Here is a 55,933-nt window from a genome sequence, read left to right on the forward strand (position 1 = left end):
ACCCCCGACGAGGCCCGCCGGCACGACCTGGCCGCCTTCCTGCGCAGCCGCCGCGAGCGCCTCGCGCCCGAGCAGGTGGGCCTGCCGATGACCGGCCGCCGCCGCACCCCGGGCCTGCGCCGCGAGGAGGTCGCGCAGCTCGCCGCGGTCGGGGTGACCTGGTACACGTGGTTGGAGCAGGGCCGGGACATCCAGGTGTCCGTCCAGGTGCTGGACGCGGTGGCCCGCGCGCTGTTGCTCGACCCGAGCGAGCGCGCCCACCTGTTCACCCTGGCCGGCGCGGACGACCCGGCCCCGGTGAAGGAGTGCCCCTCGGTGACGCCGGGCGTGCGGCTGCTGCTGGAACAGCTGTCGCCGTTCCCGGCCGTGGTGCTCAACTCCCGCTACGAGATCCTGGTGTCCAACCCGCAGTACCAGGCCTTCATCGGCGACCTGGACGAACTGCCGCCCGAGGACCGGAACCTGATGTGGATGGCGTTCACCCCGTCGCGGTTCCGCGAGGTGCTGATCGACCACCGCACCGAACGCCTCAGCATGGTGGCCCGGTTCCGCGCGGCGATGGCCGAACACGGCGCGGAGCCCGCCTGGAAGGCGCTGCTGGCCCGGCTGCGCAAGGCGTCCCCGGACTTCGAGGAGGCCTGGCAGCGGCACGACGTCCTGCTGCCGACCAACGGCGTCAAGCGCTTCCAGGTGCCCGGCGTCGGCCTGCTGCGCTGCGAGTACACCAACTTCTGGCTCAGTCCTGGCCTCGGTACCCGGATGGTCGCCTACACCCCGCTGGACGACGAGACCCGCGCCCTGATGCACAAGCTCCCCGGCTAGGAATCGAAGCCCTGCCGGACGCGCACGCCCCGCCCGAGCAGCAGGCACACCACCGCGAGCGGCAGCTCCACGCAGCAGGCCATCGCCAGCGCGGTGAGCACCGCGTGCCCCGGCCCGGCGAGCGAGACGTCGGCCAGCGCGTCCGCCGCGAGCAGCGCCGCCGTGGCCGCGGCCGCCCACGGCGCGGCGGCGCTGCGCCGGCGCAGCAGCCCGTCCAGCGAGAGCAGCGCGGCGAACTCCACCAAGTCCAGCACGACCCACGGCGTCTCGTGCTGGGCGGCCAGCACCAGCAGCCAGGGCAGCAGCGCGACGGCGGCGGCCACCGGCACCTTGGCGAGGCGCCCGCGCAGCGAGGGCAGGGACGGCGGCGCGGCGAACGCGACGGCGGTGCTCACGCGGCACCCCCGACCCACGCGGCCGGCGCCTCGACACCGTGCGACGCGACCCCGCGCGGCTCGCGCACCCGCCGCAGCGGCATCCGCTCGACGGCCCCGCCCGCCGGGTGCTCGACCAGCACCGCGCCGAACGGGCCCTCGGCCCCGGCGATCCAGAACTCCCCGGCGACGACGGCCACGTCGGCCGTGACCGAGCGCCGCGCCGCCCACAGCGGCCCCCGCCCGGTGAACACCACCGAGGGCGCCGTGCCGTCCGCCGCCAGCCGCCCCCAGGCGAACACCTGCCGCGCCCGGGCCCGCCCGCGGGCCGGGCCGCGCCAGGCGCCGCGCAGCAGCTCCGAGGTCAGCCGGGCGGCGACCAGGACGTCGGCCAACTCGCCGTCGCGGTACAGCTCCAGCGCGGCCCGGCCGCGGCCGGCGGCACCGGTGCCGACCGACCGGACCGACCAGGGCCCGGTGCCGACCGGCAGCGTCCCCTCCGGCCCCGCGGCCGGACGGAGCGCGCCCCCGGGGACACCCCCGTGGTCCCCGGGGACGGGCCGCCCGTGCGGCGGGGTGGCGGAGTGCGATGCGGTGAACGTCATGCCGTCAAGACTCCCGTCCGACCGGGGGTGTTGTCGGTGGTGCCGCACACCGAATCGGGGGTGGTGCTAGGTACACCCCCACCCGGCACCCCCCTTCATGGCGGCCGATGATCACCGCGCCCTAGGCTTTCGGCCATGTCCTCCAGCACGTCCTCCACCACGTGGCGCGAAGCGCTCGTCAGGAGCCTCCGGCGCCCCCCGTGGTCGCGGGAGGCCTGGCGCGACACGCGCCTCATAGCCGCCGGCATCCCGCTGGCCCTCCCGGTCTGGCTGGGCGTCGTCGCGCCGTCACTGCTGATGCCGGTCCTGGCGATCGTGCTGACCTGCACCCGCTGGATCACCCGCGCCCAGCGCGGCCGGCTGCACGCCCTGCTCGGCGTGGAGGTGCCGCCGGCCGGCCCGGGCCCGGTCCTGAGCGTGGGCCGGCTGCGGATCGGCGTGAGCTGGCGCCAGCTCGCCTACCACCTGCTGGTCGGCCCGTCCCTGGCGCTCGGCGCGCTGGGCGTCGTCTACCTCTGGGGCGCCGGCCTGGTGCTGTCCACCCTGTACGCCTGGGTCTGGCTGCTCCCGATGGAGGCCGGACTGCGCACCGAACTGGCCGGCCTGGACGTGCTGTTCACGGTGGTCGGCGTGGTCCTGCTGGTGGTGACGCCCTGGCTGGCGACGCTGACCGCCTGGCTGGAGGTCCGCTCGGCGCGGGCCCTGCTCGGGCCCAACCGGGCGGAGGCGCTGGAGCGCCGGGTCGAGGAGATCACCGAGAGCCGGGCCGGCCTGGTGGACGCGGTGGACGCGGAGCGCCGCCGGATCGAGCGCGACCTGCACGACGGCGCCCAGCAGCGCCTCACCTCCCTCGCGATGAACCTCGGCCTGGCCCGGCGCACCCTCAAGGACTGCCCGCCGGACGCCATGCAGGTGATCGTCGCCGCGCACGAGGAGGCGCAGGCGGCCATCGACGAGCTGCGCGACCTGGTCCGCGGCCTGCACCCGGCCGTCCTGGAGGACCGCGGCCTGGACGCCGCGCTGTCCGGCGTCGCCGCCCGCGCCCCGCTGCCGGTGCGCCTGGACGTCGACCTGAGCGAGCGGATCGCCCCCACCGTCGAGGCGGTCGCCTACTTCACCGTCTCCGAGGCGCTCACCAACGTCGCCAAGCACGCCCGCGCCTCCGCCGTCGACGTGTCGGCGCGGACCTCCGGCGGCAAGCTGCGCCTGGTCGTCACCGACGACGGCGTCGGCGGCGCGGACGCCACGCGCGGCACCGGGCTCACCGGCCTGCGCCAGCGCGCCGCCTCCGTCGACGGAACCCTGTCCGTTCTCAGCCCCCTCGGGGGGCCCACCACCATCACCGTGGAGTTGCCGTGCGTGCTGTGATCGCCGAGGACTCGGTCCTGCTCAGGGTCGGCCTGGTCAAGGTCCTGGAGGCGGTGGGCTTCGAGGTCGTCGCCGCGGTCGGGGACGCCACCGAGCTGCTGACGGCCGTCGAGGAGCACCAGCCGAACGTCGTCGTCTCGGACGTCCGGATGCCCCCGGGGTTCCACGACGAGGGCGTCAAGGCCGCGATGATCATCCGCCGGCAGTGGCCGGAGGTCGCCGTGCTGCTGCTCTCCCAGTTCGTGGAGGAGCGCTACGCGGCGGACCTGCTGGCCACCAACACCAGCGGCGTCGGCTACCTGCTCAAGCAGCGGGTGGCCAACGTGGACGACTTCGTCGACGCGCTGCAGCGGGTCGCCGAGGGCGGCACCGCGCTGGACCCGGAGGTCGTCGCCCAGCTGCTGGTGCGCCGCAAGCAGGACCCGCTGGAGAAGCTGACCCCGCGCGAGCGGGACGTCCTCGCCCTGATGGCGGAGGGCCGGTCCAACGCGGCCATCGCCGCCGCCCTGGTGGTCAGCGACAGCGCGGTGGCCAAGCACATCAACTCGATCTTCACCAAGCTCGACCTGCCGCCGGCCGACGACAGCCACCGCCGGGTGATGGCGGTGCTGCGCTTCCTGGAGATCGCGTGAGCGGCGCGGCCGGCGGGACGGGGACCGAGCAGCCCGAGCAGCCCGAGCAGGCCGAGCAGCCCGCGCAGGCCGAACAGCCCGCGCGGTCCGCCCGGGTGTGGCGCCTCACCGGCGTGCTCACCGTCGTGTTCGTGCTGGTCATGGGCGGGGCGCAGACCCTGGCCCTGGTGGCCAAGCAGCAGCGGACCGAGGTGGAGACGTACACCGAATCGATCCACAAGCTGAAGCTCTCGACGGGCAGCGCGTCCCTGCGGATCAAGGCCGGTGTGCAGGGCCGGGTCGTGATGCGCAAGAACCTCGACTGGACGGTCTCCGAGCCGGGGGTGCAGGTCGACTTCGTCGACGGGGTGATGAACGTCGCCGTGCAGTGCCACCGGTCCGCGCCGTTCTACAACTGCGGCGCCGAGATCGAGCTGGAGGTGCCGGCCGGCACCGAGGTCTCCGGTTCGGTGACCTCGGGCGCGGTCGAGGTGTCGGACCTCACCGGCGGGATCAGCCTGGACGGCTCCTCCGGGGCGATCAACCTGCGCCGGCTGTCCGGCCCGGTGCGGGCCCACACCACCTCCGGGATGGTGGAGGGGCGTGACCTGGCCTCCGCCCGGGTGGACGTGGGCAGCGTCTCCGGGTCGGTGGACCTGACCTTCGCGTCGGTGCCGCAGGAGGTCAAGGTGGGCACCACCTCCGGCGCGTTGGAGGTGTTCGTGCCGAAGGGCAGCCGCTACCGGATCAACAGCCGGACGGGTTCGGGCAGCAGCGACATCGACAGGGACCTGGGCGACGCGACCAGCCCGAACAGTCTCACGGCCGACGTCGGCTCCGGAGCGCTGACCATCGGCTACCGCTCCGACACCCCGAAGCCGCCGGCCGCACCGACCGCCGGTTAGGCCTTGCGCCGACCGCCGGTCAGGCCTTTAGTCCGGGCGGGTGACCGGGGTGGGGGACAATGGAGAGTCCCGTCCCCCTCCCCGAGGTCACCCGAGGTCAGCCGCGCCATGACAGCCACGCCCGCTCCCACCGCGCTCGACACCGAGTTCGCGCCGCTGGACATCGGCCCGATCCAGGTGTGGCCGCCCGTCGTGCTGGCCCCGATGGCGGGCATCACCAACGCGCCGTTCCGCACGCTGTGCCGCGAGCAGAGCGGCGGCAAGGGCCTGTACGTCTCGGAGATGATCACCACCCGGGCGCTGGTCGAGCGCAACGCCAAGACCATGCAGCTGATCAAGTTCGACCCGAGCGAGAAGCCCCGCTCGATCCAGCTGTACGGCGTGGACCCGGCGACCGTCGGCAAGGCCGCCCGGATGATCTCCGACGAGGGCCTGGCCGACCACATCGACCTCAACTTCGGCTGCCCCGTCCCCAAGGTGACCCGCAAGGGCGGCGGCTCGGCGCTGCCGTACAAGCGCAACCTGCTGCGCGAGATCCTGCGCGAGGCCGTCGCCAACGCGGGCGACCTGCCGGTGACCATGAAGATGCGCAAGGGCATCGACGACGACCACCTCACCTACCTGGACGCCGGCCGGATCGGCGCCGAGGAGGGCGTGGCCGCGATCGCCCTGCACGGGCGCACCGCCGCCCAGCACTACGGCGGCACGGCGGACTGGTCGGCGATCGCCCGGCTGCGCGAGGCCGTCCCGGCGCACGTCCCGGTGCTCGGCAACGGCGACATCTGGTCGGCCGACGACGCGCTGCGGATGATGCGCGAGACCGGCTGCGACGGCGTCGTGGTGGGCCGCGGCTGCCTGGGCCGGCCGTGGTTGTTCAAGGACCTGGTCGCGATCTTCGAGGGCGACGTCGACTACGCCCGCCCCGACTTCGGCTACGTCGCCCGGGCGATGGTGCGCCACGCCCAGCTGCTCGGCGAGTGGATCGGGGACGAGACCCGCGGGGTGATCGACTTCCGCAAGCACGTCGCCTGGTACACCAAGGGCTTCTCGGTCGGCTCCGAGCTGCGGGTGAAGCTCGCGAACTCCTCCTCGCTGGACGAACTGGCCGAAACCCTCGCCCAGGTCGAGCAGTCCCAGTCCTGGCCGGTCGGCGCGGACGGCCCGCGCGGCCGCACCAGCGGCAACGGCCGGGTGGTCCTGCCCGAGGGCTGGTTGGACGATCCGTACGACTGCGCCCGGCCGGGCGAGGATGCCGAATCGGACACCTCCGGCGGATGATCTGTACGGGCTGGCGAAGTCGGCCCTCAAGGCCTCCTCGCCACTAGGTCCCAGCCCTCTTGTCCACCCTGGACAGGAGGGCTCCTTTTTGGCGCGGGTATCTGACGCAAGGTGCGCGATCGAGTGCACAGTGTGAGGATGGCCGGAGCCCGACCCGTGGGACGGGCTGGTGACGCTTGCCACACGCGGTGGCGACTGACGTCGGGTCAGTGGACGAAGTGGACAGGTCGGCCGTGAATCGCTTCCCGAAGCCGGGCGGCGGGGGATCGGCCGATCCGGGTGCAGGAAATCAAGCCGGGCCGCCGTGCGGGGCGGCCCGCCGCTACCCTGCGTCGATTCGTGTGATCGGCGTGTTTCGCCGCGTTCAAGACTTGAACGCTTGCTCGCGTCAGCCGGACGATTTCACCAACAGAGGTGAACGCCTTTATGCGCATTCGATCTTGCGGGTTACCGCTGGGTACCGGCCTCGTGTGGCCTATTCAGGGCAGAGAAGTGCCTTCGAAATGGGTATGTTCTCCGGCGTCAGGGCAACCGCTTACGAGGAGACCTTCCCGTGACGTCCCAGCAGAAGTTTGTTTACTCCTTCACTGAAGGAAACAAGGACCTCAAGGACCTTCTCGGCGGCAAGGGCGCGAACCTGGCCGAGATGACGAACCTGGGGCTCCCCGTCCCTCCGGGGTTCACCATCACCACCGAGGCCTGCAAGGTCTTCCTGGAGACCGGCAGCGAGCCGGCCTCCCTCCACGAGGAGATCAGCGCCCACCTGGACGCCCTCGAGCAGGAGATGGGCAAGAAGCTCGGCCAGGCCGACAACCCGCTCCTGGTCTCGGTGCGCTCCGGTGCCAAGTTCTCCATGCCCGGCATGATGGACACCGTCCTCAACATCGGCCTCTCCGACGCCTCGGTGGTCGGCCTGGCCGCGCAGTCCGGCAACGAGCGGTTCGCCTGGGACTCCTACCGTCGCCTGGTCCAGATGTTCGGCAAGACCGTGCTGGGCGTCGAGGGCGAGCTGTTCGAGGAGGCCCTGGACGAGGCCAAGCGGGCCAAGGGCACCGCGAACGACCTGGACCTGGACGCCGCCGACCTCAAGACGCTGGTCGAGGTGTTCAAGGGCATCGTCGAGCGCGAGACCGGCCGGGCCTTCCCGCAGGACCCGCGCGAGCAGATGGACCTCGCCGTCCACGCCGTCTTCCACTCCTGGAACGGCGACCGCGCCCGGCTGTACCGCCGCCAGGAGCGCATCCCGAACGACCTCGGCACCGCGGTCAACGTCTGCACCATGGTCTTCGGCAACCTCGGCGAGGACTCCGGCACCGGCGTCGCCTTCACTCGCGACCCCTCCACCGGCGCGGTCGGCGTCTACGGCGACTACCTGTCCAACGCCCAGGGCGAGGACGTGGTGGCCGGCATCCGCAACACCCTGCAGCTGTCCGAGCTGGAGAAGCTCGACAAGAAGTCGTACGACGAGCTCATGGCGATCATGCAGAAGCTCGAGAACCACTACCGCGACCTCTGCGACATCGAGTTCACCATCGAGCGCGGCAAGCTCTGGATGCTGCAGACCCGCGTCGGCAAGCGCACCGCCGCGGCCGCCTTCCGGATCGCCGTCCAGCTCGTCGACCAGGGCCTGATCGACCTGGACGAGGCGCTGATGCGCGTCACCGGCGGCCAGCTGGCCCAGCTGATGTTCCCGCGCTTCGCCCCGACCGGCGAGTCCCAGCAGATCGCCTGGGGCCTGGCCGCCTCGCCGGGCGCCGCGATCGGCAAGGTCGTCTTCGACTCCTACACCGCCGTCAAGTGGTCCCGCTCGGGCGAGAAGGTCATCCTGGTCCGCCGCGAGACCAACCCGGACGACCTGGACGGCATGATCGCCGCCGAGGGCATCCTCACCTCGCGCGGCGGCAAGACCTCGCACGCCGCCGTCGTCGCCCGCGGCATGGGCAAGACCTGTGTCTGCGGCGCCGAGGAGCTGGAGGTCGACACCAAGTCCCGCAAGTTCACCACCGCGGACGGCCTGGTCGTCCACGAGGGCGACGTGGTCTCCATCGACGGCGCCACCGGCAAGGTGTACCTCGGCGAGGTGCCCGTGCTGCCGTCCCCCGTGGTCGAGTACTTCGAGGGCACCCTGCACGCCGGCGCCGACGTCCAGGGCGGGCTGGTCCAGGCCGTCCACCGCCTGATGTCCCACGCGGACGGCCGCCGCCGCCTCGCCGTGCGGGCCAACGCCGACAACGCCGAGGACGGCGGGCGCGCCCGCCGCTACGGCGCCCAGGGCATCGGCCTGTGCCGCACCGAGCACATGTTCCTCGGTGAGGAGCGCCGCAAGGAGGTCGAGCACCTGATCCTCGCGGACAACGACAAGGACCGCGAGCAGGCCCTCTCCACCCTGCTGCCGCTGCAGAAGAGCGACTTCCTGGAGCTGTTCCAGGCGATGGACGGGCTGCCGGTCACCGTGCGCCTGCTCGACCCGCCGCTGCACGAGTTCCTGCCGGACATCACCGAGCTGTCGGTGCGCGTCGCCCTCGCCGAGGCCCGCAAGGACCCGAACGAGAACGACCTGCGCCTGCTCCAGGCGGTGCACAAGCTGCACGAGCAGAACCCGATGCTGGGCCTGCGCGGCGTGCGCCTCGGCCTGGTCATCCCCGGCCTGTTCGGCATGCAGGTCCGGGCCATCGCCGAGGCCGCCGCCGAGCGCAAGCTGGCCGGCGGGGACCCGCGCCCCGAGGTGATGATCCCGCTGGTCGGCACCGTCCAGGAGCTGGAGCTGGTCCGCGACGAGTGCGAGCGCGTGCTCGCCGAGGTCGCCACGTCCACCGGCGTCCAGCTGGACATCAAGCTCGGCACCATGATCGAGCTGCCGCGCGCCGCCGTGACGGCCGGCCAGATCGCCGAGGCCGCCGAGTTCTTCTCCTTCGGCACCAACGACCTCACCCAGACCGTGTGGGGCTTCTCCCGGGACGACGTGGAGGCCTCGTTCTTCACCGCCTACCTGGAGAAGGGCATCTTCGGGGTCTCCCCGTTCGAGACCATCGACCGCGACGGCGTCGGCTCGCTCGTCAAGCACGCCGTCGAGGCCGGCCGGGCCACCCGCCCCGACCTCAAGCTCGGCGTCTGCGGCGAGCACGGCGGCGACCCGGACTCGGTCCACTTCTTCCACGAGGTGGGGCTGGACTACGTCTCCTGCTCCCCCTTCCGGATCCCGGTGGCGCGCCTGGAGGCCGGCCGCGCCGCCATCGAGTCGGCGGGCAGCGACTCGCGCTGAGAGGGTAGGCATCCCCTACTCAAGCGCGGGTACGACTGACCGCTCCCCCTCCCGTCGGGAGGGCGTACACCGGAGCTCGGCGCAGGAGAACCGGCGTACGTAACACGGCCGGGCGGGAACGGACAACGGCGTCCGTTCCCGCCCGGCCGTACGTTCGTGTGGCGCTGACCACGTGTGTGGCCCGCCCGGCCCCGGCCCCGGGCCTGCCAAGCTGGGGCGCATGACCAGACGCAAAAGCCCGCTCATCGTGGTGGCCGTCCTCGTCCTGGCGGTCCTCGCCGGAGTCGGGTACCTCCTCAACAAGGGCGGTGGCAGCAGCCACCCCAAGGCCGCCGCGACGTCCACCGCCGCCGCGGCCGCGGGCTCCTCGGCCCCCAAGCCCTCCCCGCCCGCGGGCAGGTCCCCCGCCCCGAGCGGCACCTGGGTACCCGCCGACCCGGCGCTCGCCGACGTCTGCCGCACCAAGCTCCCCAGCCAGGCCCAGGACACCCTCGCCCTGATCGCCAAGAACGGCCCGTACCCGTACAACCGGGACGGCATCGTCTTCGAGAACCGCGAGAGCCGGCTGCCGAAGAAGGGGGACGGCTACTACCACGAGTTCACCGTGGTCACCCCCGGCTCCAACGACCGCGGCACCCGGCGCGTCGTCACCGGCGGCGCCGGCGAGCAGTACTGGTCCCCGGACCACTACGGCACCTTCCAGGAGATCGACCCGCGCTGCTGAGCCGGACCGCGTCGCCCGGCCCCGTCCCCTTCTTGGGGCGGGGCCGCGGTCGTTCAGCGCGCCCGGCGCCAGCTGATCCGGCCGTGCGGCCCGTGCGGCCCGCTGGTGACCAGGGCGGTCAGCTCGTGCAGCACCGGCGCCGCGTCGCGCCGCAGCTGCACCGGCGTCGTCCGCACCACCGGCAGGCCGCAGGCGGTCAGCCGGTTGGCCCGGGCCAGGCCGCGCTCGTGGTCGGCGGGGCGCAGGTGGTAGGCCCGGGAGTCGATCTCCAACGCCACGCAGGCGTGCGGCCAGTAGGCGTCCGGCACGGCGAGGAACCGGCCGTCAAGGAACAGCACCGGATTCCACAGCGGCTCCGGCAGGCCCGCGTGCGCGATCAGCTCGCGGGCCTCCGCCTCCACCACCGAGCGCACCCCGGCGGTCAGGTCCTCCACCACCCGGGCCACCTGCGGCAGGCCCAGCGCGCCCGGCCGGGCCAGCAACTGGTCCAGCAGCTCGCCGAGTTCGCAGTGCCGCCGCTGCACCGCCTCGGCGCACAGCGCGCGGAACCGGCGCTGCCCGGTCTCCCGCGTCGCGAGGTCCGCCAACGCCCGTGCCACCGTGGTGCTCCACAGTCCGTCGCCCCGCTCGAAGCCGCCCGGCATCGCCCCGGCCGCTCGGTGGATCCGTACGAACTCCCTGTCCCCGACGCGCCGTTGGCCCGGGATCAGGACGTCCACCGCGGCCAGGTCCGCCGGGTGCCCGGCGCTCGGCAGCCCCGCCTCCGCCAGCACCGCGAACCCGGTCAGCAGCACCTCCCCGGCCCGCGCCTCCCGGCCCTTCGGCGCCGCGTACGCCAGGGCCGCCCGGAGTTTCTGATGGAACGTCAACCTGCCGCTCTGCAGGCAGATCACCCGGGGCAGCACCTGCTGCCAGGGCCCGCCCGGCCGCAGCCGGTGGGCGATGGTGCCGGACGGCACCCCGAGCCGGCGCAGCTGCGAGCGGGTGGCGATGTGCTGCTGGTCGGCACCGAGCAGCACGACGGGGTCGAGGGCGTTCGCGCGGGTCATACCCGGGTGCTGCCCGCCGGGATCGGAGGTATGCGAAACATCACCCTCCGAGGGAGTCCGCGCAACGGTGTTGACGCAACGGTGTTGACGAAACGGTGTTGACGAGGCGGGGGAAGAGCGGCTGAGCTTGGGCCCCTATGACAACCGCACACAACGGTCCCGCGCTCGACGCGCTCCACGGCCTCTCGGTCGGCGACGCCCTCGGCGCCCAGATGTTCGTCCCGGCCACCGCCCGCACCCACCTCGCGCACCGCACCGACCCGCCCGGTCCCTGGCCGTGGACCGACGACACCGAGATGGCCTGCTCGGTGTACGCCGCCCACACCGAGCGCGGCACGATCGACACCTTCGACCTCACCCACGCCTTCGCCTGCCGCCACGACTTCGACCGCGGCTACGGCCCGGCCGCCAACCGGCTGCTCCGGCTGGTCCGCGAGGGCGGTGACGCGAAGGCCCTCGCCGCCGAACTCTTCGACGGGCAGGGCTCCTACGGCAACGGCGCCGCGATGCGGGTCGCCCCGCTGGGGGCGGCGTACTCCGCCGATCCGACGAAGGTGATCCGGCCGGCCGCCGAGAGCGCGCTGATCACCCACACGCATCCGCAAGCCGTGGACGGCGCGATCGCCGTCGCGGTGGCGGCGGCCTTCGCCGTCCAGGTGGGGCGGGGAACGCGGATGACCCCGACCACCTTTCTGGAGCGGGTCCGGCGCTTCACGCCGTTCGGCGCGGTCCACGACGGCCTGAGCGAGGCGATCCGCCTCCTGCTCGCCGGATCGAACGCGCAGGTCGCCGCCACGGTGCTCGGCAACGGCAGCCGGACGTCAGCCGCCGACACCGTCCCGTACGCCCTCTGGTGCGCCGCCCGCCACCTGACCGACTACCCCGCCGCGATCTGGGAGGCGATCGCGGCCGGCGGCGACATGGACACGGTTGCCGCCATCACCGGAGGCGTGGTCGCCGCGTGCACCGGCACCCGAGGCATCCCCGCGGCCTGGATGGCCGCCCGCGAGCCGCTGCCCGCCTGGGCGTTCGCCGAGGCGGGCAGCGTCCCGGGTGGCCGGGGCCGCGACAGCATGCTCGTCCCGCGCCCGTGCCCCGTGCCGGCGGTGCAGTGGACGGACGAGCAGTGGCAGCGCATCCGGACCGGGGCCTCGCACGGTCACCGGACCGTCCACACCCACGAGGGCGCCGTCCGGATCTGCGACCCGAAGGGCGAAGTCCTCTGGGAGGTGGCGGTCGTCTGGGTCCGTGGCGGCTGGCAACCGGTCTCGGCTGTCGTCGAGTCGAGCCCTCACCGGTGGAACGCGGATCCCGGGGAGGCCGGCCTCGCCCGGATCCTGCACGACGCCGCCACGGGTGAGCAGTCCCCCCTCAGGCCGTGATCATCAGCTGCCCGGCGCCACTGCCGCCGTGTCTAAGGCACTCCTTGTTGATCGCCGGATCCGGGGCGCTCGGCGAGGTGGCGGCGGCGATCCGCAGCTCGATGATGTCCCGCACGGCCGGCCACTCGGCGTCCAGGATCGAGTAGAACGCCGTCGAGCGGACCACGCCGTCCAGCCCGCGCGAGTGCGCCCGGCGCACCCCCTCGGAGGTCGCGCCGAGCCGCTCGATCGCGGCCCGGGAGCGCAGGTTGCGGGCGTCCGCGCGCAGCGAGATCCGCTGCACGCCCCAGGTCTCGAAGGCGTACCGGAGCATCAGCAGCTTGGCCTCGGTGTTGATGCCGGTGCCCTGGGCGCGCGGCGAGAGCCAGGTGTTGCCGATCTCGGCGGCGTCGGGGACGGCCGTCTCCGGATCGCCGAACGGCACGCCGGGGACCGGCGGCCACACCATCGGGCCCTGCCAGTAGTCGAGTTCCAGGAAGCGGGTGGAGCCGACGACCCGGCCGTCCGCGACGTTCACCGTCGCGAACGGCAGCGACCGGCCCGCGGCCTGGTCGGCGAGGGCGCGCGCGATGTAGTCGCGGGCCGCTTCCAGGCCGTGCGGGACGGGGGTGAAGGCGTAGGTCGTACGGTCCTCGGCGCCGGCCTCGGCGATGGCCTCGGCGTGGTGCGCGGCGAGGGGCTCCAGCCGCACGGTGCGGCCGGTGAGGATGACAGGTACGGGCACGGAACCTTCGGTCCTTCATCGGTCGGAGGGTGCCTCCCACGCCGGGGTACGGCACGGGCTGCGTGGACTGTTCGCCCCGGCCCGGAACCGCCCACCGGGTACCCGTGCACGCCGGAGGGCTCCGGTCGGGCGGGGCGGGGGGCGGCGGCCCGGAACGGGCGGCGCGGTGCCGGAACGGACACGGGTCCACGGACCGGTCCGGCGGGATGAGCGAGGGGACAGTGTGCGTCCGCGAAATGGCCGAGAAGGAAACGAGTGCGCGAAGGGAAGCAGGCGGCCAGGTGAAGGCAAGGTGCGTCGTGGGGTGGCTGGCCGAACATCGGACCGGGACGTGATCGACGGCGTTACGGACGACGTGACGACGACGCGACGATGCGAGGCAGCGAGAGGACGATACCCGCCAGAAGGCGGTGCGTCACTTCGCGGCGCGCGAATGTGTCGGCGGGCCCTCCACGGGAGCCCAGGATAGGGCTTTCGCACCCCTGTGACCAGGGGCTTTCCCTTCGGGTGCGATCATGGTCCGGCGCGGCGGGCGAGGGAGGTCCGCGGCGCGGGAATTCCGGCGGGGCCCGGCACGCTGGAGAGGACGAGAAGCCGGAGAGTCGGGACTAGTCGGAGAACGGGGTTGGGTGCGCGGTGCGTGACTTCCAGGCGCTGTACGAGCTGGACCAGCGGGGCGTGGCCGCGGTGGCCGCGGCCACCGCGGAGCTGCGCGACACCGGCGCGGGCCTGGTGCTGCTCCACCACTTCGAGGGTTTCATGGACGCCGGCGAGGCCGGCGGCCAGGTGGTGGCCCACCTGCTGGAGACGGGCTCGCCGCAGGTCGTCGCCCGCTTCGACCACGACCGCCTGGTGGACTACCGGGCGCGCCGCCCGGCGATGGTCTTCGACCGCGACCGCTGGACGTCCTACGACCCGCCGGAGATCCTGCTCCAGCTGGTCCGCGACGCCGCCGGCGCGCCGTTCCTGCTGCTCACCGGCCCCGAGCCGGACGTGGAGTGGGAGCGCTTCGCGCGCGCCGTCCGCGAGCTGGTGGAGCGCTTCGAGGTCCGGCTCGCGGTGGACTTCCACGGCATCCCGATGGGCGTGCCGCACACCCGCCCGGTCGGCCTGACGCCGCACGGCAACCGGCTCGACCTCGCGGCGGGCTACCCGCAGTGGTTCGAGCAGGCGCAGGTGCCCGGCAGCGTCCAGGCCCTGCTGGAGTACCGCCTCGCCGAGGCCGGGCACGACGTGCTGGGCTTCGCCGTGCACGTCCCGCACTACGTGGCCCGCTCCGCCTACCCGGCGGCCGCCGTGGTGATCCTGGAGGCCGTCCAGTCCGCGACCGGCCTGGTGCTGCCGGGCGTCCGACTGCGCGAGCAGGTCGGCGAGGTGTACGCCGACATCGAGGAGCAGCTGGCCCAGGGGGACGGCGAGTTGCGCTCCGCGATCCGCGGCATGGAGGGCCAGTACGACGCCGTCGCCGGCGCGGAGAGCCGGGAGAGCCTGCTCGCCGAGCCGGTCGACCTGCCCTCGGCGGACGAGCTGGGCCGGCGCTTCGAGCAGTTCCTGGCCGAGCACGAGCGCGGCGCCGACTAGGTCACCTCCGGCCCGGGAGTCATCGGGCGGTGCCCGGACGTTGAGACCGGCGGGTGCCCGGGGGACGGGCCGCCGTAGCGCGCTGCCCGTCGAGACCGACCCCCGGGGGGATGCCATGCCGAGGACCGCACGACCGAGCCCACGCCCACGCCCGGGTGCGCGCCCGGCCGTCGCGCTGACGGCCGGTCTGGCCGCGCTGCTGCTGGCCGGCTGCACCGCCGGGAGCGGCACGGACGGCGGCGGCAAGGGCTTCGCGGGCGCCCTGCCCGGGCGCGACCGGCCCGCCGCGACCCCCACGCCCACGCCCACCCCGACGCCCACCGGCCCGTACGTGGCGCTCGGCGACTCGTACACCGCCGGCCTGAAGATCGCCCCGCAGACCGGTGAGCCGCGCGGCTGCTCCCGCTCGTCGGTGAACTACCCGTCCCTGGTGGCGAAGGAGCTGGGCCTGGGCCCCGGCCAGTTCCGGGACGTCAGCTGCAGCGGCGCCGTCACCGGCGACCTGACCGGCCCGCAGCGGACCGACGGCGGCGTCAACCCGGCCCAGCTGGACGCGCTCACCTCCGCCACCCGGCTGGTCACCCTCGGCATCGGCGGCAACGACGCGGGCTTCGCCGACGTCCTCACCGAGTGCGCCAAGGAGAACCTGGTCGACGCGGTCAAGGGCCTGATCGGCGACGGCCGCTCGGACTCGCCCTGCCGCGACCACTACGTCTCCGGCGGCACCGACCGGATCCGCGGCAAGGTCGACGCGGCCGGCGACCGGCTCGGCCAGGCCCTCCAGGAGATCAGGCGCCGCTCCCCGCAGGCCAGGGTCTACGTCGTCGGCTACCCGGCGCTGCTCCCGGCGGACCCGGCCGGCTGCGCGCCGGTGCTCGGCCGCGGGCTCGCCGGCGCCGACCTCGGCTTCCTCACGGAGGAGGAGCAGCAGCTCAACGGCATGCTCAGGAAGCGCGCCGAGGCCGCCGGCGCGGTGTTCGTGGACGCGGCCGCCCCCTCGGCCGGGCACGACATGTGCGCGGGCGAGGCCGCCCGCTGGATCGAACCGCCCTTCCCGGCCCCGGGCCTCGCCCCCGTCCACCCCAACGCCAAGGGGCAGCAGGCGATGGCCGCCGCCGTCCTCAAGGCCGTCCGCGGCTGAGACCGGCGCGCCAACCGCCGTTCACGCCCCGGCCCGCACTCCTTCGTGCGCGGCACACCCCGCGTGTCGGAGGCGCGGCGTACCGTGAGAGGCATATGGATGACACCGCGCACCGCCTCGCCGCCCCGCTCCCGTACGACCACGCCGCCGAGGCCCGCTGGGTCCCCGAACCGGACAAACGCCCCGGCCGTACGGCGTTCCAGCGCGACCGCGCCCGGGTGCTGCACTCGGCGGCGCTGCGGCGCCTCGCCGGCACCACCCAGGTCGTCGCCCCCATGCGCAGCGACTTCCCGCGCACCCGGCTCACCCACTCCCTCGAATGCGCCCAGGTCGGGCGGGAGTTGGGCGCCGCGCTCGGCTGCGACCCGGACCTCGTCGAGACCGGCTGCCTGGCCCACGACATCGGCCACCCGCCGTTCGGCCACACCGGCGAGGAGGCCCTCGACCAGGCCGCCGAGGCCTGCGGCGGCTTCGAGGGCAACGCCCAGTCGCTGCGGATCCTCACCCGGCTCGAACCCAAGCGCTTCGCGCTCCTGGAGGAGCCGACCAGCCGGCTCGCCCCCTGGCCCGGCCGCAGCGTCGGCCTCAACCTGACCCGCGCCGCCCTGGACGCCGCCACCAAGTACCCGTGGACGCGCGGCGCCCACCCCACCGACCCGGCCTCGCCCAAGTACGGCGTCTACGCCGACGACCTGCCGGTGTTCCGCTGGCTGCGGGCCGGCTCCCCGCCCGAGCGCAAGTGCTTCGAGGCGACGGTCATGGACTGGTCCGACGACGTCGCCTACTCCACCCACGACGTCGAGGACGGCCTCCAGGCCGGCCACATCGACCCGGCCGCGCTGCGCGCCCCGAGCGAGCGGGCCGAGCTCTTCAAGGTCGCCGAGCGCTACGCCCCGGACGCCGAGCCCGAGGAACTGGCCGCCGCCCTCGACCGGCTGCTCGCCCAGGACTTCTGGCCGCGCTCCTACGACGGCACGGCCCGCGCCCGCGCCGGGCTCAAGGACTTCACCAGCCAGCTGATCGGCCGCTTCTGCCTGGCCGCCGAGCAGGCCACCCGCGCCCGCTACGGCCCGGGCCGGCTCACCCGCTACGCCGCCGAACTGGTGGTGCCGCGCGAGGTCCGGCTGGAGTGCGCGGTGCTCAAGGCGGTCGCCGTCCGGTACGTGATGCAGCGCGACGAGCAGGCCCAGCTGCGGGCCCGCCAGCGGATCGTGATCGCCGAGCTGGCGTACGTCCTCACCGAGCGCGCCCCCGAGGGCCTCGACCCGGTCTTCGCCGCGATGTACCACGAGGCCGAGGACGACCGGGCCGCCCTGCGCACCGTCATCGACCAGATCGCGACCCTCACGGACGCCTCCGCGCTGGCCCTGCACGCCAAGCTCGTCGGCTCCGCCTGGACGTAGCAGCCCCTCCGGCGGGGAGGCGTCGCTCACAGCGCGCCGGGAACCCCCGGCCGCCCCAGTAGAATTCCGGGGTGGCCGGGCGGATCAGGGACGAGGACGTGCAGGCGGTGCGCAGCGCACTGCCCATCGACGCGGTGGTCGGCGACTACGTACAGCTGACCAATGGTGGCGGTGGCGAGTACAAGGGCGTCTGCCCCTTCCACGACGAGAAGTCCGCCTCCTTCTACGTGAACCCCGCCAAGGGCGTCTTCCACTGCTTCGGCTGCCAGGAGAACGGCGACACCATCGCCTTCCTGATGAAGATCGAGCACTTCACCTTCGCCGAGGCCGTCGAGCGGATGGCCGCCCAGGCCGGCATCACGCTGCGCTACGAGGAGGGCGGCTACAGCCCCCGCCACCAGCAGGGCGAGCGGACCCGGCTGGTCGAGGCGCACAAGGTGGCCGCGGCCTGGTACCAGGAGCAGTTGGCCTCGCCGGAGGCGGAGATCGGCCGCCGGTTCCTGGCCGAGCGGGGCTTCGACGAGGAGGCCGCGAAGACCTTCGGCGTCGGCTACGCGCCCGCGGGCTGGGAGCACCTGGTCCGGTTCCTGCGCGGCAGGGGCTTCACGGACAAGGAGATCCTGGTCGGCGGCCTGGCCTCGCAGGGCCAGCGCGGCGGCCTGATCGACCGCTTCCGGGGGCGGCTGGTGTGGCCGATCCGGGACATCGCGGGCGAGGTGGTGGGCTTCGGCGCCCGCCGCCTGCGCGAGGACGACAACGGCCCGAAGTACCTGAACACCCCCGAGACGCCGATCTACAAGAAGTCGCACGTGTTGTACGGCATCGACCTGGCGAAGAAGGAGATCGCCAAGTCGGGCCGCGCGGTGGTGGTCGAGGGCTACACCGACGTGATGGCCTGCCACCTGGCCGGGGTGACGTCGGCGGTGGCGACCTGCGGTACGGCCTTCGCCGAGGACCACATCAAGATCATCCGCCGGCTGCTGATGGACACCTCGCAGTACCGGGGCGAGACGGTCTTCACCTTCGACGGCGACGCGGCCGGCCAGAAGGCGGCCCTGCGCGCCTTCGAGGACGACCAGAAGTTCGCCGCCAAGACCTCGATCGCCGTCAGTCCCGGCGGCATGGACCCGTGCGAACTGCGCCTGGCGCAGGGCGACGAGGCGGTCCGGCAGCTGATCGACAACCCGGTCCCGCTGTTCGAGTTCGCGCTCACCTCGGTGGTGGGCCGGCACCGGGTGGACACCCCGGAGGGGCGTTCGGCGGCGCTGGAGGAGGCGGCCCCGATCGTCGCCAAGATCAAGGACCGCTCGATCCAGCACGAGTACGCCGTCCGGCTGGCCGGGATGCTCGGCATCCTGGACGAGCAGTTCGTGGTCCGCCGGATCTCCCAGCTGGCCCGCTGGGACCGCGAGCGCCAGCAGAACCCGCGCGGCGCGGCCGCCCAGCGCCGCCCCGAGCCGGTCCAGCCGCCGCGCCCCGCGCAGCCGGCCTTCCGGCTGAACCCGCGCGACCCGGCGCAGTTCGTCGAGCGCGAGCTGCTGAAGCTGGCGCTGCAGCACCCGGACCTGGTCAGCCCGGCCTTCGACCACTACGGCGAGGACGAGTTCCCGACCCCGCCGTACACCGCCGTCCGGCAGGCGATCGCCAAGGCCGGCGGCGCCGCGTACGGGGCGACTCTGCCGGACTTCACCGCGGCGGTGCGGGAGGCGGCCCCGGACGACCAGGTGCGCTCGCTGGTGACCGAGCTGACCGTCGAGCCGGTGCGCTCGCGCCGCAAGGTGGACGCCGTCTACGCGGGGTCGTTCCTGGTCCAGCTGCGCCACCTGGCCGTGGAGCGGCGGATCGCCGAGGTGCGGGCCTACCTCCAGCGGCTCGGCCCCCGGGCGGACGCGGAGCAGCTGCACGCGGTGCAGACCGAGCTGTGGCAGCTCCAGCAGTACGACCAGCAGCTGCGCAGCCGGGGCGCGGCGGCGCTGTAGGGCGCCCCGCGGCGACGTCGAGCGCCCGGGGCGTTGCGCAGAAAGTCGGCGCACGAGTCTCGGCCGCGGAGTGCGGCGTACCGCAGACTGGAGGACGTCCCACCTCCGAACAGCGCGGGTCCGCCAGAGTCGCGCCCGCCCCGAGGGGATGCCCGTGGATCAAGGCCCCGCCGCAGCGACGTCCACCGCCACCAGCCACAGACCGCCGCCCGCCGAACCGGGCGGGGAGCAGGAGACCGACCACGGCCGGGCCGGGGCGGCGCCACCGGCCGGTGCGCGGATCCCCGCCCAGGGGCTGCCGGAGGGGCACCCGGACAGCCCGGACAGCCCGGACAGCCCAGCCGAAGCCGATGCCGACGCTGATGCCGAACCCGACGAGCCCGAGCCCGACGAACGACCCGAGGCGGGCGCCGCCGGCCCGGCCGCCGACCTGCTGCGCCAGTACCTGCGCGAGATCGGCCGGGTCCGCCTGCTGACCGCCGCCGACGAGGTGGAGCTGGCCCGCCGCGTCGAGGCCGGCCTGTTCGCCGAGGAGCGGCTGAACGCCGACCCGCCGCCGCTCGACCGGCTGGCCCGCGAGCTGGACACCCTGGTGGTGCGGGGCCGGATCGCCAAGCGCCGGCTGATCGAGGCGAACCTGCGCCTGGTGGTCTCCGTCGCCAAGCGCTACGTCGGCCGCGGCCTCACCCTGCTGGACCTGATCCAGGAGGGCAACCTCGGGCTGATCCGGGCGGTGGAGAAGTTCGACTACGCGCGCGGCTACAAGTTCTCCACGTACGCGACCTGGTGGATCCGGCAGGCGATGAGCCGGGCGCTGGCCGACCAGGCCCGGACGATCCGGGTGCCGGTGCACGTGGTGGAGCTGATCAACCGGGTGGTGCGCATCCAGCGCGGGCTGCTGCAGGAGCGCGGCCTGGAGCCGTCCCCGGCCGAGATCGCCGCCGTTCTGGGGCTGACCGAGGACCGGGTGCGCGACCTGCTCCGGCTCGCGCAGGAGCCGATCTCGCTGCACACCCCGGTCGGCGAGGAGGACGACGTGGCGCTCGGCGACCTGATCGAGGACGCCGACGCCGCCTCGCCGCCCGAGTCCGCGACCCTCCTGCTGCTGCGCGAGCACCTGGAGGCGGTGCTGGCCACCCTGGGCGAGCGGGAGCGCCAGGTCGTCCAGCTCCGCTACGGGCTGGACGACGGGCGGCCGCGCACCCTGGAGGAGATCGGCGCGGTGTTCGGCGTCACCCGGGAGCGGATCCGGCAGATCGAGTCGAAGACGCTGATCAAGCTCCGCGACCACGCGTACGCCGCACAGCTGCGCGGCTACCTCGACTAGCCCGGCCGGCCGGCCGGCCGGCCGGCTCGGCTACTGGCCCGGGGCCGGGCTGGGGCTCAGGCTGGGGCTCAGGCTGGGGCTGGGGCTTCCCGAGGGCGTCCCGCTCGGTGCCGCCGTGGACGGCTGCGCGCCCGCACCCGTGCCCGGCGGCGGGGAGGCGGGGCCGATCGGGATCGGGGTGGACTCCACCACCGAGGCCAGGTCGGTGACGATCCCCGTGCAGTCGTGCCCGGCGGGCTGGTCGCCGCAGACCCGGAAGCCGAGCGCCGGGTCCGCCGCGTTCAGCATCAGCGAGTAGTTGTCGTAGCCGTAGTGGATCAGCGCCGTCTCACTCTCCCCGTTGCTGTCGGTGATGGTCGCGTAGTCCTTGGGCTCGCCCTCGGTGATCGCGGCCCAGGCGGCCTGGCAGGTCCGGCTGTACCGGAGGTAGACGACGACCTTGCCGACGACCTGGGTCTGTAGCGTCCGGGCGTCCTTGCCGCAGCCGGTGTACTTCGGGTCCTTGTGCGCGCAGCCGACCGCCCGGCAGTCGGGGGTGGCCGGGATGGTCTGGGCGGCCTTGGCGGTGAAGGTGACGGTCGGGAGGGGGTCGGCGACGGGCTCGGACGGCCCGCCGCGCCGCGAGAGGCTCAGGCCGGTCAGCACCAGGACGGCGGCCAGCAGCGCGGCCCCGGCGATCAGCGCCGCCGGGCGCCGCCACCAGCGGACGGCCGGCGCGGGCTCCGCCGCGTCCTCGACGTCCTCGGCGTCCTCGGGGGGTTCGACGTCCTCGGCGGCAGTCTCCTCGGTGGCTTCGACGGCGGGCGCCTCGACGACGGGTTCGTCCGCCCCGGTCTCCGGGTCCGCCCCGGCCTGCGCGTCCGCGTCCGCCGCCTCCCCGGCGGGCAGCTCCGCCGGCCCCTCCGCCGCGCGCCGCCACAGCTCCCGCAGCGCCGCCGCGTCGCAGTCGACCGCCCCGACCAGCGCCTCCAGCGCCTGCTCGGTGATGATCCGCTTGCCGTTCAGCCAGCGCTCCCAGGAGGCCCGGCTGTAGTGCGTCCGTGCGGCGAGCTCGGAGAGCGACAGCCCGGTGGAGTCCTTGACGGCCCGGAGTCCGTCGACCAGCGCTCTGGCCGGCTCGGACAGCTCTTCGGGCAGCTTCTTCCAGGCGGAACCCAATGCGGCCTTCCAAACATGCGAGTGGGGGACGGGTGGCGGACGGAGCGGGACGGCCTCTGCCCCGGCCGTTCGGTGTCTCCGCGTCTCCAACCTCAGCGGTCCGGCGTCTCAAAGTCCTGGTCCCGGCGCTGAGACGGACGGAAGTGTCTCACAACCCCTGGAAACGCTCGAACATTCACGCGTCCGTGGTGCAGAGTTCTCTGGCCGGTCCGGTTCGCCGACCGGCCGACACGCTCGGGAACCGTCCCGGTCCGCCGGGACCGGTTCGATCGCAGGTCCCGACCCCCACCGATCGGGGCAGCCTCGCGGGGGGAGGCTGCCCCGGTTCGTCGGGCCGCGCGGCGGGGAGGGCGCACGGGGTGCGCCCTCCCCGCCGTAGCCGTGTCCCGGAGCCCGGTCAGTGGTGGAAGCCGCTGCGGGCCGGCACCCCGAGCTCCTTCAGCGGGACGGGCTGGCGCCGCAGCTCCGGCAGCAGCCGGCCGAGGTCGGCCAGCAGCAGGTCGGCCAGGTCCCGGGAGAACCCGTTGCGGCAGACCACCCGGAGCACCGACAGGTCCTCCCGGTGCGGCGGGAAGGTGTACGCGGGCACCTGCCAGCCGCGCTCGCGCAGCCGCCGCGAGACGTCGAACACGTCGAAGGGCACGTCCCCGGTGGTGGTGAAGGCGAACACCGGCACCTGGTCGCCGTGGGTCAGCAGCCGGAAGCAGCCCAGCTTCCCGATCTCCCCGGCCAGGTAGCCGGCGACCTCCCGACAGGCGCCCTGGACGGCCCGGAAGCCCTCCCGGCCGAGCCGCAGGAAGACGTAGTACTGCGCGGCCACCTGGGCGCCGGGCCGGGAGAAGTTGAGCGCGAAGGTCGGCATCTCGCCGCCGAGGTAGTTGACCCGGAAGACCAGTTCCTCCGGCAGCGCCTCCGCGTCCCGCCAGAGCGCCCAGCCGACGCCCGGGTAGACCAGGCCGTACTTGTGGCCGGAGGTGTTGATCGACGCCACCCGGGGCAGCCGGAAGTCCCAGACCAGCGCGGGGTCGAGGAAGGGCGCCACCATGCCGCCGGAGGCGCCGTCCACGTGCACCGGGACGTCCAGGCCGGTGCGTTCCTGGAAGGCGTCCAGGGCGGCGCAGATCTCGGCGACCGGCTCGTAGGAGCCGTCGAAGGTGGAGCCGAGGACGCCGACCACGCCGATGGTGTTCTCGTCGCACAGCGCGACGGCCTGCTCGGCGTCGAGGTGGAAGCGCTCGCCGGACATCGGCGCGGTGCGCGGCTCGACCTCCCAGAAGGTGCAGAACTTCTCCCAGCACACCTGCACGTTGACGCCCATCACCAGGTTGGGCCGGGCCCCGGTCCGGTAGCGGTCGGGGTTGCGGCGCGTCCAGCGGTGCTTGAGGGCCATCCCGGCGAGCATGCAGGCCTCGCTGGAGCCGGTGGTGGAGCAGCCGATGGCGGCGTCCGGGTCGGGGGCGTGCCAGAGGTCGGCGAGGATCGACACGCAGCGCCGCTCCAGTTCGGCGGTCTGCGGGTACTCGTCCTTGTCGATCATGTTCTTGTCGAGGCACTCGGTCATCAGCCGGGTGGCCTGCGCCTCCATCGAGGTGGTGACGAAGGTCGCCAGGTTGAGCCGGGCGTTGCCGTCCAGCAGCAGTTCGTCGTGGACCAGCTGGTACGCGGTGTCGGCGGCCACCGGGCCGGGGCCGAGCCGGTGCAGCGGCGGCGCCAGCTGCATCGCGCCGAGCGGGTCGGCGATGCCGGTGAACGGGCCGATGCTCAGCCGGCGGTCGTCGCCGGCCCCCTTGTGCAGCGCCATCGCGTACCGCCGCCCTCTCCGCCGGTGGCCGTGTCCCGAACCACGCTGCCACCGGCCGCCGGGCGTCGCATCTTCGCGACGGTCCGTTACCGCGACGGGCCGTTACCGCGACGGGCCGTTACGAGGCGGCGGCCTCCGGGTGGATCCGGTCGCGGGCGGCCCGGTACTGCCGGCGCACCCCGGTGCCGATCGCCAGGTCCTGCTCGCCCTCCGGCTCGACGGTCTCGGCCTCGGGCAGCTCCCACTGCGGCGGCTCCGGGGTGCCGGCCAGCGCCCAGGCGGCCTGCCGGGCGGCGCCGCGCGCGGCGTGCGCGCCGGGCGGCGGGACGACCACGGGGACGCCGAACAGCATCGGGGCGACGTGCCGGACGACGGGCAGCCGGCCGGCCGTGCCGAGCAGGAACACCCGGTTGATCGCGACGCCCCGGCCGCGCAGCACGTCCAGGGCGTCCGCGATGTTGCACAGCATGCCCTCGACGGCGGCCCGGGCCAGGTGCTGGGGGGTCATCGCCTCGGCCCGCAGGCCGGTCAGGGTGCCGGCCGCGTGCGGCAGCGCGGGGGTGCGCTCGCCGTCCAGGTAGGGCAGCAGCACCAGGCCGTACGCGCCGGGGGAGGAGTGCAGGGCGAGGTCGCTGAGCCCGTCCAGGTCGGTGCCGAGCATCGCGGCGGTGGAGCGCAGCACCTGGGCGGCGTTCAGGGTGGCGACCATCGGCAGGTGGCGGCCGGTGGCGTCGGCGAAGGAGGAGACCAGGCCGGACGGGTCGACCACGGCCTCCTCGTGCACGGCGAAGATCGTGCCGGCGCTGCCGAGCGAGACCACCGCGTCGCCGGGGCGCAGGCCCAGGCCCAGCGCGGCGGCCATGTTGTCCCCGGTGCCGGCCGAGATCAGCAGGCCCTCGGGGGTGTGGCCGGCGGGTTCGGCGGGGCCGAGCACCTCGGGCAGCTTCAGTTCGTGGCCGAGGGCCAGCTCGACCAGGTCCTGCCGGTACTCGCCGGTGATCGGGGACCAGTAGCCGGTGCCGGAGGCGTCGCCCCGGTCGGTGGTGCGCCGCTTGGGGTGGCCGAGCAGCTGCCAGACCAGCCAGTCGTGCGGCAGCAGCACCTCGGCGACCCGGCGGGCGTTGGCGGGCTCGAACTCGGCCAGCCAGCGCAGCTTGGCGACGGTGTACGTGGGGGCGGGCACGGCGCCGATCGCGGCGGTCCAGGCGGCCGGGCCGCCGAGGGCGTCGAGCAGCTTGGCGGCGGCGCCGCCGGAGCGCGGGTCGTGCCACAGCAGCGCGGGCCGGACCAGCACCCCGCCCGCGTCCAGGCCGATCATGCCGTGCTGCTGCGCGCTGACGCCGATCGCCCGGACGCCCTCCAGCAGACCGCCGGCGGCGGCGTCGCCGAGCGAGTGCAGCCACATCTGCGGGTCGGCCTCGCCGGGGCGCAGGTCCTGGTCGTCGGGGGTGGGGTGGGGTGCCTTGCCGGAGCGCAGCACGGCGCCGGTGTCGGCGTCGCACGCGACGATCCGGGTGCTGCTGGTGGAGCTGTCTATCCCCGCGACGATGGCCATGTCGAGATCATGCCTCAGCCCGGCCCGGGACGCGTCCGGGCCGGGTGGGCTGTTGCCTGTTCGGGACGGCCCGTTGGGGCGTTCTTGGTCCTCGTTCCACCCGGCCGTCACCGTCGGGCGGTAGCCGGGGCCGTCACGGCCGGACGGTGCCCCAGCCGTCCTCCTCGTCCCGGTCGCGCTTGAAGTACGGCACCCGGTCGGTGACGGCGTTCGGCAGCCGATCCCCGACCCGGTCCGCGACCGCGCCGGCCGCCTTCCCGGCCACCGCGCCGGCCTGGTGCCGGGCCCGGTCGGCCGCCCCCTGCACCGAGGGGTTCTCGGCGATCCGCCGGGTGACCTCGGCGATCTTCTCGTAGCGCTCGCGTCCGGCCCGCGAGCCCAGGACGTAGCCGGCCGCGAATCCCACGGCCATGGACAGCTTCCACATGGTCGCAACCCTCCCTCTCCTGGCGGCCCTGCCGCCGCCTTGCCCTACCCGTTGGTCGGGACGGCGAACCGTCCGCGCCCCCAGGATCCCCGGGGTCGCGACCCCTCGCGCGCGGGCACGCCGGGCTGCGGCCCGGCCGCCCGGGGAAAGCGATTGGCGGACCACCCCCCCGAGTGCGCTAATGTATGTCCCGCAGCGAACGCCGAGGAGCCCGGGAAACCGGGGGCCGGAGCGGAAGCCGATCCCCCATAGCTCAATTGGCAGAGCAGCCGACTGTTAATCGGCAGGTTATTGGTTCGAGTCCAATTGGGGGAGCTGGGAAGGAGCCCGTTCGCGGGCTCGTTTCCCTTGCGTGGTACAGGAGTTCAGTTCAGCGATCCCCCATAGCTCAATTGGCAGAGCAGCCGACTGTTAATCGGCAGGTTATTGGTTCGAGTCCAATTGGGGGAGCTGCGCCGGCCTGACCGGTGACTGCTCAGAGCGAAGGCCCCTCGGACGACCGGGGGGCCTTCGTGTTGCCGCGCCTTCGTGTTGCCGCGCCCCGGTGTTGCGCTCGTCACGTTCCCGAGGTCCGGCGACCTCCCGGCGTTCCGGACGTCTCCGGCCCTCAGGTGGTGGCCTGCCGGTAGAGGTCGGCCACCCGCCGGTCGAAGGTCACGCTGTACGAGGTGCCCGGGGATTCCCCGCCCTCCTGGTAGCCGCCGATCACGCCCACCACCGTGCCGTTGGCCGTCACCCACGGGCTGCCGCTGGTCCCGTCGGTGTAGCCGTCGCAGTCGAAGCGCTCCTGGGTGGGGCTCTGCGAGCGGGTCCGGACCGCGCAGGTGATCGGTTCGTCGCTCTCGTTCGGGTAGCCGGTCACCGAGACGGCCAGTCCGAAGCCCTGCGCGGTGCCGATCGGGTTGCCGCCCACCGCGTCCTCGATCTGCCGGCCGTCGAGCGGGCGCACGGTGACGAAGGCCACGTCGTACTCCGGGTCCCCCTCGTCCGTCCAGTGCGGGTCCACGGTGATCGCCGCGATCGGCCAACTCCCGTACGGGGAGTATCCGTTGCGGTAGCCCGGGGTGAACACCAGGCCGTCCAGCAGGCCGACCCGGTGGCTCTGCACGCAGTGCGCGGCGGTGACCAGCAGATTGCGCCCGGGGCTGTGGACGACGCTCGCGGTGCAGGCCCGCGGGCCCTGTGCGGAGCGGACGGAGAGGGTGCCGATCCGGTCCCGGGCCGGAGTCTGCTGGGCCACCTCGGCGGTGGGGACCGTCCGGTCGTCCCCGCCGCCGCAGGCGACGCCGGCGGCGAGCAGCAGCGCCGCGAGCGCGGCGGTGCCGGCCGTGCGGGCGGGCCGTGCCGGGCGGGGGGCCATCGGGGCTCCGTCTCGGTTCCTCGGGGCGGGCACCGGGCCGTGCGTTCCGCCGTTCGTGAGGAAGATCTACCAGCCCGGGCGCGTCGACGCCACCGGCCCCGGATCCGTCAGCCCGTGGCCCGGTCGTAGAGGGCCTGGACGCGGTCGCCGAAGTAGCTGCTGTACGAGGTGTCCGGGTTGTCTCCGCCCTCCTGGTAGCCGCCGATCACGCCGACCACGGTGCCGGTGCGGGTGGCCGGGTCGAAGTCGGTGACCCACGGGCTGCCGCTGGTGCCGCCGGTGTAGTCGGGGCAGTCGATCCGCAGCTGGGTGGGGCTCTGCTCGGTGGTGGTGTTGGAGCAGGTGATCGGGACGTCGCTGCTGCCCGGGTAGCCGGTGATCCGCACGGTGACCTGGTAGCCGCGGTTGACGCCGAGTCGGTTGGCGCCGAGCACCTGCTGCACCTGCTGCCCGTTCTGGGCCTGGACGACGGCGAAGGCGACGTCCATGTCGGGGTCGGCGTCCGACTTCCAGGCGTCGTCGACGGTGACCGACAGCAGCGGCCAGACGCCGCTCGGGGTGTCGCCCTGGCGGTACCCGGGGACGAACACCAGGTCGCTGCGCATGCCGAGCTTCGGGTCCCAGACGCAGTGCGCGGCGGTGACGATCAGGTTGAGCCCGGCGCTGTCGACCACGCTGGCGGTGCAGAAGTGGTCGCCGTCCGCGTTGCGCGTGAACACCGCGCCGACCAGCCCGTTGGGCACGTTCGCCTTGGCGGTGCGGGTGACGCCGGTGTGCTTGCCGGTCGCGCCCTTGAGCCGTTGCCGGTTCCACCCGTGGTCGTTCCCCGGGCCGGAGCCGGAGGCCGTCGCCGGCGCCGAGGTGACGGTCGGTGCGCCGCCGCCCGGCCGCGCGGCGGTGGTGCAGCCGGCCGCGGCGAGCAGCAGCACCAGTACCCCGGCCGCCGCTCCCGTCCCACGCATCGTCATCCGTCCAGGCTGCCCCGTGCGCCCCGTCCCGCGCCAGCCGGGGTCGTCCACCGGAAGAGGCGCACGTCCCGGCGCACCCAGGTGCGCCCCCGGCGCGCACCACCACTGATCGACCGGCTATGCTGCCCGGGACGGCCTTCCGGGGCCGTCTGCTGTTGCCGTGGCCCACGACCGGGCCGGCGCGGCGAACCGGGGCGGTAGCTCAGCCGGTTAGAGCAGGGGACTCATAATCCCTTGGTCGTGGGTTCGAGTCCCACCCGCCCCACCTTCTCGACCCGTCCGCAGGCGTGGAGTTCGACCGCCCGCGACGACGCAGAGTCTAGGGCGCGGCCACGTCCCGGTTCCGTGTGGCGCGCCGCGATTCACCCGAGTGCGGGCACCGGCCCGCCCGTGTCCCGGCCCGTCTCCCCGGCCGTCTTTCCGCCCTTCTTCCGCCTTGCGATCGTCCCGCCCCTGGTGGAGTGCGCGAAAAAAGTGATATCACTTTGACAGCTCAAGCACGCACCTGAACCGGGGGGAGTCGGTCTCATGACCACACCGCGTTTCGCCGTCGAGGACGGCCCTGCCATCGATCTTCCGGCCCCGAAGATCACCGAACACGCCATCACCGCCCGCTCCGGCCTGCCGGTGCTCCTGGGCGGGCTGCTCGGCCTGCTGGCCGGGGCCGGGTCGGTCATCGCCGGAGCCGTCCAACTGTCCTCCGGGAGCAAGGGGGTGGGGATCCCGCTGGCGATCGCCGGGCCGGTGCTCGCGGTCACCTCGCTGCTGCTCATGTGCGGGCTCACGGTGGTCTCGCCCGGCGAGGCCCGGGTGGTCCAGCTGCTCGGCCGCTACCGCGGCACCATCCGCACCGCCGGCATGACCTGGGTGAACCCGTTCACCAGCCGCCGCCGGATCTCCACCCGGATCCGCAACCACGAGACCGAGACCACCAAGGTCAACGACGCGGACGGCAGCCCGATCGAGATGGCCGCCGTCGTCGTCTGGCAGGTCGAGGACACCGCGATGGCGGTGTTCGAGGTGGACGACTACACCGACTTCGTCGCCATCCAGACCGAGACCGCGGTGCGGCACATCGCCAGCAGCTACCCGTACGACTCGCACGGCGAGGACCGGCTGTCGCTGCGCGACGGCGCGGACGAGGTCGCCCGTCAGCTGTCCGCCGAGATCGCCGCCCGGGTCGCCTCGGCCGGCGTGCGGGTCATCGAGTCCCGCATCACGCGGCTCGCGTACGCGCCGGAGGTGGCCCAGGTGATGCTCCAGCGCCAGCAGGCCGGGGCCGTGGTGGCCGCCCGCCGACTGATCGTCGAGGGCGCGGTCGGCATGGTCGAGGAGGCGCTCGACCGGCTCGCCGAACGCGATGTGGTGGAGTTGGACGAGGAACGCAAGGCCGCGATGGTGAGCAACCTCCTGGTGGTGCTCTGCGGCGACCGCGGCACCCAGCCCGTCGTGAACACGGGCTCCCTCTACTAGTTAGGCGCGGAGTTGGCGACGGAACGGAAGAAGCTCCTGCTGCGACTGGATCCTTCGGTTCACGACGCACTGGCTCGCTGGGCCGCGGACGAACTCCGCAGCACCAACGCCCAGATCGAGTTCCTGCTCCGGAGGGCCCTCAACGAGGCCGGCCGGATGCCCAGCGGCGCGGCCCGGCTGCCCCGGCGCGGCCGGCCGCCCAAGGAGGGCCCGGACGGCGACGGTTCCGACCCGAGCTGACCGGGCCGCTCCACCACCTTTCGGAGAACTCGGAGGGAGACCGAGAGATGCACCGAGAGACGCACCGAGAGATGCACCGGGCGACGTCCCGGGAGACGGACCGCGCGATGGACCTGCCCGCCAATCTGCCCGAGAAGCTCTACCTGCTGGCCTACGACCCGCGGCGCGGGCGGATGACCGGGTCGCAGAGCCTCAACCTGCTGCTGCAGGCGGCGGCACTGACCGAACTGCTGCGCCGGGGGCTGATCCGCGAGGAGGGCCGCACGGCCGTCGCCCGGGTCCGCGAGCCCGCCGCCTCGGCGGGCCTCGACCCGTACAGCGCACGACTGTTGGGCCGGATCCAGGAGAAGCGCCCGCACAGCTGGGGCTGGTGGATCGGCGGCGCCCGGACCGCCGGACGCGACCAGCACGCCCGCTGGGTGCGGGACGGCCTCGCCGAGGCCGGCTGGATCGAACTGCACCGGCGCCGGGTGGCCGGGGTGTTCCCGGTCACCCGGATCGCCCCCGGCGACCCCCGGGTGCGCGCGGCACTGGCCGGCGCCGTCACCGCGGCGCTCAAGAGCCCGCTCAGCCGGGTCGACCCGGCCGACGCGGCCCTGGTCGCCCTGGTCGCCGCCGGGCGGTTGCGCTCGGCGCTCGACCCCAAGGGCCGCAGCCGGTACCGCGGCCGGATCGAGAAGCTCGCCCCGGCGGCCGGCCCCGTCCCGCAGGCGCTCGGCCGGGCGCTGGTCGCCCGCGCGGTCGGCCGGGCGCTGGAGGGCGCGGGAGAGGCCGCCGTGGTCTGACGGGCCCTCCGCGGGGGAGACGGCCCGTACGGGGGAGAGACCGGAGCCCGGTCGCCGAGGAACGGCGGCCGGGCTCCGTGCTGTCCGTCCGCTGCCGGGCCGCCCCGTCCCCGTCCCCGTCCCTGCCCCCGTCCCCATCAACCGATCGGTTGATCACCGGTCAACCGCCGCCGCCAACCCTTCTGACCGGCCGGTCGATCCGCCGCAGGGCCCCCGCGCGGGAAGCTCGTTGCAGGCCGGGGGAAGCACCCCGGACGAACGGGAGGGAGCGGCGCGATGGCCGTGATCGAGGTGGCGGGACTGCGCAAGGCCTACGGGCGGCGCCAGGTGCTGGAGGACGTCTCCTTCAGCGTGCAGCGCGGCGAGGTGTTCGGCCTGCTCGGCCCGAACGGCGCCGGCAAGACCACCGCCGTCGAGTGCTGCGAGGGGCTGCGCCGGGCCGACGCCGGAACCGTCCGGGTCCTCGGCCTGGACCCGCTGCGCGACCGCGCCGCGCTGCGCCCCCGGGTCGGCATCCAGCTCCAGCAGGCGCAGCTGCAGGGCGCGTTGCGGGTCGGCGAGGCGCTGGAGCTGTACGCCGCCTTCTACCCGAACCCCCGCGACTGGCGGGAGCTGCTGGACGAGTGGGGCCTCGCCGACCAGGTCCGCACGCCGTTCGACAAGCTCTCCGGCGGGCAGAAGCAGCGGCTGTTCATCGCCCTCGCCCTGATCGGCAACCCCGAGGTGGCGTTCCTGGACGAGCTGACCACCGCGCTCGACCCGCAGGGCCGGCGCGACACCTGGGAGTTGATCCGCCGGATCCGCGACGAGGGCGTCACGGTGGTGCTGGTCTCGCACTTCATGGACGAGGTCGAGGCGCTCTGCGACCGGGCCGCCGTGCTCGACGGCGGCCGGATCGTGGCCACCGGCACCCCCGCCGAACTGATCGCCCGCTCCGGCACCGGCGGCACGCTCGGCTTCCGCCCCACCGCCCCCCTGGACCTCGGCCGGCTGGCCGCGCTGCGCGGGGTCACCGGGGTCGAGGAGCGGGACGGCCGGATCGAGGTCACCGGCACCGGGGACTTCGCCGACGAGGTCACCGGCCTGCTCGCCCGCGAGGGCATCGTCGTCACCGGTCTGCGGATCCGCGAGCACAGCCTCGACGACGCCTACCTCGCCCTCACCCGCCACGACGCCGCCTGATCCCGCCCGCCCGAGCCGACAAGGACCACCACCGTGAGCATCGCCATGACCGAGACCCGCAGCACCGGCCCCACCCGCCGCACCGCCCCGACCGTCAACGCCGTCCGCCGGCTGGCCGTCGCCGAGGCCCGCCTGTTCCTGCGCGACCCGCTGACCGCCTTCTTCAGCCTCGGCTTCCCCGTCGCCCTGCTGCTCGTGCTCGGCTCCGTCCCGTCGCTGCGCAAGACCTCGCCGGACATGCACGGCATGAGCACCATCCAGCTGTACGCGCCGATCCTCGCCGTCTTCACCCTGATGCTGCTCGGGCTCAACGCGCTGCCCTCACTGCTCGCCGCCTACCGCGAGCGCGGCGTGCTGCGCCGGATGTCCGCCAGCCCGGTCCGCCCGGCGCTGCTGTTCGGCGCCCTGCTGCCGCTCTACCTGGCCATCGCGGCCGGCTCGGTGCTGCTGGTGGTGCTCGCCGGGCCGGTGCTCGGGGTCGCGCTGCCGAAGCAGCCGCTGGGCTTCCTGCTGGCCTTCCTGCTCGCCGCCGCCGCGATGCTGTCGGTCGGCCTGCTGCTCGCCTCGGCCGTCCCCTCCGCCAAGGCCGGCAACGCGGTCGGCGCCCTCGCCTTCTTCCCGATGATGTTCTTCTCGGGGATCTGGCTGCCCCGCGAGTTCATGCCCGGCTTCCTCAACCGGATCGGCGACTTCACCCCGAGCGGCGCCGCCGTCCAGACCCTCCAGGACTCCTGGAACGGCCACTTCCCGCACATCGTGGGCCTGCTCACACTCGCCGCGTACGCGCTGCTCGCCGGCGGTGCGGCTGCCAAGCTGTTCCGGTGGGAATGATCAAGGAACGGGCCGCCGACGAGGTGGACCTCGAAGCCTGGCAGGGCCGGTTGCAACGAGCGATCGGCCCGGTCTGCTTCGGCGCGCTGCTCTTCGCCCTGGCCCTGGCCCTCTCCGCGCCGACCCCGACCTCGCGCTCCGCCGCCGCCGTCCTCCCGGCGGCGGCCGCCGCGTTCCTGTGGCTGGCACTGCGCCTGGTGCTGGACCGGCGGCCCGGCCCGGACGGCCGCGCCCGGTACGCCGAAGCCCACTTCGCCGTCCTGCTGCTGCTGATCACCGTCCTGGTCCTGGACCACCCGGCCTTCGGCTTCTTCGCCTTCACCGGCTGCCTGCAGGCCGTCCGCTACCTGCGCGGCCGGGCCCGCGCGGTCGGGGTGGCCGTCACCACCGTGCCCAGCTCGCTCGCCCAGAGCGGCGGGGTGGTGCCGCAGACCGCCGCCCAGGTCGGCGGCTTCCTGGCCGTCCTCGCCTTCAACCTGGTCATCGTCGCGGTGCTCGTGACGCTGAGCGAGATCACCGAACGGCTGAGCTCCCGCCGCAAGGCCTCCAACGCCGAACTCGCCAAAGCCAACCGGCAGTTGACCGAGATGCTGGCCGAGAACGCCGGACTGCACGCCCAACTCCTGGTCCAGGCCCGCGAGGCCGGGGCCGCCGACGAACGCCGCCGGCTCGCCCGCGAACTGCACGACACCGTCGCCCAGGGCCTCGCCGGGATCGTCACCCAGCTGCAGGCCGCCGAGGGCGCCCGCGAACAGGACGCCCCGGCCGAGCAGTGGCAGCGCCACCTGGACAACGCCGCCGCGCTCGCCCGCGACAGCCTCACCCAGGCTCGCCGGGCCGTCCACGCGCTGCGCCCGATCGAACTGGAACGAGCCGCCCTGCCCGAGGCGCTGGCCGACCTCGCCGAGCAGTGGCGGCGGCACAACGACACCGCCGCCGGGCTGACCGTCACCGGCGAGGCCCGGCCGCTGCACCCCGAGGTCGAGGTGACACTGCTGCGGATCGCCCAGGAGTCGCTGGCCAACGCCGCCAAGTACGCGAAGGCCTCCCGCGTCGGGCTGACCCTGTCGTACATGCCCGGCCTGGTCACCCTGGACGTCCGGGACGACGGCATCGGCTTCGACCCGGCCGCCGAACCCGCCTCCCGGGCCACCGGCGGCGGCTACGGTCTCGGCCTGATGCGTCGCCGCGCCGAACGGCTCGGCGGGCGGCTCGACCTGGAGACCGAACCGGGCACCGGCACCACGGTGTCCGCGACCCTGCCGGCGATCAGCATGGAGGAGTAGAGGCGTGGACGGGACGACGATCAGACTGATGCTGGTGGACGACCACCCCGTGGTCCGGGACGGGCTGCGCGGCATGTTCACCGCCGCCCCCGGCTTCGAGGTGGTCGGCGAGGCCGGCGACGGCGCCGAGGCGCTGCCGATGATCGCCGCACTGCGGCCCGACGTCGTGCTGATGGACCTGCGGATGCCCCGGATGGACGGCGTCACGACGATCCGCGAGATGGCCGAACGCGGCCTGCCCGCACGGGTCCTGGTGCTCACCACCTACGACACCGACGCCGACGTGCTGCCCGCCGTCCGGGCCGGGGCCACCGGCTACCTGCTCAAGGACGCGGCCCGGGACGAGCTGTTCCACGCCGTCCGGGAGGCCGCCCGGGGCGCCTCGGTGATCGCCCCCACCGTCGCCGCCAAACTCCTCGGCCAGGTCCGCGAGCCCGCCCCCGACCCGGCCCGCGAAGCCCTCAGCCCGCGCGAGGTGGAGGTGCTGCACCTGGTCGCCTCCGGTGCCACCAACCGGGAGGCCGCGGCCCGCCTGTTCATCAGCGAGGCCACCGTGAAGACCCACCTGATCCACATCTACAGCAAGCTCGACGTCAAGGACCGCGCCTCCGCCGTCGCCGCCGGCTACAACCTCGGCCTCCTCACCCCCACCCGGCCCCGCTAGCGGCGCGCCGCCCGTCGCCGGGCTGGGCGGCGAGCCCGGCCCCGGGCCGGGCCGCGTCCGGCCCCGCGCTGCCGGTCGGCCCGGCAGCGCGGCACCCGGTCTCGTCCCGGTGTCGAGTCGACGGGGCCGGGGCGAGTTTGGCCGCGCGTGCCGGACGGCCCGCCGCCGATGGCGTACCGGTCTGGCGCACGCCCGGCGCCGGTCGTCCGTCTGCTGCCTCGCGGTCCACCCGTGCCGAGTCAGCCGGTCGGTATCGGGCTGGAGCCTGCTCGGCCTGGCAGCACGGGCGTCTCGCGGCCGGTGTGTGGCCGACGACCACACGCGCCGGGGCGTCCCCCCGCTTGGCGGGAGTCGGCGGGCACGCCCTAGCCTGGCGGGATGCTCGAACCCGTCCTGCTGCCGACTCCGCTGGTGGACTGCACCGACGAGGTGTTCGCCCGCGCGGGGGTGGAGCTGCGGCTCAAGCGCGACGACCTGCTCCACCCGGCCGTCCCCGGCAACAAGTGGCGCAAGCTCGCGCCGAACCTGGCCGCGGCGGTCGAGCAGGGCCACACCCGGCTGCTCACCTTCGGCGGCGCCTACTCCACCCACCTGCGGGCCGTCGCGGCCGCGGCCGCCGCGCTCGGGCTGGAGAGCGTCGGGCTGGTGCGCGGCGCGGAACTGGCCGACCGGCCGCGCAACTGGTCGCTGCGGGCCGCCGAACGGGCCGGGATGCGGCTGGAGTTCCTGACCCGGGCCGAGTACCGCGAGGCCACCGGCCGGGCGGACGGCTCCGGGGCTTCCACCGCCACCGCTGATGCGCCGTGGCGCCGCTGGGAGCCCTGCCTGGTGCTCCCCGAGGGCGGTTCCAACGCGCTCGCGGTGACCGGCGCCGCCACGATCCCGGCCGAGCTGCCCGACCTGGGCGAGCGCGACGTGGTGTGCTGCCCGGTCGGCACCGGCGGCACCCTGGCCGGCATCGCGGCCGGCCTGCCGCCCGGCGCGCGGGCGCTCGGCGTGGCCGTGCTGCGCGGCGGCGAGGGCTACCTGGAGGCGGAGGTCGCCCGGCTGCACCGGGCCGCCTACGGCCGGGAGTTCGCGAACTGGCGGATCGACCACGGGCACCACGGCGGCGGCTACGGCCGGGTGCCCGTCGAACTCGCCTCCTTCGCCGCCGAGTTCGAGCAGCGGCACGGCGTCCCGGTGGAACTGCGCTACGTCGCCAAGCTACTGGCGGCACTGGCCGACCTGGCCGCCACCGGCGCCTTCCCACCCGGGACCCGGCTGACCGCCGTGGTCACCGGCCTACCGGACCCTGAGTAGGCCCCACCCGTCCGGGCGGCCCTGGACCTGCCGTCACCTCGGCCTCGCGACGCACATGCGGAGAATCTCCCGGCGCGGTGGCCGGGCGATTCCCCGCTGGGCCCGCGCGCTGCAATCGCGCGCGGGTCTCCGGATCGCAGGGCACGCAGGTCCTTGGCCGGGTGGCCCGGGAGGTGCCGTGGCCTCTGCCTCGTGACGCGCAAGCTGGTGGCGGCCGGGAGATGCGCCGACGATCGGCCCGCGCCGTAACCGGGCGTGCGCCTCGGGATCGCAGGGGCGCCCAGTTCCTCGGCCCGGCGGCGCGCAGGGTGGCGGCCGGGAGATGCGCCGACGATCGGCCCGCGCCGTAACCGCGCGCGGGCCTCGGGATCGCAGGGGCGCCCGGTTCCTCGGCCTGGCGGCGCGCAGGCCGTGACGCTTCCTGGCGCGGTGGCCAGGCGATTCTCTGCTGGGCCCGCGCGCTGTCATCGCGCGCGGGCCGTGGGATCACAGGGGTGCGCAGGCACGTGGGCGGGCGGTCAGGAGACCGCCGCCCGGCATGCGCCCGTGCCGCCGGTCAGCCGAAGGTCAGGTTGGCGCACGGGTCGGTGTCGGCGCCGCGGGTGTTCTCCGCTATCCCGGTGGGCACCCCGCTGGGGGCGCTGCTCGGGCCCGCACTGCCGCCCGTACCGGGGCCGGTGGTCGGGGTGGTGACCGAGTCGAGCTTGGTCCCGGGGGTCGGCGCGTAGTCCGGGCCGAGGGTGAGGGTGATCGCCTCGGAGCCGGGTGCCTCGACTGTTCGGGCGCCGGGGAAGAGGGCGGCGACCTGGTCGGCGGTGGCCTTCAGGGCGGGGTCGTACGCGATCTCGGTGTGCTGTTGGCCGGGGGTGTTGGCGCCGAGCGTGATGTTGTGGAAGCCGCGGGCCTTGAGCGCCTCGGCGCCGGAGCCGGCGAGTCCGGAGGTGCCGACGCCGTTGACCACGGTGATCGGCGCGCCGGCCTGTTCGGCGGTGAGCGGCCCGGTCGGGGCGGTGCCGGTCGGGGCGGTGGCGGTCGGGCTGGGGGTGGCGGTGACCTGGCCGGTGCCGGAGGTGCTGTGCCCGTCCAGGGTGCGGTCCTCGCGCAGCAGCTTCCACAGGGTGTCGGCGTCCGGCTGGACGAGCCGCACCCGGTCCCCGGCGAAGCGCCAGGGGGCGGTGACGAAGGTGACGTCGGAGAGCTTGATGTCGGAGACCGAGCGGGCGAAGTCCACCAGCTTCATCGCGGTGCCCAGCCCCTCGTCCACGGTGAGCGACTTGGTGGCCGCGTCGGCCAGCGGCAGCAGGGTGGGCAGTGAGAAGCCCTGGTCCTGGACCTTCTTGATCATCGAGGAGAGGAAGGCCTGCTGGCGCTTCATCCGGCCGATGTCGGAGTTGTCGCCGATGCCGTGGCGTATTCGCAGGTAGTCGACCGCGGACTGCCCGGAGAGCTTCTGCAGGCCCTTCTTGAGGTGGATGCCGTACTGGTCGACGTCGTTGGGCACGCAGGCGTCCACGCCGCCGATGGCGTCGGTCATCGCGGCGGCGCCCTTGAAGTCGACCACGATGGTGTGGTCGATCCGCAGCCCGGTGATCGCCTCCACGGTGTTCTGGGTGCAGGCCGGGTTGCCCTTGGGGGATTCGCCGATGCCGAACGCCGAGTTGAACATCTGGTCGGTCCGGGGCTTGGTCCAGGTGCCGTCCGCCAGCTTGCAGGACGGGATGGTGACCAGGGTGTCGCGGGGGATCGAGACGCCGACCGCGTGCTTGTGGTCGGCGTAGACGTGCACCAGGATCGCGGTGTCCGAGTTGCCGACGCCCTCGTCGCCGCCGGCGAGCGAGTTGTTGCCGTCGTCCCGGGTGTCCGAGCCGAGCAGCAGGACGTTCACCGGCACCTGGGCGCCGGGCGAGGCCGGGACGGGCGCGGGCGGGCGCTCGGTGGCGACGCCGCCCGCGTCGAAGGTGGTGATGTTGCTGTCCAGCCGGTGGTAGAACCAGGCGCCGGCGCCGACGACCGACAGCACCAGGACGGCTGCCAGGCCGATGGCGGTCCGCAGGTAGCGGCGCCTGCGCGTGCTGCTGCTCATCCTCCGAGCCCCCCGCCTTCAGCTTCTTCGTTCGACAGACGTTCGAACTTTAGACGTTCAGGCGGGCGGTTCGGTTACCGCCGGGCGGGGCCCGATTGGCGCCCGCGGGTTGTGATCCTGGTCACGCGCCGGGCCCGGCGGCGCCCGCGAGCATCCGCTGGAGCAGGTCGCGCAGGACGGCCCGCTCGTCGTGGCCGAGCGCGGCCAGCGGCTCGCGGGCGAAGTTCAGCGACTCGCGCAGTTCCTCGGAGGCGGCGGCGCCGGTGTCGGTGGCGGCGACCAGCTTGACCCGGCGGTCCTGCCGGTCGGCGGCGCGGGTGACGAAGCCGCGGGTTTCGAGCCGGTCGACGATGCCGGTGATGTTGGACGGCTCGCAGCTGAGCGTCTGGGCGATCTGGCGCATCGGCATCGGGCCGCGCCGCAGCAGGGCGAGCACCTTGGCCTGGGCGCCGGTGAGCGAACGGGCGGCGGCGGCCTCCTCGTACTCCCGGTGGAAGAGTGCGACCAGGTTCGCCATCAGGTCGACGACCTCGCGGGTGATCTCGTCGGGCTCCGCCGTGGCGGCCTGGGTCGGCTGGGTTTCCATGCCGCCGAGTCTACCTGAAAAGTTGACATCATGAACCTTTCATGCCCATGGTTACTTCAGTTGGTCAACCTTTCATGCGCCGAACCCCCAAGGAGCACCCGTCATGGCAGAGCAGGCCGTCCCCGCCGCCGCCCGTGAATGGCACCTCGCCGCCCGCCCGCAGGGCTGGCCGGTGCCGACCGACTTCGCCCTGGTCGAGGCCCCGGTCCGGACCCCGGGCCCGGGCGAGATCCTGGTCCGCAACGCCTTCCTCTCCGTCGACCCCTACATGCGCGGCCGGATGAACGACGTGAAGTCGTACGTCCCGCCGTTCCAGCTCGGCAAGGCGATGGACGGCGGCGCGGTCGGCTACGTGGTCGCCTCCGGCGACGAGGCCTTCGCCCCGGGCGACGCGGTGCTGCACGGCCTCGGCTGGCGCGAGTACGCGACGCTGGACGCCCGGCACGCCGTCAAGGTCGACCCGCAGGCCGCGCCGCTCTCCGCCTACCTCGGCGTGCTCGGCATGCCCGGCATGACCGCCTACGCCGGCCTGCTCGCGGTCGGCGGCCTCAAGGAGGGCGACAAGGTCTTCGTCTCCGGCGCGGCCGGCGCGGTCGGCTCGCTGGTCGGCCAGATCGCCAAGCTCAAGGGCGCCTCGCTGGTGGTCGGTTCGGCCGGCTCGGCGGAGAAGGTCGCCAAGCTGGTGGACGAGTACGGCTTCGACGCCGCGTTCAACTACAAGGACGCCCCGGTCGCCGAGCAGCTGGCGAAGGCGGCCCCGGACGGCATCGACCTCTACTTCGACAACGTCGGCGGCGACCACCTGGAGGCCGCGATCGGCGCCCTGACCGTGCACGGCCGCGCGGTGCTCTGCGGCGCGATCGCCCAGTACAACGAGACCACCGCGCCCGCCGCCCCGCGCAACCTCGCCCTGGCGATCGGCAAGCGGCTGCGCCTGGAGGGCATGCTCGTGCGCGACCACGACGCCCTGCAGCCGCAGTTCGTCGCCGAGGTGGCCGGTTGGCTGCGGTCCGGCGAACTGCGCGGCGAGGAAACCGTGGTGGACGGCTTCGAGAACACCGCCGAGGCCTTCCTCGACCTGCTGCGCGGCGTCAACACCGGCAAGATGGTCGTCCGCCTGGAGGGCTGACTCCACGTCAGGAAGCTGACCGCCCCGCCCGCCCGAACCGGGGCGCGCGGGGCGGTTCGCGTGCACGGCGCAGGGGATCGGGCCTCACTACCGCATTCCGGCCGGATTCGAAAGTGCGTCAGTCGACCTGTGGCCGGGCGCGGTACGGTGGGTCTCGCCCAGTGATGGGGCCGTTCGGGGGAGAGATCCGACCGAAGGGTGGACCCCGTCGGGGATTCGACTAGCATTGAGCGAAAGCCTGTCCGTTTTGCTCAATTTAGTGGCTTAATGTCAGCTAACGTGGGTAAACGTGGATCAGTGATCGTGGATCGACTGCAGGCACGAGGCAGCTGGGGAAGGCGACCCTCGTCCACAGCCTGGAGGTCCCGGTGACGACACGTGGAGTTCTCTACATCCACTCCGCGCCCCGCGCGCTGTGCCCGCACGTCGAGTGGGCCGTCGCGGGGGTGCTCGGGGTTCGGGTGAGCCTGGACTGGATCCGCCAGCCGGCCTCGCCCGGGCACTGGCGTGCCGAACTCTCCTGGCAGGGGGAGCCCGGCACGGCCTCGAAGCTCGCCTCCGCGCTGCGCGGCTGGCAGCTGATGCGGTACGAGGTCACCAGCGAGCCCTGCGCCACGGCGGAGGGCGAGCGGTACAGCAGCACGCCCTCGCTCGGCATCTTCCACGCCGTCACGGGCATCCACGGCGACATCCTCATCCCCGAGGACCGGTTGCGCGCCGTGCTGCTGCGCGCCCGCAGCGAGGGCGCCGACCTGGAGACCGAGATCTCCCGGCTGCTCGGCAAGCCCTGGGACGACGAGCTGGAGCCGTTCCGGTACGCGGGCGAGGGCGCGCCGGTGCGCTGGCTGCACCAGGTGGTCTAGGAACGGCGGAAGGGGCCGGTGCTCGTCACGAGCGCCGGCCCCTTCCGTGTGCCGTCCCGGGTGCGTCAGCGGCTGCGGAACGCCAGCACCACGTTGTGGCCGCCGAAGCCGAACGAGTTGTTCAGCGCGGCGATCCGGCCCTCGGGCAGCTTGCGGGCCTCGTCGCGCACGATGTCCGCCTCCACGTCGTCGTCCAGCTCCTCGACGTTGATGGTCGGCGGGGCGACGCGGTGGTACAGCGCCAGCACGGTGGCGACGGTCTCGATGCCGCCGGCGCCGCCCAGCAGGTGGCCGGTCATCGACTTGGTGGCCGAGACGGCGATGTGGTCGAGGTCGTCGCCCAGCTCCTTGCGCAGCGCCTTCAGCTCGGCGGTGTCGCCCTGCGGGGTCGAGGTGGCGTGCGCGTTGACGTGCACGATCTCGGCCTTGTCCAGCTCGTTGCGCTCGAAGAGGTCGGCCAGCGCGCGGGCCACGCCGGCGCCGGTCGGCTCGGGCTGGGCGATGTGGTGGGCGTCCGAGGACAGGCCCTGGCCCACGGCCTCGCAGTAGATCCGGGCACCGCGCGCCTCGGCGTGCTCGGCCGACTCCAGCACCACGACGCCCGCGCCCTCGCCCAGCACGAAGCCGTCCCGGGCCTTGTCGTACGGGCGCGAGGCGCGCTCGGGCTCGTCGTTGTTCTTGGACATCGCCATCATGTTGGCGAACGCGGCGATCGGCAGCGGGTGGATCGCCGCCTCGGTGCCGCCGGCCACCACGACGTCGGCGCGGCCGCTGCGGATCATCTCGATCGCGTAGCCGATCGCCTCGGCGCCGGAGGCGCAGGCGGAGACGGGGGTGTGCACACCGGCGCGGGCGCCGACCTCCAGGCCGACGTTGGCCGCCGGGGAGTTGGGCATGAGCATCGGCACGGTGTGCGGGGAGACCTTGCGGGCACCCTTCTCGCGCAGCACGTCGTACTGGTCGAGCAGGGTGGTCACGCCGCCGATGCCGGAGGCGATGACCGCGCCCAGGCGCTCCGGGGCCAGCTTGGAGGCCTCGTCGGTGGCCGGGCCGTCGTAGCCTGCGTCGGCCCAGGCCTCGCGGGCGGCGATCAGCGCGAACTGCGCGGAGCGGTCCAGCTTGCGGGCCAGCGGGCGGGGCAGGATCTCGCCCGGCTCGACGGCGGTGCGCGCGGCGATCCGGACGGGCAGGTCGGCGGCCCATTCCTCGGTCAGGGCCGCCACTCCGGAGCGCCCGGCGACCAGGTTCTCCCAGGTGGTGGCGGCGTCGCCGCCCAGCGGCGTGAAGGCGCCGATACCCGTGACGACCACGGTGCGGTTTTCAGCGGTCACTGGTTTCTTCTTCTCTCACGTTGCGTGCGGTCGGCGGCGAGCCGAAAGATGGGCCCGGCCGGGCGCCCGGTGGGGCGTCCCGGCCGGTGGGCCGGCCTGACTCGGGGCGAGTCGGGCCGACCGGTCATCCGTCCGGGGCGGGTGAGCCGCCGGACGGATCGGAGGGATCGAACGCGTCGATCGCTCAGGCGTGGGCGAGGATGTAGTCCACCGCGTCGCCGACGGTCTTCAGGTTCTTGACCTCGTCGTCCGGGATCTTGACGTCGAAACGCTCCTCGGCGGCCACGACGACCTCGACCATGGACAGCGAGTCGACGTCCAGGTCGTCGGTGAAGGACTTGTCGAGCTGGACGTCCTCGGTCGGGATGCCGGCGATCTCGTTGACGATCTCGGCGAGACCTTCCAGAACCTCGTCCTTGGTAGCCATACTGGCTGCTCCTCTACAGGTGTTGAACGCATCCGACCGGCGGCCGGGTGCGGGCTTGTGGGTGGTGGGGCGATACGTGCCTAGGGGAGCGTAACGACTGTCGCCGCGTAGACGAGACCCGCCCCGAACCCGATGATCAGTGCGAGGTCGCCGCTGCGGGCCTCGCCGCTCTCCAGCATCCGCTCCATCGCCAGCGGGATGGACGCCGCGGAGGTGTTGCCGGTCTCGGCGATGTCGCGGGCGACCGGCACCGACGCGGGCAGCTTGAGCGCCTTGATCATGGCGTCGGTGATCCGCATGTTGGCCTGGTGCGGGATGAAGGCGCCGAGCTGGTCGGCGGTGATCCCGGCGGCGTCCAGCGCCTGCTGGGCCACCTTGGCCATCTCCCAGACCGCCCAGCGGAAGACCGGCTGGCCCTCCATCCGCAGCGCGGGCCACTTCACCTCGTCACCGGTGCCGTTGATCGCACCGGGCTGGGCGAAGGCGGTGTCCCAGGCCTGGGTCTGCGAGATGACGTCCTTCTGCGAGCCGTCCGAGCCCCAGATCAGCTTGCCGATGCCGGGGCTGTCGGACGGGCCGACGATCGCGGCGCCGGCGCCGTCGCCGAAGATGAACGCGGTCGAGCGGTCCGACTTGTCGGTCAGGTCGCTCAGCCGCTCGACGCCGATCACCAGCACGTACTCGGCGTTGCCGCCGCGGATCATGCCGTCCGCCAGGCCCAGGCCGTAGCCGAAGCCGGCGCAGGCGGCCGAGATGTCGAAGGCCGGGGCCGTGCCGCAGCCCAGCCGCTCGGCGATCTCGGTGGCGATCGCGGGGGTCTGCTTGAGGTGCGAGACCGTCGCGACGATCACGCCGCCGATCTGCTCCGGGGCGATGCCGGCCTGGGCGATCGCCTTGCCGGCGGCCTGCACCGACATCTCGGAGACGGACTCCTCCGGGCCGGCCCAGCGGCGCTGCTCGATCCCGCTGCGGGTGCGGATCCACTCGTCCGAGGAGTCGATCCACTCCAGGACCTCGGCATTGGGGATCACCCGGACCGGGCGGTAGCCGCCGACGCCGTGGATGCGCGAGTACTGCGCACCGGACGCCGGGCGGATCTGCGGCTTGCTCATGCCTGGTCCTCCTGCTGCTCGCCCGCGTGCTCCTCGATCAGGGCGCGGGCCTTGTCCAGGTCGGCGGGGGTCTTCAGGGCCAGCGTCGCCACGCCCTTGAGGTTGCGCTTCAGCAGCGCGGTGAGGGTCCCCGCCGGGGACAGCTCGATCACGGCCGTGGCGCCCAGCCGGCCGAAGGACTCCATGCAGAGGTCCCAGCGGACCGGGTTGGAGACCTGCGACACCAGGCGCGACAGCACCTCGGCGCCGGAGTCCACGACCCCGCCGTCCTGGTTGGACACGTACCGGACCTGCGGGTCCGCCACGGTCAGGCTCGGGGCGAGCTCGGCCAGCCGGGCGACGCCCGGGGCCATGTGCTCGGTGTGGAAGGCACCGGCCACCTTCAGCGCGACCATCTTGGCGCCGGCCGGCGGGTCCGCCTTCAGGGCCTCCAGCTGGGCCAGCGTGCCGGCGGCGACGATCTGGCCGCCGCCGTTGTTGTTGGCCGCGGTCAGGCCGTGCTCGGCCAGCTTCGCCGCGACGACCTCCGGGTCGCCGCCGAGCACGGCGATCATGCCGGTCTCGGTGACGGCGGCGGCCTCGGCCATCGCCCGGCCGCGCTCACGGACGAAGGTCAGCGCGTCGTGCGCGTTCAGCACCCCGGCGGCCGCGGCGGCGGTGATCTCGCCGACGCTGTGACCGGCGACGGCGCCGACCAGCTTGCGGGCGACGGCCTCGTCCGGGAACAGCTCACGGGCAGCCATCAGCCCGGCGGCGACCAGCAGCGGCTGGGCGACGGCGGTGTCCTTGATCTCCTCGGCGGAGGCCTCGGTACCGGCGTGCACCAGATCCAGTTCGGCGACCTCCGACCAGCGGCGCAGACGGTCGGCGACACCGTCGAGTTCGAGCCAGGGGCTGAGGAATCCGGGGGACTGGGCACCCTGTCCAGGGGCGACGATTACGAGCACGGTTCAACCCTCTCTCGCCAGGCGCCCAGGGGCGGGTAGGCGACGGTAACGAAGAAAACCATCCGGGATTGTATGGTCCCTACACCCGGAGTCAGCCGGGCTCCCCCGCGTCCGCGAGCCGGCCGAGGGCCAGCGCGATCCGGAGCGTGAACGCCGAACGTACGTCGGAGGGGGCGTACCCCGTGACGTCGGTCACGCGTCGGAGCCGGTAGCGAACCGTGTTGGGGTGGACGAAGAGCATCCGGGCCGCGCCCTCCAGGGAGGACGCCTGCTCCAGGTAGACACTCAGCGTCTCCAGCAGCGCCGAGCCCGCCTCGTCCAGCGGTGTGTAGATCTCCTCCACCAGCTGGCGCCGGGCGGCCTGGTCCCCGGCCAGTGCCCGTTCCGGCAGCAGGTCGTCCGCCAGCACCGGGCGGGGCGCGTCCGGCCAGGCCGCGCAGGCCCGCAGACCGGCCGCCGCGGCGTGCGCCGAGCGGGTCGCCGAGAGCAGGTCCGGCACGGTCGGGCCGACCACCACCGGGCCCGGCGCGAACTGGCCGATCAGCGCCCGGGCCGCGTGCACCGGCTCCTTCTCGCCGCCGACCACGACCACCAGGCGCTTGCCCAGCACCCCGGTCAGCACGTGCAGCTTGGCGTACCGGGCGGCCCGGCGGATCGCCTCCACCACCAGCTCGCTGTCACCGTCCGGCGCGCTGCCCATCACCACCCGGACCTGGCTGGGCTGGCCCCAGCCGAGCGCCGCGGCGCGCGAGAGCACGCCCTCGTCGGCGTCGCCGGACAGCAGCGAGTTGACCACCAGCGCCTCCAGCCGGGCGTCCCAGGCGCCGCGCGCCTCGGCCGCCTGGGCGTACACCTGGGCGGTCGCGAAGGCGATCTCCCGGGCGTACACCAGCACCGACTCGCGCATGTCCGCCTCGTCGCCGGGGGCGGCCACCTCCTCGATGGCCTCCTCCATCACCTCGATCGTGGTGCGGATCAGCTCGACGGTCTGGCGCAGCGTGATGGCTCTGGTCAGCTCGCGCGGGGCGGTGCCGAAGACGTCGGTGGAGATCGCCTGCGCGGCGTCGGGGTGGCGGTACCACTCGGTGAAGGCGGCGATGCCGGCCTGGGCGACCAGGCCGATCCAGGAGCGGTGCTCCGGCGGCATCCGGCGGTACCAGCCCAGCTGGTCGTCCATCCGGGAGATCGCGGCGGTGGCCAGTTTGCCCGAGGACTTCTCCAGCCGCTTGAGCGTCGCCGCCCGTCGCTCGGCCCGCTCGGCGGCGTTTCTGCGCTCCTGGGCGGTCAGGCGGGGCGCCGCGCGCCCGGGGCGGTCGCGGCCGGTCCTCGCGGCCGGGGTCTTCCCGACCGGTTCGGGTGCGGCGGGGTTGGGTTCGCTCTTGGAGTTCGCGGAGGCGGCTGGCACAAGGACAAGACTGCCTCACGCGAGTGACTGCTCGCGCACACCCCCGGACCAGCGGTGCGGTGGCAAGGGTCACACCCATTACCGTGGGGCCGTGACTGAGGCCCCAGACCGCGGCCGTGCCGACCTGCGGCGCACCGCCGAACGCTACCGCTCCACCCCGGCCGAGGGCGTCGAGACCCGGCACGCCTTCTCCTTCTCCGGGCACTACGACCCGAAGAACACCCACTTCGGCGCGCTGCTCGCCTGCAACGAGGAACTGCTCGCCCCCGGCGCCGGGTTCGAGGAGCACAAGCACCGGGACACCGAGATCCTCACCTGGGTGCTGGAGGGCGCGCTGGCGCACCGGGACTCGTACGGGCACAGCGGCGTCGTCCGGCCCGGGATGGTCCAGCACCTCAGCGCCGGCTCCGGCGTCACCCACACCGAGCGCAACGTCGGCGGCGCCACCGGCCCGGTGCGCTTCGTCCAGATGTGGCTCCAGCCGGACGAGTTCGACGCCGCCCCGGCGTACGGGCTGCGCAAGGTGGAACCGGCGGACGGCGGGTTGACGCTGCTCGCCTCCGGGCTGGAGCGCGACGCCGGCACGGACGCCCTGCGGCTGCGCCGCGGGGACGCGGCGCTCTGGCTGGCCACCGCGGGCCCCTGGCAACCGCTGCCCGAACTGCCCGAGGCGCCCTGGCGGTACGCGCACCTGACGGCCGGCTCGCTCGGCTACCGGACCGTCCCCGGGCCCAAGGGCGGCGGCCGCTCGATGGAGCCCGGCGACAGCGTGCGGATCACCGGCGAGGCCTTCGCCGACCCGACCGCGGGGGAGACCGGCGCCGAACTCCTGCTCTGGGAGATGCACTCGCCGGTCTCGTACGGCTGATCCTCAGGTCCTCTCTTTTGGATCTTGTCGGATCAGGCAAAGATCCGAAAGAGAGGGCCTAGTTGCGCAGCTCGGCCAGGACGGCGTCCGAGAAGGGCGGCCAGGCCTCGGCGGCCCACGGCCCGAAGTCCCGGTCGGTGAGCGCGATGCAGGCCGCGCCGGCCTGCGGGTCGACCCACAGGAAGGTGCCGGACTGGCCGAAGTGGCCGAAGGTGGCGGGGGAGTTGGTGGTGCCCGTCCAGTGCGGGGACTTGGCGCCGCGGATCTCGAAGCCGAGGCCCCAGTCGTTCGGACGGCGGTGGCCGTAGCCGGGCAGCACGCCGGAGGTGCCCGGGAAGGCGACCTCGCGGGTGGCCCGCCGGACGGTGGACGGGTCGAGCAGCTTGGGCGCCTGCAGCTCGGCGGCGAACCGGGCGAGGTCCGCGACGGTGGACAGGCCGCCGGCGCCGGCCGGGGACTTGTGCGCGGTGTTGATCAGGGTGTCGTTCATGCCCAGCGGCTCGAACACCGCCTCGGCGGCGTACCGGTGGAACGCGATCCCGGCGGCCTCGGACAGCGCGTGGGCCAGCGCGTCGAAGCCCGCGTTGGAGTAGAGCCGGCGGTTGCCGGGCTCGGCGAACACCCGGTCCTCGTCGAAGCCCAGGCCGGAGGTGTGCGCGAGCAGGTGCCGCACGGTCGATCCGGGCGGGCCGGCCGGGTCGTCCAGCTCGAACACGCCCTCCTCGACGGCGACCAGCGCCGCGTACGAGCTGAGCAGCTTGGTCACCGACGCGAGCGGGAACAGCTGCTGCTGCGGCCCGTGCGCGCCCAGCACCGCGCCGTCCGACCCCCGCACCACCGCCGCGGCGGCGTTGGGCACCGGCCAGTTCTCGATCATCCGCAAGCTCTCCATGCCACCGACTCTAGCCGGGTGCCGCGGGCACCCGGAGCGGACGCTTGCTTGGAGTGCACTCCAACTCGATAGCGTCGTCACGTCGCACCGCAGGGCTCGCACCGCAGAGGTCGCACCGCACAGGGGGAACGTCCATGGCCACACCCGTGCCCGTCCGGGCCGAACTGCGCAGCTGCGCCGAGGTGTTCGCCCTGCCGGTGGGCGAACCGGACCGGACGCCGCGGCACACCATCAGCGAGGTCTCCGCCGCCAGCGGCCTGACCGCGCACACCCTGCGCTGGTACGAGCGGATCGGCCTGCTCGACCCGGTCGACCGGGTGGCCGGCGGCCAGCGCCGCTACTGCGACGCCGACCTGCACCGGCTGGCGTTCCTGGGCCGGCTGCGGCTGACCGGCATGTCGGTGGCGGACATGCTCACCTACGTCGACCTGTCCCGCCGGGGCCGCCAGACGTACGACGAGCGGCGCCAGCTGCTGGTCGACCAGCGCGAGGAGGTCCGGCGGAAGATCGTCGACCTGCAGGCCACCCTCGCCGTGCTCGACCACAAGATCGATCTCTACGCCGGGAACGTCCTCGACGACACCGGCGACCCCGTCCAGTGCCAGTACCACCGAACAGAGGAAGAGCCGAGCGCATGACCAACCCCCTCCTCCCCACCGTCCAGCTCGGCACCGATGGCCCGCTCGTCGGCGTCCAGGGCCTCGGCTGCATGGGCATGAGCGAGTTCTACGGGCCGACCGACACCGACGAGGCGCTCGCCACCCTGGGCGCCGCGCTGGAGACCGGCGTCACCCTGTTCGACACCGCCGACATGTACGGCTTCGGCCGCAACGAGGAGTTCATCGGCCCGTTCGTCCGGGCCAACCGCGACAAGGTGGTGCTCGCCACCAAGTTCGCCATCGAGCGCAAGGAGGACGACCCGACCTACCGGGCCGTCCGCAACGACCCGGCGTACATCCGCTCCGCCGTCGACGCCTCGCTGCGCCGGCTCGGCGTGGACGAGATCGACCTCTACTACATGCACCGCCGCGACCCGCGGGTGCCGATCGCCGAATCGGTGGGCGCCATGGCCGAGTTGGTGACGGCGGGCAAGGTGCGTCACCTCGGGCTGTCCGAGGTGAGCGCCGGCGAGCTGCGCGAGGCGCACGCCGTCCACCCGATCGCCGCGGTGCAGACCGAGTGGTCGGTGTTCTCCCGGGACGTCGAGGGCACGGTCGTGCCGGTCGCCGCCGAGCTGGGCGTCGGCTTCGTGCCGTACTCCCCGCTCGGGCGGGGCTTCCTGACCGGCTCCTTCCAGGCCGCCGACCAGCTCGCGGCGGACGACTTCCGGCGCAGCCAGCCGCGCTTCACCGGGGACAACGCGGCGGCCAACGGCGACCTGCTCGCCCCGCTGCGGGAGGTCGCGGCGGCGCGCGGTGCGACGCTCGCGCAGGTCGCGCTGGCCTGGGTGCAGCAGCGGGCCGAGGTGCACGGGCTGACCGTGGTGCCGATCCCGGGCACCCGCAAGCGCACCCGGCTGGTCGAGAACGCCGGGGCGGTCGCGCTGCGGCTGACCGCCGAGGAGCTGGCGCTGCTGGAGCCGATCGGCGGCGCGGTGGCGGGCGACCGCTACAGCGACATGGGCTTCACCCACGTCGGTCGGGAGTAGCGGGGGACGGGCCCGGGGAGCCTCCGGCGGGGCTCCCCGGCCCGGCTGTCGGTGCCGGGGGCGGCCGCGCCGGGTCGGTTGCGCCGGGTCGGTCGTGCCGGGTCAGGCCCTGCGGCCCAGGAAGGCGGCCAGACGGGTGTGCACGTCGGCGTCCTCGGCGACCGGCTGGACCTGGCCGAACGGGAAGTCCTCGCTGCGGTGCCCGGCCGGCAGCACGAGCTGGGCCATGCCCAGCGCCGCGCCCGACAGGCCCTCGTCCAGCACGAAGCCGTTGTCGAGGGACTTCGCGATGTCCCAGGTGTGGGTCACCGTCTCCATCAGGTAGGCGCCGACCACGGCGCCGCCGGGCGCCTCGCCCCAGGGCGCGAAGGTCGGGCGGCCGAGCTTGGCGTCCTCCGCCCAGGCGGCGGTCACCCGGGTGCGGACGCGGCCCAGCGCGGCCTGCCAGCCGTCGTCGGACGGGTCCTCGATGGCCGGGACGATGTCCTCGGCGCGGCCGCCCTCGCCCATGTAGGCGAAGCGGTGGGTGGCGCCGATCACGTGGTTCAGCAGCTGGCGGAGCGTGAACTCCTCGCAGGGCGTGGGCCGGTCGAGGTCGGCCGGGGTGACCGTCGCGACCAGCCGCTCCAGCTGGTCGAGGGCGGCGTGGTACTGCGGGCGGGCGTCCTGGACGGCGGTCATGGTGGTCAGCTCCGTGCTGTCGAGGGGAAGTTGGCCTTGCGGAGAGCAATCTCCCAGTAAAACCTGACAACTGCCGTCAGGATTGCTGGAATTCTCTGGTTCATGAAGGCCGACCGTCTGCTCTCGATCCTGCTGCTGCTCCAGACCCGGGGCCGGGTGCCCGCCACCGAGCTCGCCGAACGGCTGGAGGTGTCCGTCCGCACCATCTACCGCGACGTGGAGTCGCTGTCCGTCGCCGGGGTGCCCGTGTTCAGCGAACGCGGGCGGCACGGCGGCATCCGGCTGCTGCCCGGCTACCGCACGGACGTCACCGGGATGACCGTCGACGAGGCCCGCGCGCTGTTCGTCCTCTCCGCCCAGAGCGCGCACAGTGACCTCGGGCTGGAGGGCGCGCTCGGCTCCGCGCTGCGCAAGGTGATGGCGGCGCTGCCCGCGCCGCACCGCCCGGCCGCCGAGCGGGTCAGCGAGCGGATCCTGGTCGACCCGGCCCGCTGGATGCAGAACGCCCCGGCCGGGGCCGCGCCCGGCACCGGGCCGGACCTGGGGGAGTTGCAGTACGCCGTCTTCGCCGACCGCCGGCTGCGGCTGCGCTACCGGCACAGCGGCACCCCCGCGCCGGTGGAGTACGCGGTGGACCCGTACGGGCTGGTGAGCAAGGCCTCGGTCTGGTACCTGGTGGCCGACCTGCACGGCGAGCCGCGGCTGTTCCGGGCCGACCGGATCCTGGCCGCCGAGACCACCGAGGAGGTGGTGCGGCGCCGCCCGGGGGTGGGGCTCGGCGAGGTGTGGGCGGCGCTGCGCGAGCAGGTGGAGCGGGTGCCGAAGGACGTGCCGGTGCGGGTGCGGGTCCGGCGCGGGCGGCTGGACATGTTCCTGCGCATCCACGGGAGCCGGCTCACCGCGCCGCCGCCGGAGCCGGGGAGCGGGGTGAACCCCGGGGCGTGCGGGGAGTGGGCCGAGCTGGCGCTGGCCTTCCCGGCCCTGCCGGCCGTCCGGATGCTGCTCGCCTTCGGCGCGGACGTCGAGGTGCTGGCCCCGCCGGCCGCCCGGCGGGAGCTGGCGCGGGCGGCGGCGGAGGCCCTACGGCTCTACCAGGACTAGGAGTTGGGCGGGCAGGACTAGGAGTCGGGGTTGCGGACGACGTCCTGGTAGTGGCCGAGCGAGATCGCCGCGAAGTTGTGCAGGCTGTCCGTGCCGTCCGTGAAGTAGCCGTTGTGGCCGGACGCGCGGGCCGAGGAGATCTGCTCGGCGCCGAAGCCGCTCGCGGTCGGGTCGGCGCCGTGGCCGAGGCCGCCGACCTCCAGGAACGGGACGTTGCCGATCCAGTCGCTGGGGTTGCGGGTGGCCCAGACGTGCACGCCGCCGCCGAGCTCGCCGGTGCTCTGCACGCCCATGCCGGGGCTGCCGAACACCATCATGTCGGTGATGCCGGAGGTGTCGGACGGCGAGGCGGCCGCGCGCGGGATCTCCGGGGCCGCGTTGCCGCAGACCACCGAGCCGTACGAGTGGCACAGCAGCGCCGGGGGCGCGTCCGGCCGGGTGGTCTCGTGCAGCCCGGCGAGCAGTCGCTGCAGCCGGGGCGCGCCGACGTCGGCGAGCCGGGAGGTCGCGGCGTCCGGGCCGAGGCCGGAGGGGGTGACGTAGCCGGTCCAGGCGATCACCGCGGTCCGGATGCCCGGGGCCTGGCGCTGCTCCTCGGCGTGCAGGGCGCGGGCCATGCCGGCCGGGGAGCGCAGCGGTTCGGCGGCCTGGTCGAAGTGGCCGAGGTCGGCGTCCGAGCCGGGGACGACCACGGAGATCCGCTCGGCGTCCGCCAGGTCGCCCCACACCTCGGTGACGAGGCCGCGGCCGCGCGGGTCGAAGGCGAGGATCTGACGCTCGGGGGCGAGCAGGTGCTCGACGTCGTTGGCGCGCGAGACGGCCAGCGCGCGGGCGTCCGAGTCCAGCTTGGGGTCGGCGGCGCGGGCCCGGGCGCGGTCCCGTTCCTCGGCGAGGGCGATCTTGTTGGCGCGGTAGCGCAGGTCCAGCGGGGCGCCGTCGAAGTTGCCGACGACCAGCGGGTAGGCCTTGATCAGCCGGTCCAGCTCGGTGGGGGCGAGGGAGGCGAAGAACTCGGCGGCGGTGGCAGGGCTGGTGGTGGCCGGGTCGGGCAGGCCGTGGCCGAAGCTGTGGTCCTGGACCCAGGCGGCGCTGCCGGCCGGCGGGGTGCTGATCGCCAGCTGCTCGGTGGCGGCGGCGGCCTGGGCGGCTGCCGCACCGGCGTCGGCGAGCACGGCGCAGCCCGCGAACGCCCCGACCAGTACCCGCTTCCAGCGTCGACGGTTGCGCACCGCACCAACTCCCTTGGGCCCGTCACCGTTTCGCGGGCGGCGCCCGGAGGGTGTCTATGAGGACTGCTGAACTTCCCTGCGCAAGCCTAGAGGTCACGGGAGGGTGACGGACCCGACCAAACTGTGGGATGGCTCACATGAACCGGGGGTGTCGCCCCGGCGTCTCTCAGTGGTTCGTCCGCGCGTCCGCCGCCGCGTCGAACTCCCGCACCATGCGCTTGGGCGCGGTGAGCCGCCAGGCCTCGGTGACGAGGTCCCGCAGCTCCTCCGGGTCGACCAGGTCCAGTCGGACGCTGACCCAGCCGTGCCGGCCGACGTACCGGGCGGAGGAGAACACCTCGGGCTCGGCGGCGAGCAGTTCGGCCTGGTCGGCGGGGGTGGCCTTGACCGTGACGCTGTCGCCCTCGGGCGCGCCCATCGCGAAGATCTTGTGGCGGACCCGCAGGGTCTCGATCTCCCAGGTCGGCTCCTGGGCGGCCTCCGGCATGGCCAGCGCCAGCGCGCGGAACTCGTCGAACGTCACCATGACGGCAGGTTAGGGCACGGCGCCGACAACGCGCCCCCGGGCGCCTCCCCGGCGCGCACCGGGGGTGGCCGTGGGGTGGTCGCCGTCGTCCGGGAGCGGCCGGGGGCGCGTTGTCGGTCGCCCCGCGCTCCCGTTTCCGCCCCGCGCTCCGGCGCCCGTCACACCACACCCAGCGCGTACGCCGCGAAGAGCGCCGCCGCGGCCCCGGCCAGGGCCTTGCCGCCCCGGGAGAAGGCCGTCCACGGCCCGTCGAAGCGCCGGGCGAACCACCCGATCGCCACCAGGACGGCCCCGAACAGCGGCAGCAGCGCCAGCCGGGCGGCCACCCAGCCGAGCGAGTCCGGCGCCGTGGTGAGGCCCAGGACGGCGCCCGGGCCGGCCGCGCCGGGCACCGCCACCGCGAGCATCGCGCTCTGGTGCCAGCAGAAGATCGTCATCGCGGACAGGTTCACCGCCACCACCGGCAGCCACAGCAGCGGACGGCCCGTCAGCAGCCGCCCCAGCCGCTCCCGCAGCAGGACCGCCGCGCCGCACTGGACGGCGGCGAGCGCGAGCACCAGCAGGGACGGCGGGTGCGAGTTGGTGCGCTCGACCCCGGGCACCCCGACCATGCTCGCCGGGTAGTGGAACACCACCAGCAGCACCGCGAACAGCGCGCCGCCGCCCAGCAGCAGCACCCGGGCCGCCCGCCGGCCGAGCCCGCCCCGCGCCCACAGCACGCCCAGCTGGTAGCCGAACAGCCAGCCCGGCAGGATGTTCAGCAGCCCGACCCAGGACGGCACCGCCGCGGCCCACGGGCCGTACCGCAGCAGGTCGACGGCCGCGACGACGGCCATCAGGAGGGCCGCCGACCAGCCGCCGAACCGCCGGCCGAAGGCCGCGCACAGCGGGGTGAGCGCCGTCAGCCCCAGGTAGACCGCGATGTACCAGAGCGGCTGCACCACCAGCGTGGCGCCGGTGTGCACGGTGTCCCCGGGCACGCCGAGCGCGGGCAGCAGCGGCAGCAGCAGCGCCCACACGGCCGCCACCCCGAGCACCGGGCGCAGCAGCCGGACGGACCGCGCCCACAGCCAACTCCGGTACGTCAGGCCCCTGCCGCGGGCCCGCTCCAGCGAACGGACCGAGGAGTGGCCGCCGACCAGGAAGAACACCCCGAGCAACTGCAGCCCCCAGCTGAGCGGGGCGAAGAAGCCGAGCGTGGAGAGCGGGCTGGCGTTGTGCAGGGCGCCGTCCGGGGAGCGGGTGAAGCCGCCGAGCAGCCAGTGCCCGATCGGCACCGCGAGCAGGGCGAGGGCGCGCAGGCCGTCCAGGGCGCGGTCGCGGGTGGCGGGGGTGCGGGCGTCGACCTGCCGGGCGGCGCGGCGCAGGGTGGCGAGGGGCGTGGCGGCGAGGGCCATGGTGGGTGCTCCTTGTCGGGGATCGGCGTTCAGGCCCGGCCGGGACCGAGGGCGAGGGCGGCGTAGGCGGCGAGGGAGGCGGTGCCGGGGGCGAAGTAGCCGGTGTGGCCGTGGGATCCGGTGGCGGGCAGCGGGTGGGCGCCGAAGCCGGGGTCGGTCGGGTCGGCGCCGTGGCCGAGGCCGAACAGCCGCACGTTCGGGACGTCGCCGATCCAGTCGGAGCCGTTGCGCTCGGTGGCCCAGAGCGGCACGCCCGGGTCGAGGTCGGCGGCGGAGTCGACGCCCATGCCGGGCGAGCCGAGCACCACCACGCCGGAGGCCTCGGCCGGGGTCGGGCGGGCCAGGCCGCAGACCACCGAGCCGTAGCTGTGGCAGAAGACGGTCGCGGGGCTCTGCGGGCGGGCGGTGGCGGCGAGCCCGTCGAGCAGGCGGGTGAGGCGGGGGGCACCGGCGGCGGCGAGCCGTTCGGTGGCGGCGTCCGGGCCGAGGCCGACCGGGGTGGTGTAGCCGGCCCAGGCGATCACGGCGGTGCGGTGGCCGGTGGCCTCGTACAGGGCGCGGGCCATGCCGGCGGGGGTGCCGTACGGGTCCTCGGCGCGGTCGAAGTCGAGCAGGTCGATGTCCGAGCCGGGGACGATCACGGAGATCCGTGCGGCGTCGGCGAGTTCGCCGTACACCTCGGCGACCTGGCCGCGGCCGCGCGGGTCGAAGGCGAGGATCTGCCGGTGGCCGTCCAGCAGGGTGCGGTAGCGCTCGGCGCGGGTGCGGGCGGCCTCGTGGTCCTGCGGGGTGAGGGCGGGGTCGGTGGCGCGGGCGAGTTCGCGGGTGCGTTCGGCGACGAGGGCCAGGGCGTTGGCCCGGTAGCGCAGGCGGATCGGGGCGCCGTCCAGGTTGCCGACCGTCAGGGGGTGCCGGAGGGCCAGCGCGTCCTGCTGGGCGGGGGTCAACGCGGCGAAGAAGGCGGCGACTTCGGCGGGCGCGGCGGTGGCCGGGTCCGGCGGGCGCGGGCCCTGGGCGGCGTCGGCGGTGAAGTCGGCGGCGCCCGGGGGCGGGCCGGTGACGGCGGTCTGGGTGTCGGCGGCCCAGCCGCCCGCACCGAGCACCGCGGCCAGTGCCAGCGCGGCGGCGAACGCCGGTGCGCCTCGAAGCTTGCCCATGTTCCTGCTCTCCCTGGTCCGTTCGGCTTGCGACGGGGAGGAAGGTAGGAACGCGACGGCCCCGCGGGCATCGGTCCGCGGGGCCAACTCTGGAGTGCTACCGGGGTATCAGGCCCAGCTATTGGCCGGGCGTCACCAGGCCGGACTCGTAGGCCAGCACCACCGCCTGGGCCCGGTCGCGCAGGTCGAGCTTGGCGAGGATGCGCCCGATGTGGGTCTTGACGGTCTGTTCGGCGAGCACCAGCTGCGCCGCGATCTCCTGGTTGGACAGGCCGCGGGCGATCAGCTCCAGCACCTCGGTCTCGCGCGGGGTCAGGCCGTTGAGCCGGACCTTGGGGTCGCGCCGCCTGGCGGGCCGGGTGCGGGCGAAGTCCTCGATCAGCCGGCGGGTGACCGAGGGGGCGAGCAGGGCCTCGCCGGCGGCGACCACCCGGACGGCGGCGATCAGGTCGGCGGGCGGGGCGTCCTTGAGGAGGAAGCCGCTGGCCCCGGCGCGCAGCGCCTCGTACACGTAGTCGTCCACGTCGAAGGTGGTCAGCATCAGCACCTTGGGGCGGTGCGCGCCGGGCGTCGCGGGGTCGAGGAGCCGCCGGGCGGCCTCCAGGCCGTCCATGACGGGCATCCGGACGTCCATCAGCACCACGTCGGGGTGGGTGCGGCCGGTCACCTCCAGGGCCTCGGAGCCGTCCGCCGCGTCCCCCACCACGTCGATGTCGCTCTGGGCGCTGAGCAGGGCGGCGAAGCCGGCCCGCACCATGGCCTGGTCGTCGACGATGATCACGCGGATGGTCATGCGGGTGTCTCCCGGAGGGTGTCAGGGCTGGTCGGGCTGGTCGGGCGGGTCGAGCGGCAGGACGGCGGCGACCTTGAAGCCGCCGTCCGGCAGCGGGCCGGTGTCCAGCCTGCCATCGACCAGCCGGACGCGTTCGCGCATTCCGGCCAGGCCGTGACCGGTGCCCTCGACCGCGGCCTCCAGCGACTCGG

52 protein-coding genes and 3 tRNA genes (2 of these 55 only partly in view) are annotated in these 55,933 nt (G+C 74.1%); 30 read left to right on the forward strand and 25 right to left on the reverse strand.

Annotated elements, in window-relative coordinates:
• On the forward strand, nucleotides 1-822 hold the 3' portion of the coding sequence (locus tag VM95_RS08660) for a helix-turn-helix transcriptional regulator (RefSeq protein ID WP_052707218.1). Its footprint begins 87 nt before the window's first position; 822 of the gene's 909 nt are visible here — the last part of the coding sequence; the start codon falls outside the window, past its left edge; it ends in the stop codon at nucleotides 820-822.
• Here the strand turns inward: VM95_RS08660 and VM95_RS08665 are convergent.
• On the reverse strand, nucleotides 819-1,217 hold the full coding sequence (locus VM95_RS08665; protein WP_045693679.1) for a hypothetical protein: 399 nt from the start codon (nucleotides 1,215-1,217) through the stop codon (nucleotides 819-821). The genes VM95_RS08660 and VM95_RS08665 overlap by 4 nt on opposite strands.
• The gene (locus VM95_RS08670; RefSeq protein ID WP_045693681.1) at nucleotides 1,214-1,801 is read right to left on the reverse strand and encodes a hypothetical protein; all 588 of its coding nucleotides are present in this window, start codon (nucleotides 1,799-1,801) and stop codon (nucleotides 1,214-1,216) included. Before VM95_RS08670 ends, VM95_RS08665 begins: the two co-directional genes overlap by 4 nt.
• 135 nt (nucleotides 1,802-1,936) lie before the next feature.
• On the opposite strand from VM95_RS08670, the gene VM95_RS08675 reads away from it, so the two are divergent.
• The 6 genes from VM95_RS08675 to VM95_RS08700 all read left to right on the forward strand — a co-directional run bounded on the left by VM95_RS08675 (nucleotide 1,937) and on the right by VM95_RS08700 (nucleotide 9,949).
• Nucleotides 1,937-3,169, forward strand: coding sequence for a sensor histidine kinase (locus VM95_RS08675; RefSeq protein ID WP_045693683.1), 1,233 nt, complete (start codon nucleotides 1,937-1,939; stop codon nucleotides 3,167-3,169).
• Nucleotides 3,157-3,801 carry a response regulator gene (locus VM95_RS08680; RefSeq protein ID WP_045693685.1) on the forward strand — a complete coding sequence of 215 codons (645 nt, stop codon included), beginning with the start codon at nucleotides 3,157-3,159 and terminating at the stop codon, nucleotides 3,799-3,801. The genes VM95_RS08675 and VM95_RS08680 overlap by 13 nt, the downstream gene beginning before the upstream one ends.
• Nucleotides 3,798-4,685, forward strand: coding sequence for a DUF4097 family beta strand repeat-containing protein (locus VM95_RS08685; RefSeq protein WP_045693687.1), 888 nt, complete (start codon nucleotides 3,798-3,800; stop codon nucleotides 4,683-4,685). Before VM95_RS08680 ends, VM95_RS08685 begins: the two co-directional genes overlap by 4 nt.
• Before the next feature lie 108 nt (nucleotides 4,686-4,793).
• Nucleotides 4,794-5,963 (forward strand): tRNA dihydrouridine synthase DusB, encoded by a 1,170-nt coding sequence (dusB, locus tag VM95_RS08690; RefSeq protein WP_045693689.1) that lies wholly within the window; start codon nucleotides 4,794-4,796, stop codon nucleotides 5,961-5,963.
• Nucleotides 5,964-6,516: 553 nt separating this feature from the next.
• Nucleotides 6,517-9,225: a pyruvate, phosphate dikinase gene (gene ppdK / locus VM95_RS08695; RefSeq protein ID WP_045693691.1), complete on the forward strand. Its 2,709-nt coding sequence runs from the start codon at nucleotides 6,517-6,519 to the stop codon at nucleotides 9,223-9,225.
• Nucleotides 9,226-9,445: 220 nt separating this feature from the next.
• Nucleotides 9,446-9,949: a ribonuclease gene (locus tag VM95_RS08700; protein WP_045693693.1), complete on the forward strand. Its 504-nt coding sequence runs from the start codon at nucleotides 9,446-9,448 to the stop codon at nucleotides 9,947-9,949.
• 53 nt (nucleotides 9,950-10,002) lie between these two features.
• On the opposite strand, the gene VM95_RS08705 is transcribed toward VM95_RS08700, so the two are convergent.
• Entirely contained in the window at nucleotides 10,003-10,998 is a 996-nt protein-coding gene (locus tag VM95_RS08705) for a hypothetical protein (RefSeq protein ID WP_045693696.1), read from the reverse strand.
• A gap of 137 nt (nucleotides 10,999-11,135) precedes the next feature.
• Here VM95_RS08705 and VM95_RS08710 point away from each other — a divergent pair, with 137 nt between their 5' ends.
• Nucleotides 11,136-12,380, forward strand: a complete 1,245-nt coding sequence (locus tag VM95_RS08710; protein WP_063773468.1) for an ADP-ribosylglycohydrolase family protein — start codon at nucleotides 11,136-11,138, stop codon at nucleotides 12,378-12,380.
• On the opposite strand, the gene VM95_RS08715 is transcribed toward VM95_RS08710, so the two are convergent.
• Nucleotides 12,370-13,104, reverse strand: coding sequence for a GNAT family N-acetyltransferase (locus tag VM95_RS08715; RefSeq protein WP_045693700.1), 735 nt, complete (start codon nucleotides 13,102-13,104; stop codon nucleotides 12,370-12,372). The two genes, VM95_RS08710 and VM95_RS08715, sit on opposite strands and share 11 nt — an antisense overlap.
• Nucleotides 13,105-13,740: 636 nt before the next feature.
• Between VM95_RS08715 and VM95_RS08720 the strand changes: the two genes are divergently transcribed.
• From VM95_RS08720 to VM95_RS08745, 5 genes are all read left to right on the forward strand, one after another.
• On the forward strand, nucleotides 13,741-14,685 hold the full coding sequence (locus VM95_RS08720; RefSeq protein ID WP_045693703.1) for a PAC2 family protein: 945 nt from the start codon (nucleotides 13,741-13,743) through the stop codon (nucleotides 14,683-14,685).
• A gap of 115 nt (nucleotides 14,686-14,800) precedes the next feature.
• Nucleotides 14,801-15,826 (forward strand): SGNH/GDSL hydrolase family protein, encoded by a 1,026-nt coding sequence (locus tag VM95_RS08725; protein WP_052707219.1) that lies wholly within the window; start codon nucleotides 14,801-14,803, stop codon nucleotides 15,824-15,826.
• Between the two features lie 95 nt (nucleotides 15,827-15,921).
• On the forward strand, nucleotides 15,922-17,229 hold the full coding sequence (locus VM95_RS08730; RefSeq protein WP_045693705.1) for a deoxyguanosinetriphosphate triphosphohydrolase: 1,308 nt from the start codon (nucleotides 15,922-15,924) through the stop codon (nucleotides 17,227-17,229).
• Nucleotides 17,230-17,300: 71 nt separating this feature from the next.
• Nucleotides 17,301-19,208, forward strand: coding sequence for a DNA primase (gene dnaG / locus VM95_RS08735; protein ID WP_045693707.1), 1,908 nt, complete (start codon nucleotides 17,301-17,303; stop codon nucleotides 19,206-19,208).
• A 148-nt stretch (nucleotides 19,209-19,356) separates the two neighbouring features.
• Nucleotides 19,357-20,535 carry an RNA polymerase sigma factor gene (locus VM95_RS08745; RefSeq protein ID WP_078859714.1) on the forward strand — a complete coding sequence of 393 codons (1,179 nt, stop codon included), beginning with the start codon at nucleotides 19,357-19,359 and terminating at the stop codon, nucleotides 20,533-20,535.
• 30 nt (nucleotides 20,536-20,565) lie between these two features.
• Here VM95_RS08745 and VM95_RS08750 read toward each other — a convergent pair whose 3' ends face one another.
• The 4 genes from VM95_RS08750 to VM95_RS08765 form a co-directional block, all read right to left on the reverse strand.
• Nucleotides 20,566-21,693 (reverse strand): DUF2690 domain-containing protein, encoded by a 1,128-nt coding sequence (locus VM95_RS08750; protein ID WP_045693709.1) that lies wholly within the window; start codon nucleotides 21,691-21,693, stop codon nucleotides 20,566-20,568.
• A gap of 397 nt (nucleotides 21,694-22,090) precedes the next feature.
• A complete protein-coding gene (gad, locus tag VM95_RS08755; RefSeq protein ID WP_045693712.1) occupies nucleotides 22,091-23,494 on the reverse strand; it encodes a glutamate decarboxylase in 1,404 nt (467 codons plus the stop codon).
• A 118-nt stretch (nucleotides 23,495-23,612) separates the two neighbouring features.
• Entirely contained in the window at nucleotides 23,613-25,049 is a 1,437-nt protein-coding gene (locus VM95_RS08760; RefSeq protein ID WP_045693714.1) for an FGGY family carbohydrate kinase, read from the reverse strand.
• Between the two features lie 133 nt (nucleotides 25,050-25,182).
• Nucleotides 25,183-25,476 (reverse strand): hypothetical protein, encoded by a 294-nt coding sequence (locus VM95_RS08765; RefSeq protein ID WP_045693717.1) that lies wholly within the window; start codon nucleotides 25,474-25,476, stop codon nucleotides 25,183-25,185.
• 242 nt (nucleotides 25,477-25,718) lie between these two features.
• Here VM95_RS08765 and VM95_RS08770 point away from each other — a divergent pair.
• Nucleotides 25,719-25,791 (forward strand) — tRNA-Asn (locus VM95_RS08770).
• A gap of 62 nt (nucleotides 25,792-25,853) precedes the next feature.
• Nucleotides 25,854-25,926 (forward strand) — tRNA-Asn (locus VM95_RS08775).
• A gap of 157 nt (nucleotides 25,927-26,083) precedes the next feature.
• Here VM95_RS08775 and VM95_RS08780 read toward each other — a convergent pair.
• Nucleotides 26,084-26,836: a trypsin-like serine peptidase gene (locus tag VM95_RS08780; RefSeq protein ID WP_045693719.1), complete on the reverse strand. Its 753-nt coding sequence runs from the start codon at nucleotides 26,834-26,836 to the stop codon at nucleotides 26,084-26,086.
• A 107-nt stretch (nucleotides 26,837-26,943) separates the two neighbouring features.
• Nucleotides 26,944-27,804, reverse strand: coding sequence for a trypsin-like serine peptidase (locus VM95_RS08785; protein WP_244178681.1), 861 nt, complete (start codon nucleotides 27,802-27,804; stop codon nucleotides 26,944-26,946).
• Nucleotides 27,805-27,995: 191 nt separating this feature from the next.
• On the opposite strand from VM95_RS08785, the gene VM95_RS08790 reads away from it, so the two are divergent.
• The 9 genes from VM95_RS08790 (at nucleotide 27,996) to VM95_RS08830 (ending at nucleotide 35,567) form a co-directional block, all read left to right on the forward strand.
• Nucleotides 27,996-28,069 (forward strand) — tRNA-Ile (locus VM95_RS08790).
• A gap of 263 nt (nucleotides 28,070-28,332) precedes the next feature.
• A complete protein-coding gene (locus VM95_RS08795; RefSeq protein ID WP_045693724.1) occupies nucleotides 28,333-29,277 on the forward strand; it encodes an SPFH domain-containing protein in 945 nt (314 codons plus the stop codon).
• A gap of 12 nt (nucleotides 29,278-29,289) precedes the next feature.
• Complete coding sequence (locus VM95_RS08800) at nucleotides 29,290-29,517, forward strand: type II toxin-antitoxin system antitoxin (RefSeq protein ID WP_045693727.1); 228 nt, start codon at nucleotides 29,290-29,292, stop codon at nucleotides 29,515-29,517.
• A gap of 47 nt (nucleotides 29,518-29,564) precedes the next feature.
• Complete coding sequence (locus VM95_RS08805; RefSeq protein WP_078859716.1) at nucleotides 29,565-30,302, forward strand: GPP34 family phosphoprotein; 738 nt, start codon at nucleotides 29,565-29,567, stop codon at nucleotides 30,300-30,302.
• A 276-nt stretch (nucleotides 30,303-30,578) separates the two neighbouring features.
• Nucleotides 30,579-31,484 (forward strand): ABC transporter ATP-binding protein, encoded by a 906-nt coding sequence (locus tag VM95_RS08810; RefSeq protein ID WP_045693729.1) that lies wholly within the window; start codon nucleotides 30,579-30,581, stop codon nucleotides 31,482-31,484.
• Between the two features lie 33 nt (nucleotides 31,485-31,517).
• Nucleotides 31,518-32,315 (forward strand): ABC transporter permease, encoded by a 798-nt coding sequence (locus VM95_RS08815; RefSeq protein ID WP_208615423.1) that lies wholly within the window; start codon nucleotides 31,518-31,520, stop codon nucleotides 32,313-32,315.
• On the forward strand, nucleotides 32,312-33,601 hold the full coding sequence (locus VM95_RS44200; RefSeq protein ID WP_045693731.1) for a sensor histidine kinase: 1,290 nt from the start codon (nucleotides 32,312-32,314) through the stop codon (nucleotides 33,599-33,601). Before VM95_RS08815 ends, VM95_RS44200 begins: the two co-directional genes overlap by 4 nt.
• Nucleotides 33,602-33,629: 28 nt before the next feature.
• Nucleotides 33,630-34,265, forward strand: a complete 636-nt coding sequence (locus VM95_RS08825; RefSeq protein ID WP_045693831.1) for a response regulator — start codon at nucleotides 33,630-33,632, stop codon at nucleotides 34,263-34,265.
• Nucleotides 34,266-34,643: 378 nt separating this feature from the next.
• A complete protein-coding gene (locus tag VM95_RS08830) occupies nucleotides 34,644-35,567 on the forward strand; it encodes a 1-aminocyclopropane-1-carboxylate deaminase/D-cysteine desulfhydrase (RefSeq protein ID WP_045693734.1) in 924 nt (307 codons plus the stop codon).
• A gap of 556 nt (nucleotides 35,568-36,123) precedes the next feature.
• Here VM95_RS08830 and VM95_RS45115 read toward each other — a convergent pair.
• Nucleotides 36,124-37,650, reverse strand: coding sequence for an LCP family protein (locus VM95_RS45115; protein WP_045693735.1), 1,527 nt, complete (start codon nucleotides 37,648-37,650; stop codon nucleotides 36,124-36,126).
• 121 nt (nucleotides 37,651-37,771) lie between these two features.
• Nucleotides 37,772-38,236, reverse strand: a complete 465-nt coding sequence (locus VM95_RS08840) for a MarR family winged helix-turn-helix transcriptional regulator (RefSeq protein WP_045693736.1) — start codon at nucleotides 38,234-38,236, stop codon at nucleotides 37,772-37,774.
• A 103-nt stretch (nucleotides 38,237-38,339) separates the two neighbouring features.
• Between VM95_RS08840 and VM95_RS08845 the strand changes: the two genes are divergently transcribed.
• Together VM95_RS08845 and VM95_RS08850 are read left to right on the forward strand one after the other, a co-directional pair.
• Nucleotides 38,340-39,365, forward strand: coding sequence for an NADP-dependent oxidoreductase (locus VM95_RS08845; protein WP_045693738.1), 1,026 nt, complete (start codon nucleotides 38,340-38,342; stop codon nucleotides 39,363-39,365).
• A gap of 368 nt (nucleotides 39,366-39,733) precedes the next feature.
• Nucleotides 39,734-40,228: a DUF3145 domain-containing protein gene (locus tag VM95_RS08850; protein WP_045693740.1), complete on the forward strand. Its 495-nt coding sequence runs from the start codon at nucleotides 39,734-39,736 to the stop codon at nucleotides 40,226-40,228.
• 65 nt (nucleotides 40,229-40,293) lie between these two features.
• Here VM95_RS08850 and fabF read toward each other — a convergent pair whose 3' ends face one another.
• The 5 genes from fabF to VM95_RS08875 all read right to left on the reverse strand — a co-directional run bounded on the left by fabF (nucleotide 40,294) and on the right by VM95_RS08875 (nucleotide 45,333).
• Entirely contained in the window at nucleotides 40,294-41,559 is a 1,266-nt protein-coding gene (fabF, locus tag VM95_RS08855) for a beta-ketoacyl-ACP synthase II (RefSeq protein ID WP_045693742.1), read from the reverse strand.
• Between the two features lie 184 nt (nucleotides 41,560-41,743).
• Nucleotides 41,744-41,986, reverse strand: a complete 243-nt coding sequence (locus VM95_RS08860; protein ID WP_045693745.1) for an acyl carrier protein — start codon at nucleotides 41,984-41,986, stop codon at nucleotides 41,744-41,746.
• 80 nt (nucleotides 41,987-42,066) lie between these two features.
• On the reverse strand, nucleotides 42,067-43,098 hold the full coding sequence (locus VM95_RS08865) for a beta-ketoacyl-ACP synthase III (protein WP_045693747.1): 1,032 nt from the start codon (nucleotides 43,096-43,098) through the stop codon (nucleotides 42,067-42,069).
• Nucleotides 43,095-44,045, reverse strand: a complete 951-nt coding sequence (locus tag VM95_RS08870; RefSeq protein WP_045693749.1) for an ACP S-malonyltransferase — start codon at nucleotides 44,043-44,045, stop codon at nucleotides 43,095-43,097. The genes VM95_RS08865 and VM95_RS08870 overlap by 4 nt, the downstream gene beginning before the upstream one ends.
• A 91-nt stretch (nucleotides 44,046-44,136) precedes the next feature.
• A complete protein-coding gene (locus VM95_RS08875) occupies nucleotides 44,137-45,333 on the reverse strand; it encodes a PucR family transcriptional regulator (protein ID WP_045693832.1) in 1,197 nt (398 codons plus the stop codon).
• 208 nt (nucleotides 45,334-45,541) lie between these two features.
• On the opposite strand from VM95_RS08875, the gene VM95_RS41305 reads away from it, so the two are divergent.
• Complete coding sequence (locus tag VM95_RS41305; protein ID WP_045693753.1) at nucleotides 45,542-46,318, forward strand: pirin family protein; 777 nt, start codon at nucleotides 45,542-45,544, stop codon at nucleotides 46,316-46,318.
• Nucleotides 46,319-46,376: 58 nt separating this feature from the next.
• Here VM95_RS41305 and VM95_RS08885 read toward each other — a convergent pair whose 3' ends face one another.
• Nucleotides 46,377-47,210: a serine hydrolase domain-containing protein gene (locus VM95_RS08885; protein ID WP_045693755.1), complete on the reverse strand. Its 834-nt coding sequence runs from the start codon at nucleotides 47,208-47,210 to the stop codon at nucleotides 46,377-46,379.
• Between the two features lie 134 nt (nucleotides 47,211-47,344).
• Between VM95_RS08885 and VM95_RS08890 the strand changes: the two genes are divergently transcribed.
• Together VM95_RS08890 and VM95_RS08895 are read left to right on the forward strand one after the other, a co-directional pair.
• A complete protein-coding gene (locus VM95_RS08890; protein ID WP_063773469.1) occupies nucleotides 47,345-47,848 on the forward strand; it encodes a MerR family transcriptional regulator in 504 nt (167 codons plus the stop codon).
• Nucleotides 47,845-48,858, forward strand: a complete 1,014-nt coding sequence (locus tag VM95_RS08895) for an aldo/keto reductase (protein ID WP_045693834.1) — start codon at nucleotides 47,845-47,847, stop codon at nucleotides 48,856-48,858. Before VM95_RS08890 ends, VM95_RS08895 begins: the two co-directional genes overlap by 4 nt.
• A 102-nt stretch (nucleotides 48,859-48,960) precedes the next feature.
• Here the strand turns inward: VM95_RS08895 and VM95_RS08900 are convergent, their stop codons facing one another.
• Nucleotides 48,961-49,539 (reverse strand): TIGR03086 family metal-binding protein, encoded by a 579-nt coding sequence (locus VM95_RS08900; RefSeq protein ID WP_045693756.1) that lies wholly within the window; start codon nucleotides 49,537-49,539, stop codon nucleotides 48,961-48,963.
• A 102-nt stretch (nucleotides 49,540-49,641) separates the two neighbouring features.
• Here VM95_RS08900 and VM95_RS08905 point away from each other — a divergent pair, with 102 nt between their 5' ends.
• A complete protein-coding gene (locus VM95_RS08905) occupies nucleotides 49,642-50,640 on the forward strand; it encodes a helix-turn-helix transcriptional regulator (protein ID WP_045693758.1) in 999 nt (332 codons plus the stop codon).
• A gap of 17 nt (nucleotides 50,641-50,657) precedes the next feature.
• Here the strand turns inward: VM95_RS08905 and VM95_RS08910 are convergent, their stop codons facing one another.
• The 6 genes from VM95_RS08910 to VM95_RS08935 all read right to left on the reverse strand — a co-directional run.
• Nucleotides 50,658-51,869: an alpha/beta hydrolase gene (locus VM95_RS08910; RefSeq protein WP_045693760.1), complete on the reverse strand. Its 1,212-nt coding sequence runs from the start codon at nucleotides 51,867-51,869 to the stop codon at nucleotides 50,658-50,660.
• Nucleotides 51,870-52,035: 166 nt separating this feature from the next.
• Complete coding sequence (locus VM95_RS08915) at nucleotides 52,036-52,395, reverse strand: MmcQ/YjbR family DNA-binding protein (protein WP_045693762.1); 360 nt, start codon at nucleotides 52,393-52,395, stop codon at nucleotides 52,036-52,038.
• Nucleotides 52,396-52,553: 158 nt separating this feature from the next.
• Nucleotides 52,554-53,792 (reverse strand): acyltransferase family protein, encoded by a 1,239-nt coding sequence (locus VM95_RS08920; RefSeq protein WP_045693764.1) that lies wholly within the window; start codon nucleotides 53,790-53,792, stop codon nucleotides 52,554-52,556.
• A 29-nt stretch (nucleotides 53,793-53,821) separates the two neighbouring features.
• Entirely contained in the window at nucleotides 53,822-54,949 is a 1,128-nt protein-coding gene (locus VM95_RS08925) for an alpha/beta hydrolase (RefSeq protein WP_045693765.1), read from the reverse strand.
• Between the two features lie 118 nt (nucleotides 54,950-55,067).
• The gene (locus tag VM95_RS08930) at nucleotides 55,068-55,742 is read right to left on the reverse strand and encodes a response regulator (protein WP_045693767.1); all 675 of its coding nucleotides are present in this window, start codon (nucleotides 55,740-55,742) and stop codon (nucleotides 55,068-55,070) included.
• A gap of 21 nt (nucleotides 55,743-55,763) precedes the next feature.
• Nucleotides 55,764-55,933: the 3' end of a sensor histidine kinase gene (locus tag VM95_RS08935; RefSeq protein WP_045693770.1), read on the reverse strand. The gene runs 1,138 nt beyond the window's last position; 170 of the gene's 1,308 nt are visible here — the last part of the coding sequence; its start codon lies off the right edge, out of view — the gene reads right to left on this strand; its stop codon occupies nucleotides 55,764-55,766.

The organism is Streptomyces rubellomurinus, from assembly GCF_000961885.1.
Lineage (GTDB): Bacteria > Actinomycetota > Actinomycetes > Streptomycetales > Streptomycetaceae > Kitasatospora > Kitasatospora rubellomurina.

Coding starts and splice junctions, on each gene's coding strand:
- VM95_RS08670 (WP_045693681.1), bottom strand. CDS start 1,801: ATGACGTTCACCGCATCGCACTCCGCCACCCCGCCGCACGGGCGGCCC.
- VM95_RS08675 (WP_045693683.1), top strand. CDS start 1,937: ATGTCCTCCAGCACGTCCTCCACCACGTGGCGCGAAGCGCTCGTCAGG.
- dusB (WP_045693689.1), top strand. CDS start 4,794: ATGACAGCCACGCCCGCTCCCACCGCGCTCGACACCGAGTTCGCGCCG.
- VM95_RS08700 (WP_045693693.1), top strand. CDS start 9,446: ATGACCAGACGCAAAAGCCCGCTCATCGTGGTGGCCGTCCTCGTCCTG.
- VM95_RS08705 (WP_045693696.1), bottom strand. CDS start 10,998: ATGACCCGCGCGAACGCCCTCGACCCCGTCGTGCTGCTCGGTGCCGAC.
- VM95_RS08710 (WP_063773468.1), top strand. CDS start 11,136: ATGACAACCGCACACAACGGTCCCGCGCTCGACGCGCTCCACGGCCTC.
- VM95_RS08725 (WP_052707219.1), top strand. CDS start 14,801: ATGCCGAGGACCGCACGACCGAGCCCACGCCCACGCCCGGGTGCGCGC.
- VM95_RS08730 (WP_045693705.1), top strand. CDS start 15,922: ATGGATGACACCGCGCACCGCCTCGCCGCCCCGCTCCCGTACGACCAC.
- VM95_RS08745 (WP_078859714.1), top strand. CDS start 19,357: ATGCCCGTGGATCAAGGCCCCGCCGCAGCGACGTCCACCGCCACCAGC.
- gad (WP_045693712.1), bottom strand. CDS start 23,494: ATGGCGCTGCACAAGGGGGCCGGCGACGACCGCCGGCTGAGCATCGGC.
- VM95_RS08760 (WP_045693714.1), bottom strand. CDS start 25,049: ATGGCCATCGTCGCGGGGATAGACAGCTCCACCAGCAGCACCCGGATC.
- VM95_RS08765 (WP_045693717.1), bottom strand. CDS start 25,476: ATGTGGAAGCTGTCCATGGCCGTGGGATTCGCGGCCGGCTACGTCCTG.
- VM95_RS08780 (WP_045693719.1), bottom strand. CDS start 26,836: ATGGCCCCCCGCCCGGCACGGCCCGCCCGCACGGCCGGCACCGCCGCG.
- VM95_RS08785 (WP_244178681.1), bottom strand. CDS start 27,804: ATGACGATGCGTGGGACGGGAGCGGCGGCCGGGGTACTGGTGCTGCTG.
- VM95_RS08795 (WP_045693724.1), top strand. CDS start 28,333: ATGACCACACCGCGTTTCGCCGTCGAGGACGGCCCTGCCATCGATCTT.
- VM95_RS08805 (WP_078859716.1), top strand. CDS start 29,565: ATGCACCGAGAGACGCACCGAGAGATGCACCGGGCGACGTCCCGGGAG.
- VM95_RS08810 (WP_045693729.1), top strand. CDS start 30,579: ATGGCCGTGATCGAGGTGGCGGGACTGCGCAAGGCCTACGGGCGGCGC.
- VM95_RS44200 (WP_045693731.1), top strand. CDS start 32,312: ATGATCAAGGAACGGGCCGCCGACGAGGTGGACCTCGAAGCCTGGCAG.
- VM95_RS08825 (WP_045693831.1), top strand. CDS start 33,630: ATGCTGGTGGACGACCACCCCGTGGTCCGGGACGGGCTGCGCGGCATG.
- VM95_RS08830 (WP_045693734.1), top strand. CDS start 34,644: ATGCTCGAACCCGTCCTGCTGCCGACTCCGCTGGTGGACTGCACCGAC.
- VM95_RS45115 (WP_045693735.1), bottom strand. CDS start 37,650: ATGAGCAGCAGCACGCGCAGGCGCCGCTACCTGCGGACCGCCATCGGC.
- VM95_RS08840 (WP_045693736.1), bottom strand. CDS start 38,236: ATGGAAACCCAGCCGACCCAGGCCGCCACGGCGGAGCCCGACGAGATC.
- VM95_RS08845 (WP_045693738.1), top strand. CDS start 38,340: ATGGCAGAGCAGGCCGTCCCCGCCGCCGCCCGTGAATGGCACCTCGCC.
- VM95_RS08860 (WP_045693745.1), bottom strand. CDS start 41,986: ATGGCTACCAAGGACGAGGTTCTGGAAGGTCTCGCCGAGATCGTCAAC.
- VM95_RS08865 (WP_045693747.1), bottom strand. CDS start 43,098: ATGAGCAAGCCGCAGATCCGCCCGGCGTCCGGTGCGCAGTACTCGCGC.
- VM95_RS08885 (WP_045693755.1), bottom strand. CDS start 47,210: ATGGAGAGCTTGCGGATGATCGAGAACTGGCCGGTGCCCAACGCCGCC.
- VM95_RS08890 (WP_063773469.1), top strand. CDS start 47,345: ATGGCCACACCCGTGCCCGTCCGGGCCGAACTGCGCAGCTGCGCCGAG.
- VM95_RS08895 (WP_045693834.1), top strand. CDS start 47,845: ATGACCAACCCCCTCCTCCCCACCGTCCAGCTCGGCACCGATGGCCCG.
- VM95_RS08900 (WP_045693756.1), bottom strand. CDS start 49,539: ATGACCGCCGTCCAGGACGCCCGCCCGCAGTACCACGCCGCCCTCGAC.
- VM95_RS08905 (WP_045693758.1), top strand. CDS start 49,642: ATGAAGGCCGACCGTCTGCTCTCGATCCTGCTGCTGCTCCAGACCCGG.
- VM95_RS08915 (WP_045693762.1), bottom strand. CDS start 52,395: ATGGTGACGTTCGACGAGTTCCGCGCGCTGGCGCTGGCCATGCCGGAG.
- VM95_RS08920 (WP_045693764.1), bottom strand. CDS start 53,792: ATGGCCCTCGCCGCCACGCCCCTCGCCACCCTGCGCCGCGCCGCCCGG.
- VM95_RS08925 (WP_045693765.1), bottom strand. CDS start 54,949: ATGGGCAAGCTTCGAGGCGCACCGGCGTTCGCCGCCGCGCTGGCACTG.
- VM95_RS08930 (WP_045693767.1), bottom strand. CDS start 55,742: ATGACCATCCGCGTGATCATCGTCGACGACCAGGCCATGGTGCGGGCC.